Source organism: Orientia tsutsugamushi, from assembly GCF_900327275.1.
Taxonomy (GTDB): domain Bacteria; phylum Pseudomonadota; class Alphaproteobacteria; order Rickettsiales; family Rickettsiaceae; genus Orientia; species Orientia tsutsugamushi.
Window position 1 is genome coordinate 519,042 of record NZ_LS398548.1, and the last position, 57,671, is coordinate 576,712.

The 57,671-nt window shown below is 30.0% G+C and carries 40 protein-coding genes, 1 other RNA gene and 20 pseudogenes (2 of these 61 cut by a window edge); 32 read left to right on the forward strand and 29 right to left on the reverse strand.

The window, feature by feature from the left end:
* The 3 genes from DK405_RS02680 to DK405_RS02695 form a co-directional block, all read right to left on the reverse strand.
* Positions 1-107, reverse strand: the 5' end (the start) of a protein-coding gene (locus DK405_RS02680) for a tyrosine-type recombinase/integrase (RefSeq protein ID WP_064613282.1). It extends 1,114 nt beyond the left edge of the window; only the first 107 of its 1,221 coding nucleotides appear in the window; it begins with the start codon at positions 105-107; its stop codon lies beyond the left edge, outside the window.
* A 451-nt stretch (positions 108-558) separates the two neighbouring features.
* On the reverse strand, positions 559-1,311 hold the full coding sequence (gene coxB / locus DK405_RS02690) for a cytochrome c oxidase subunit II (RefSeq protein WP_045912806.1): 753 nt from the start codon (positions 1,309-1,311) through the stop codon (positions 559-561).
* Between the two features lie 154 nt (positions 1,312-1,465).
* On the reverse strand, positions 1,466-1,942 hold the full coding sequence (locus DK405_RS02695; protein ID WP_045912805.1) for an RDD family protein: 477 nt from the start codon (positions 1,940-1,942) through the stop codon (positions 1,466-1,468).
* Positions 1,943-3,151: 1,209 nt separating this feature from the next.
* Between DK405_RS02695 and DK405_RS02700 the strand changes: the two genes are divergently transcribed.
* The 4 genes and pseudogenes from DK405_RS02700 to DK405_RS02715 all read left to right on the forward strand — a co-directional run.
* Positions 3,152-5,320 (forward strand): TrbL/VirB6 family protein, encoded by a 2,169-nt coding sequence (locus tag DK405_RS02700; RefSeq protein WP_045912810.1) that lies wholly within the window; start codon positions 3,152-3,154, stop codon positions 5,318-5,320.
* 200 nt (positions 5,321-5,520) lie between these two features.
* Positions 5,521-5,727 (forward strand): annotated as a pseudogene (locus DK405_RS15670) (IS982 family transposase); the annotation flags it as partial.
* 181 nt (positions 5,728-5,908) lie between these two features.
* Entirely contained in the window at positions 5,909-6,070 is a 162-nt protein-coding gene (locus tag DK405_RS12700) for a toprim domain-containing protein (RefSeq protein WP_231967603.1), read from the forward strand.
* Between the two features lie 71 nt (positions 6,071-6,141).
* Positions 6,142-6,750, forward strand: a pseudogene (locus DK405_RS02715) (transposase family protein); the annotation flags it as partial.
* A gap of 191 nt (positions 6,751-6,941) precedes the next feature.
* Here DK405_RS02715 and uvrA read toward each other — a convergent pair.
* On the reverse strand, positions 6,942-9,815 hold the full coding sequence (gene uvrA, locus DK405_RS02720; protein WP_045912932.1) for an excinuclease ABC subunit UvrA: 2,874 nt from the start codon (positions 9,813-9,815) through the stop codon (positions 6,942-6,944).
* 399 nt (positions 9,816-10,214) lie between these two features.
* Between uvrA and DK405_RS02725 the strand changes: the two are divergent.
* Both DK405_RS02725 and DK405_RS02730 read left to right on the forward strand, forming a co-directional pair.
* Positions 10,215-11,091 (forward strand): annotated as a pseudogene (locus DK405_RS02725) (IS982 family transposase).
* A gap of 33 nt (positions 11,092-11,124) precedes the next feature.
* Positions 11,125-11,289: pseudogene (locus DK405_RS02730) on the forward strand (IS5/IS1182 family transposase); the annotation flags it as partial.
* Between the two features lie 313 nt (positions 11,290-11,602).
* On the opposite strand, the gene DK405_RS16055 reads toward DK405_RS02730, so the two are convergent.
* Together DK405_RS16055 and DK405_RS16060 are read right to left on the reverse strand one after the other, a co-directional pair.
* Positions 11,603-11,746 carry a hypothetical protein gene (locus DK405_RS16055; RefSeq protein ID WP_458692995.1) on the reverse strand — a complete coding sequence of 48 codons (144 nt, stop codon included), beginning with the start codon at positions 11,744-11,746 and terminating at the stop codon, positions 11,603-11,605.
* Between the two features lie 18 nt (positions 11,747-11,764).
* Positions 11,765-12,130, reverse strand: a complete 366-nt coding sequence (locus DK405_RS16060; RefSeq protein ID WP_458692827.1) for a MobA/MobL family protein — start codon at positions 12,128-12,130, stop codon at positions 11,765-11,767.
* A gap of 321 nt (positions 12,131-12,451) precedes the next feature.
* Between DK405_RS16060 and DK405_RS14940 the strand changes: the two genes are divergently transcribed.
* On the forward strand, positions 12,452-12,580 hold the full coding sequence (locus tag DK405_RS14940) for a hypothetical protein (RefSeq protein WP_269459335.1): 129 nt from the start codon (positions 12,452-12,454) through the stop codon (positions 12,578-12,580).
* Between the two features lie 457 nt (positions 12,581-13,037).
* Here DK405_RS14940 and DK405_RS15675 read toward each other — a convergent pair whose 3' ends face one another.
* The 5 genes from DK405_RS15675 to DK405_RS02765 form a co-directional block, all read right to left on the reverse strand.
* Positions 13,038-13,112 (reverse strand): transposase, encoded by a 75-nt coding sequence (locus DK405_RS15675; protein WP_108883845.1) that lies wholly within the window; start codon positions 13,110-13,112, stop codon positions 13,038-13,040.
* Positions 13,112-13,315: a transposase gene (locus DK405_RS02750; protein WP_045918146.1), complete on the reverse strand. Its 204-nt coding sequence runs from the start codon at positions 13,313-13,315 to the stop codon at positions 13,112-13,114. The genes DK405_RS15675 and DK405_RS02750 overlap by 1 nt, the downstream gene beginning before the upstream one ends.
* Positions 13,316-15,435: 2,120 nt before the next feature.
* Entirely contained in the window at positions 15,436-15,705 is a 270-nt protein-coding gene (gene rpmA / locus DK405_RS02755; protein ID WP_045912662.1) for a 50S ribosomal protein L27, read from the reverse strand.
* A gap of 40 nt (positions 15,706-15,745) precedes the next feature.
* Positions 15,746-16,072 (reverse strand): 50S ribosomal protein L21, encoded by a 327-nt coding sequence (rplU, locus tag DK405_RS02760; RefSeq protein ID WP_045912661.1) that lies wholly within the window; start codon positions 16,070-16,072, stop codon positions 15,746-15,748.
* Between the two features lie 139 nt (positions 16,073-16,211).
* On the reverse strand, positions 16,212-16,880 hold the full coding sequence (locus DK405_RS02765; RefSeq protein ID WP_045912660.1) for a phosphatase PAP2 family protein: 669 nt from the start codon (positions 16,878-16,880) through the stop codon (positions 16,212-16,214).
* A gap of 179 nt (positions 16,881-17,059) precedes the next feature.
* Here DK405_RS02765 and DK405_RS02770 point away from each other — a divergent pair, with 179 nt between their 5' ends.
* The 3 genes from DK405_RS02770 (at position 17,060) to DK405_RS02780 (ending at position 20,859) form a co-directional block, all read left to right on the forward strand.
* Positions 17,060-17,734: an MBL fold metallo-hydrolase gene (locus DK405_RS02770; protein ID WP_231967605.1), complete on the forward strand. Its 675-nt coding sequence runs from the start codon at positions 17,060-17,062 to the stop codon at positions 17,732-17,734.
* A 220-nt stretch (positions 17,735-17,954) separates the two neighbouring features.
* The gene (xseA, locus tag DK405_RS02775; protein ID WP_045912658.1) at positions 17,955-19,325 is read left to right on the forward strand and encodes an exodeoxyribonuclease VII large subunit; all 1,371 of its coding nucleotides are present in this window, start codon (positions 17,955-17,957) and stop codon (positions 19,323-19,325) included.
* A 58-nt stretch (positions 19,326-19,383) separates the two neighbouring features.
* Positions 19,384-20,859, forward strand: coding sequence for a substrate-binding periplasmic protein (locus DK405_RS02780; protein WP_045912657.1), 1,476 nt, complete (start codon positions 19,384-19,386; stop codon positions 20,857-20,859).
* 91 nt (positions 20,860-20,950) lie between these two features.
* On the opposite strand, the gene DK405_RS02785 is transcribed toward DK405_RS02780, so the two are convergent.
* A complete protein-coding gene (locus tag DK405_RS02785; protein ID WP_064613280.1) occupies positions 20,951-23,917 on the reverse strand; it encodes an autotransporter domain-containing protein in 2,967 nt (988 codons plus the stop codon).
* A gap of 908 nt (positions 23,918-24,825) precedes the next feature.
* Between DK405_RS02785 and ffs the strand changes: the two genes are divergently transcribed.
* The 5 genes from ffs (at position 24,826) to DK405_RS02810 (ending at position 28,978) form a co-directional block, all read left to right on the forward strand.
* An RNA gene (ffs, locus tag DK405_RS02790) (signal recognition particle sRNA small type) lies at positions 24,826-24,923 on the forward strand.
* 52 nt (positions 24,924-24,975) lie between these two features.
* On the forward strand, positions 24,976-26,655 hold the full coding sequence (gene dnaX, locus DK405_RS02795) for a DNA polymerase III subunit gamma/tau (RefSeq protein ID WP_045912880.1): 1,680 nt from the start codon (positions 24,976-24,978) through the stop codon (positions 26,653-26,655).
* Between the two features lie 11 nt (positions 26,656-26,666).
* Entirely contained in the window at positions 26,667-27,227 is a 561-nt protein-coding gene (locus DK405_RS02800) for a YbaB/EbfC family nucleoid-associated protein (RefSeq protein WP_045912879.1), read from the forward strand.
* A 268-nt stretch (positions 27,228-27,495) separates the two neighbouring features.
* Positions 27,496-28,209, forward strand: a complete 714-nt coding sequence (locus tag DK405_RS02805; protein ID WP_045912878.1) for an ATP-binding cassette domain-containing protein — start codon at positions 27,496-27,498, stop codon at positions 28,207-28,209.
* On the forward strand, positions 28,190-28,978 hold the full coding sequence (locus tag DK405_RS02810) for a metal ABC transporter permease (protein WP_045912877.1): 789 nt from the start codon (positions 28,190-28,192) through the stop codon (positions 28,976-28,978). Before DK405_RS02805 ends, DK405_RS02810 begins: the two co-directional genes overlap by 20 nt.
* On the opposite strand, the pseudogene DK405_RS02815 reads toward DK405_RS02810, so the two are convergent.
* Positions 28,975-29,218: pseudogene (locus DK405_RS02815) on the reverse strand (transposase); the annotation flags it as partial. The gene DK405_RS02810 and the pseudogene DK405_RS02815 sit on opposite strands and share 4 nt — an antisense overlap.
* Before the next feature lie 528 nt (positions 29,219-29,746).
* Here DK405_RS02815 and DK405_RS02820 point away from each other — a divergent pair.
* Together DK405_RS02820 and DK405_RS02825 are read left to right on the forward strand one after the other, a co-directional pair.
* Positions 29,747-30,043: a reverse transcriptase N-terminal domain-containing protein gene (locus tag DK405_RS02820; RefSeq protein ID WP_045912876.1), complete on the forward strand. Its 297-nt coding sequence runs from the start codon at positions 29,747-29,749 to the stop codon at positions 30,041-30,043.
* A 1,185-nt stretch (positions 30,044-31,228) separates the two neighbouring features.
* A pseudogene (locus tag DK405_RS02825) lies at positions 31,229-31,944 on the forward strand (conjugal transfer protein TraC); the annotation flags it as partial.
* Here the strand turns inward: DK405_RS02825 and DK405_RS02830 are convergent.
* A protein-coding gene (locus tag DK405_RS02830) for an IS5 family transposase (RefSeq protein ID WP_109510581.1) occupies positions 31,945-32,708 on the reverse strand; the annotation gives its coding sequence in 2 pieces (ribosomal slippage) (positions 31,945-32,381 and positions 32,381-32,708; 765 coding nt in all).
* 225 nt (positions 32,709-32,933) lie between these two features.
* On the opposite strand from DK405_RS02830, the gene DK405_RS02835 reads away from it, so the two are divergent.
* The 7 genes and pseudogenes from DK405_RS02835 to DK405_RS14945 all read left to right on the forward strand — a co-directional run bounded on the left by DK405_RS02835 (position 32,934) and on the right by DK405_RS14945 (position 36,259).
* Positions 32,934-33,464 carry a tyrosine-type recombinase/integrase gene (locus tag DK405_RS02835; RefSeq protein ID WP_174197565.1) on the forward strand — a complete coding sequence of 177 codons (531 nt, stop codon included), beginning with the start codon at positions 32,934-32,936 and terminating at the stop codon, positions 33,462-33,464.
* Between the two features lie 11 nt (positions 33,465-33,475).
* Positions 33,476-33,685, forward strand: a complete 210-nt coding sequence (locus tag DK405_RS12990; protein WP_231967916.1) for a site-specific integrase — start codon at positions 33,476-33,478, stop codon at positions 33,683-33,685.
* Between the two features lie 127 nt (positions 33,686-33,812).
* Positions 33,813-34,106: a hypothetical protein gene (locus DK405_RS02840; protein WP_045912808.1), complete on the forward strand. Its 294-nt coding sequence runs from the start codon at positions 33,813-33,815 to the stop codon at positions 34,104-34,106.
* A gap of 26 nt (positions 34,107-34,132) precedes the next feature.
* A pseudogene (locus DK405_RS02845) lies at positions 34,133-34,228 on the forward strand (IS5/IS1182 family transposase); the annotation flags it as partial.
* A 75-nt stretch (positions 34,229-34,303) separates the two neighbouring features.
* Positions 34,304-35,078: pseudogene (locus DK405_RS02850) on the forward strand (IS5 family transposase).
* A gap of 17 nt (positions 35,079-35,095) precedes the next feature.
* Positions 35,096-35,233 (forward strand): annotated as a pseudogene (locus DK405_RS15345) (HD domain-containing protein); the annotation flags it as partial.
* An 891-nt stretch (positions 35,234-36,124) separates the two neighbouring features.
* Complete coding sequence (locus DK405_RS14945) at positions 36,125-36,259, forward strand: hypothetical protein (RefSeq protein ID WP_269459336.1); 135 nt, start codon at positions 36,125-36,127, stop codon at positions 36,257-36,259.
* 433 nt (positions 36,260-36,692) lie between these two features.
* Here DK405_RS14945 and pgsA read toward each other — a convergent pair whose 3' ends face one another.
* Positions 36,693-37,241 carry a CDP-diacylglycerol--glycerol-3-phosphate 3-phosphatidyltransferase gene (gene pgsA / locus DK405_RS02870; protein ID WP_012462182.1) on the reverse strand — a complete coding sequence of 183 codons (549 nt, stop codon included), beginning with the start codon at positions 37,239-37,241 and terminating at the stop codon, positions 36,693-36,695.
* A gap of 335 nt (positions 37,242-37,576) precedes the next feature.
* On the opposite strand from pgsA, the pseudogene DK405_RS16065 reads away from it, so the two are divergent.
* Positions 37,577-37,694: pseudogene (locus DK405_RS16065) on the forward strand (IS982 family transposase); the annotation flags it as partial.
* Positions 37,695-37,792: 98 nt separating this feature from the next.
* Here DK405_RS16065 and DK405_RS02875 read toward each other — a convergent pair.
* Positions 37,793-38,164, reverse strand: a pseudogene (locus DK405_RS02875) (transposase family protein); the annotation flags it as partial.
* Between DK405_RS02875 and DK405_RS15350 the strand changes: the two are divergent.
* Positions 38,164-38,392: pseudogene (locus tag DK405_RS15350) on the forward strand (transposase); the annotation flags it as partial. The pseudogenes DK405_RS02875 and DK405_RS15350 sit on opposite strands and share 1 nt — an antisense overlap.
* A 291-nt stretch (positions 38,393-38,683) precedes the next feature.
* Here DK405_RS15350 and DK405_RS02885 read toward each other — a convergent pair.
* The 3 genes from DK405_RS02885 to miaB form a co-directional block, all read right to left on the reverse strand.
* Positions 38,684-39,025, reverse strand: a complete 342-nt coding sequence (locus DK405_RS02885; protein WP_064613298.1) for a DUF2610 domain-containing protein — start codon at positions 39,023-39,025, stop codon at positions 38,684-38,686.
* 140 nt (positions 39,026-39,165) lie between these two features.
* The gene (hemF, locus tag DK405_RS02890) at positions 39,166-40,002 is read right to left on the reverse strand and encodes an oxygen-dependent coproporphyrinogen oxidase (protein ID WP_045912697.1); all 837 of its coding nucleotides are present in this window, start codon (positions 40,000-40,002) and stop codon (positions 39,166-39,168) included.
* A 173-nt stretch (positions 40,003-40,175) separates the two neighbouring features.
* Complete coding sequence (gene miaB / locus DK405_RS02895; protein WP_045912698.1) at positions 40,176-41,525, reverse strand: tRNA (N6-isopentenyl adenosine(37)-C2)-methylthiotransferase MiaB; 1,350 nt, start codon at positions 41,523-41,525, stop codon at positions 40,176-40,178.
* A gap of 291 nt (positions 41,526-41,816) precedes the next feature.
* Here miaB and DK405_RS02900 point away from each other — a divergent pair, with 291 nt between their 5' ends.
* Positions 41,817-42,734, forward strand: a complete 918-nt coding sequence (locus tag DK405_RS02900) for a S49 family peptidase (protein ID WP_045912699.1) — start codon at positions 41,817-41,819, stop codon at positions 42,732-42,734.
* 103 nt (positions 42,735-42,837) lie between these two features.
* Here the strand turns inward: DK405_RS02900 and DK405_RS13750 are convergent.
* From DK405_RS13750 to DK405_RS02920, 4 genes and pseudogenes are all read right to left on the reverse strand, one after another.
* Positions 42,838-43,501, reverse strand: a pseudogene (locus DK405_RS13750) (transposase family protein); the annotation flags it as partial.
* Positions 43,502-43,845: 344 nt separating this feature from the next.
* Positions 43,846-43,983 (reverse strand): helix-turn-helix domain-containing protein, encoded by a 138-nt coding sequence (locus DK405_RS02910; protein WP_373455920.1) that lies wholly within the window; start codon positions 43,981-43,983, stop codon positions 43,846-43,848.
* 144 nt (positions 43,984-44,127) lie between these two features.
* Positions 44,128-44,602, reverse strand: a pseudogene (locus DK405_RS02915) (TraC family protein); the annotation flags it as partial.
* A 103-nt stretch (positions 44,603-44,705) separates the two neighbouring features.
* The gene (locus DK405_RS02920) at positions 44,706-44,879 is read right to left on the reverse strand and encodes a hypothetical protein (RefSeq protein WP_045912701.1); all 174 of its coding nucleotides are present in this window, start codon (positions 44,877-44,879) and stop codon (positions 44,706-44,708) included.
* Between the two features lie 589 nt (positions 44,880-45,468).
* Here DK405_RS02920 and tyrS point away from each other — a divergent pair.
* Positions 45,469-46,710 carry a tyrosine--tRNA ligase gene (gene tyrS / locus DK405_RS02930; protein ID WP_045912702.1) on the forward strand — a complete coding sequence of 414 codons (1,242 nt, stop codon included), beginning with the start codon at positions 45,469-45,471 and terminating at the stop codon, positions 46,708-46,710.
* Positions 46,711-47,347: 637 nt separating this feature from the next.
* On the opposite strand, the pseudogene DK405_RS13755 reads toward tyrS, so the two are convergent.
* Positions 47,348-47,443: pseudogene (locus DK405_RS13755) on the reverse strand (IS5/IS1182 family transposase); the annotation flags it as partial.
* Positions 47,444-47,617: 174 nt separating this feature from the next.
* Between DK405_RS13755 and DK405_RS13760 the strand changes: the two are divergent.
* Entirely contained in the window at positions 47,618-47,743 is a 126-nt protein-coding gene (locus DK405_RS13760) for a syntaphilin domain-containing protein (RefSeq protein WP_231108566.1), read from the forward strand.
* Positions 47,744-47,954: 211 nt separating this feature from the next.
* Positions 47,955-48,296, forward strand: a complete 342-nt coding sequence (locus DK405_RS02945; protein WP_064613296.1) for a DUF2610 domain-containing protein — start codon at positions 47,955-47,957, stop codon at positions 48,294-48,296.
* Positions 48,297-48,667: 371 nt separating this feature from the next.
* Here DK405_RS02945 and DK405_RS15355 read toward each other — a convergent pair.
* Positions 48,668-48,829: pseudogene (locus tag DK405_RS15355) on the reverse strand (IS982 family transposase); the annotation flags it as partial.
* 118 nt (positions 48,830-48,947) lie between these two features.
* On the opposite strand from DK405_RS15355, the pseudogene DK405_RS02955 reads away from it, so the two are divergent.
* Positions 48,948-49,522: pseudogene (locus DK405_RS02955) on the forward strand (IS5 family transposase); the annotation flags it as partial.
* A 273-nt stretch (positions 49,523-49,795) separates the two neighbouring features.
* On the opposite strand, the gene DK405_RS02960 reads toward DK405_RS02955, so the two are convergent.
* From DK405_RS02960 to DK405_RS13765, 4 genes and pseudogenes are all read right to left on the reverse strand, one after another.
* Positions 49,796-53,422: a pentapeptide repeat-containing protein gene (locus tag DK405_RS02960; RefSeq protein ID WP_231967606.1), complete on the reverse strand. Its 3,627-nt coding sequence runs from the start codon at positions 53,420-53,422 to the stop codon at positions 49,796-49,798.
* 529 nt (positions 53,423-53,951) lie between these two features.
* A complete protein-coding gene (locus DK405_RS02965) occupies positions 53,952-56,219 on the reverse strand; it encodes an autotransporter domain-containing protein (RefSeq protein ID WP_231967607.1) in 2,268 nt (755 codons plus the stop codon).
* Positions 56,220-56,837: 618 nt separating this feature from the next.
* Positions 56,838-57,015: pseudogene (locus DK405_RS02970) on the reverse strand (IS5/IS1182 family transposase); the annotation flags it as partial.
* 107 nt (positions 57,016-57,122) lie between these two features.
* A pseudogene (locus DK405_RS13765) lies at positions 57,123-57,257 on the reverse strand (ankyrin repeat domain-containing protein); the annotation flags it as partial.
* 246 nt (positions 57,258-57,503) lie between these two features.
* On the opposite strand from DK405_RS13765, the pseudogene DK405_RS02980 reads away from it, so the two are divergent.
* Positions 57,504-57,671, forward strand: a pseudogene (locus tag DK405_RS02980) (IS5 family transposase); its annotated part runs 479 nt beyond the window's last position; the annotation flags it as partial.

Sequence of the window (57,671 nt, forward strand, 5' to 3'; positions counted from 1 at the left end):
CCTATTATATATGGATGGTGGATAATTAATAATTTTTCTCCCTTAGGAATTTTAATGTTATTTAATGACCGCTTTGTAAACTTTGATGATGATGATATTAAAGGCATAATTACCCCACATAATATTAATGTTGATATTATTAATATATATTACGTTGTATTAAACATTTGATATAAATTATGCTTTTTTTGATATCAAATTTTTTATACTAATTTGTTCATAATACATATAACTTGAAAATCACTTATCAATCCCAGGTTGTATATATTTTTCGATCATTAGATTAACCTCTAGATTGAAAACTGGCCCACAATTTCCTAAATTTTCTTTCAACCTCCTTTCAACCTTTTGCTTTAATTTTTTTGTTATATTGACAAATATTGCAAATATATTTATAGTTAAAGTTGAAGATTGATTAAAAATATTAATAAAAGTCAACATAAGTTAATAGTAGGTTCTATAAAGTGTAGAAGTTAATAAAAATTAACTTTTTTTCTTCCTTATACTTGATCTACCTTTGCAGCTTTACCTATGGATATGTTATATTACATAACATAGTTATTCTGCAAATTTTTGTTTAGCTGTTTTGATCCAATCAGTAAATTCTTCCTTTGAAACTACTTCAATAGCAATTGGCATAAAACCATGATTTACTCCGCATAGCTCTGAGCACTGTCCATAATATACTCCTTTTTTTTGTACTTTAATCCATGTTTCATTGATTCTTCCTGGTACAGCATCAACTTTAGTACCAAAAGCAGGTACTGCAAAACTATGAATTGCATCACCAGCTGTGATAATAAACCTAACCCAAGTATTTTCAGGTATAACTAATCTATTATCTACTTCTAGTAATCTTAAATCTCCTGGTTTTAGCTCACTATCATCAAGGATATTACTATTAAAGCCTATATTATCATGATCTGGGTATTGATAATGCCAGTACCACTGATATCCTACTACTTTAATATTCATTTCTATTGGTGGAATTGTTTCTATATTGTATAATATTTTAAATGATGGTACTGCAATAATAACCAGCAATAATGCAGGAATTAATGTCCATATTGCTTCTAGTTTGTAATTAGCAGAAAACTGCATTGGTTTTGGATGAGATTTTGAATTAAATTTTGTACATATATAGATAAGTAGCCCTAGAACAATTAGTACTACCATAGCTAATATAATCAAAACAAAATCATGGAGACCCCGTACCGAGGACATTGCTTCTGTTACTTGAGGCTGAAAATACATCTGCCATGCTTTAGGAGCGTTAGAGTATATTGGTGTGTTGTAACTTAGTATTAACAATAGCGCTAGTAGTCGTGCGGGTGATAGTAGTAACAGATATACCTCAATTCTAAAACTTCTATTTATTAATATTTCAACCTTTATCAGCTATCTGAAGTGCTGATACAACCATAATAAAGTATTTTTTAAATTAATTAAAGTAAAATTATTTACCTTATATTTTTATAATAGTTGTACCAGCAATTTTATCATGTAATCCTCTATGATGCTTATCAAAAGGTATAATAAGCAAGCTAAATATTCCTAATGAATATCCAAAGAACCTTTTTATATATTGAGATTTAGTAGGCTTAGTAAAAGTATTGCTGTCGATAATTTTAATTCCCATTAATAACTTACCTATGGTAGTATCAAATTTTATCCAAAGACCAACGAAATATATAAATAATACTGCTATATAAACTAAAATGCATTCAAGGCAATAAGTAATATACTTAGGTGATAATAAGAATGCTTGCAGTTGTTCTAGATTTTGGGTAGCGATATCAGGTAGATACAAGTCATTTAAACGTAATAGATGATCACATACATATTGTGTACATGGGTGAGAAATTGTTCCGATGATACATGTATCTAATTGTAGGGCAAGTAACCGTGGCATTAGTTTAACATAAGAATATTGCTTTTTCATGCTACTATATATTTAATATTATATTATGATTTTAACTATAGCATTATATTAATAAAGTGTAAAAAATGTAAGCCTGAATTCGTTCAATAAGATATCTTTCGAAACTGCTTTTTGAAGCTCAAAGTTGTATAAAAACCAGAATATCAATTTTGTGAAATGTTGCAAATAATAAGATAAAACTTAGGCTATGGATATAGGGTAAAGATAGAGAACGGAGCTGTTGTCACATATAATCATCTAAAACAGCAGAAACTTTATTTGGTAAGCTGTTATATAATTTTATTTTTTTATTTGCAGTTTTTTTAGCAAAATCAAAACTAGAAATGCGCAACTAATGTGATTAAACTGCACTCTACAACAAAACGTATATGAGAGTGATATATAAGAACTCAACATACCAAGAGTATTAAGCCTTATGTAGATTGCAGAGATGTATAGAAAGCATAAGCAAAGATGTTATATGCTATGTAATAGAGCTATGAAAATTACATTCAAAAGATTGCAGACTTTATGTAGATAAGGGAATGCAACACTATAGTAAATTATATTGAATTAGATATGAAATTTACTATAAGGTAAAACTAACAATGCATTTTATGCAGAAATCACGGCAATATTTATTTGTTGTAATGTGCTATTTATTTCGTTGATTTGGCTAAACATTATATCGCTTCTATTATTTTGGTTACTACTTTCTTTTAAACGCCAGATTAGGATAAATGAAAATATGAAAGGTAGTGAATAAAAGGTATACAAGAGATAATGTATAATTATATTATCTGTAGTTTTAATTAATAACAGCTTATTTATTGCTCATATTTCTACAAATATCCCTATACTTAATAACCTAAACATTCACCATTATAACACTTGTATATTACATATTTCTAATTGTATCTTATCCTAAATTTGTATTTACAGACATGTGATTAATAAATAAACTGTTATTAATTGAAACTATATTTAAAGACATTACATGATATCTCTTATAGACCTTTTGTATTATGCCTTTCATACTTTTTCTTATCCTGAACTGACGTTTTAATTATTCTGCAGAACCTAATTCTATACACACATCATTTTGCATGAACTCACTACACAACATTAACAAATATTATTTTAGTAACAACGTTCTTTTTGAAATAAATAAAACTTTATTGTATGATTCAACATAATTTCAGTGAATTTAATACTCGCAATTTGAACATAATGAATCAGCAAAATACATTATTCTTAAAGTTTATTGTTAGTATTATACTATTCTGCTCTGTAATTAGTTATAGTATAGCTGAATGTATAGATGCTGATGATTTTGGATTTCCTACAATTGTTATATCATCAAGATATGATGCTAAGCAGCTTACTGGACAAAAAGATAACCAAGTTGCACCTTGGGTCGATAGTAAACTTTTAGTTAATGGGAAGCCATTGGTTGTTATGGTTAAACATTGGAATTATCATGAATATGATAATGATATCAGTCATCTCTCAGCTTGGTCAGCATGGTATGGAACTAATAAAAATAAACATACCCTTGCTAGCATTACAAAAAGATTTCCAGAATGTAGGTTTAGCAATAATAAAACTTTTTCTGATTCATATGATGATAATGATGATGTACCAGTTATTAATCCTCCATGTTTATTCAAACATGGTATTGGCCTTTATGCTTTGATTGCAAAGCCTGGCGTTGATCCAAACGCTAATGTTCATTCTCAATCTTATGGCATTCCAAAAAAAACTACTAATTTTCATGTAGGCCAAAACTACCTTAGCTCTCTTAATTCTACTGAGTTAGACTCAGGTTTTTTGGATACTACACCTGATGGAAATATAGTCAAAACTGGAGGATATTTTCACAAATATCAAGATCAGGAAGCTGAACAGTATGTTGGAGGAAGATTGTATTTCAAAATCCTAGATAGATTTTACGATGACAATAATGGACAATATAAGATCATTATTAAGTCTGGTGTTGGAGATGAAAAAGATTCACCAGAAACATTTCTTATAAATATAGTTAAAGAAATGCTATTTGGTAACAAAAAAAATCAAAATAAAAATGGAGTAATTCAAAACCTCTTTATAAACATTCTCAAAAATCCAAGCTATAAGATAGTTGTTAATCTTACTTTGATATTATTCATTGCATTTAGTGGGCTAGCTTTCTTAATAGGTAATATTAATATGACTGCTCATGAGTTAGTACTTAGAACAGTAAAAATTTTGGTAATATCTGTTTTGCTGAATTCTGATACAGCTTGGAAATTTTTCTATGATTATCTATTCTTTATTTTTGTAGATGGCCCTCAATTTATTATTAAGACTATCAATGAAGCAACAGCGATAGGACCAGGATCATCAAGCATATTAGGGCTAATGATTGCTCCTCATACTTTAAAAAAGTTATTTTCAATACTATTTGTAGATTGGGGCGGGTTTATTTACATTATTTGTTACTTAATATTATTATACTATATCTTCATAATTAGCTTTAAGGCAACAGTACTATATCTTAATGCTTTAATTTTGGTTGGTATAGGAATAATTGTAGGTCCTGTTTTCCTATGTTTTGTTTTATTTCAGTTTACTAAACCAATTTTTGAAAATTGGATTAAGCAACTAACTATATATGCTCTTCAGCCAGTGATATTATTTGCTGGCATTGCGTTTGTCGGAATGTTTATCAGACATGAAATATATGCTTCTCTTGGTTTCAGAGTTTGTGAAGTGCCTTTTCCTCCAATTGCTAACACATTAATAAAAATTATTAGCGGTGATAGCTCTAAAAAACAATCGCTCTTAAATTTGTGGTTTCCAGCTCAGGTACTTAAGAAAACATTATTATTCAGTCAAAAATGCGCTAATATACCTGTGCCTGAGGATCATATTGTATATCGCGATCAAAAACAATGGCAATGCAGTGATGGAATATCTGGTAATAGCAAGCAATTAATTACTTCAAAAGATCCATCAAATGAAAAGCACTGTTCTGCATATGAATGTAAAGCGAACCGTTACGTAGAACTGCCGTTTTTAGATCCTAATATCAATAAAGATAGATCTAGAATAAGAAACTTTTTTGCTGGTAACTTTGTGCAGTGGGATAGCTTATTATTACTTGCAGCCTGTGTATTTTTACTTAGCATGTTTAATGATAATGCAATAGCTCTTGCAAATTATATTAGCAGCGGAGGAGATAGATCATCAGCTAGCGAAAAATCAACTACAGCAATAGTATCAACAGTGACTCCGCCATCACCAACAACATTCATACCAGCTGCATTTAGTAAAATTGGCCAACAACGTACCAAAAATAGTAACTCACATTCTAATTCTAATAGTAGATCTGGAATTAATACAGGCACTAAAAAATAATTTTGTTATTTTAACCAAAGTGCGATCTAATTAGTAGATCAAAGGTGAGGTAAAGAAATGAAAAGATAATTTAAACTTAAAAAAAGTGAAACAGAAATTTGCTTATGTTTAAAAACATAAGCAAGCAATGCAGAGAGGATATTTAGTGTGAAAATATATAAAACAGACCTATGGCAAGTATGATCAATATAGAATAATGTATTATAACAGTATACTATTTAATAGATAATTTTTGGAAGATATATCAAGAGCTGGAAAGAAAGAGATTAATACCAAGTAATAATCCAAGAAACAGAGATAGAAACTTATCCCTAGCTGAGTTATTATCAATAGTGATATATTTTTATTTATCTTTATGCAAGGATTTTAAAAATTATTATCTATATTACGTGCGTTATAAGTATAAATGATACTTTTGGTTTACGTAGAATAATACAACTGTTACAAAAAATTCAAAAAGAGAAATTACAGGAGTACAGGCTGTATATCTAAATTCAGAAACAGGATATAAGGCAGATATTTCAATTAACAGAAGGTCATTAGGTAAAATCAGTGGATTGTTCATAACAATCGCAAAACGAAATGCAGATGCCACTAGACGTTGAAACAGCATTGAGCTTACAGCAAGCAGGCATTAAAGGCAATATCATTGCTAGTGCAGGAATTACGAATTTAAAAAATCATTCACTATTTCAAGGTAAAAAAATCATCATTGCAGCAGATAATGATAGAAAAAAAATCTCCAACTAATAATACTAGACTTCTTTCGAAACTGAACAATTATGTAGAATGATGTTATAAATATGTGATTTGAAGTAATAATGAAATTCGATCAGATTAAAGAGTTAGAGGATGAAAAATTTCGTCGATTAACAAGAAATAAGGAATGGAATATTTTCAAAGATGGTAGATATTTTGAGGAAAGCTGATGGTCTTAAGAAATCAAAAGGTGGACGTAAAAATAAGCTTAATTTGGAGGAACAGTTGCTGATGGTCTTAGAATACCTTAGAGAATACCGTACTTATTTCCATATAGGTCAGAACTATGGAATTAGTGAAAGTTCAGCATATAAAGCTGTAAAATGGGTAGAAGACACCCTAGTTAAACACCCAAACTTTGCTCTTCCAGGCAGTAAAGCTTTAATGAAGAGTGATATGAATTATGAAGTAGTCTTGATTGATGCTACTGAGAGTCCTATAGAAAGACCTAAAAAAAACAAAAATTCTATTATTCAGGAAAGAAGAAAAGGCATACACTAAAAACTCAAATAGTGGTAGACAAGAAAACCCACCAAGTAATATGTACAGATTTTTCTAACAGTAAAAAACATGACTTTAGATTATTTAAGGAATCCAAAATTCTTATCAATCCTAAGGTTAAAGTGATTACTGATACAGGATATCAAGGTATACAAAAAATTCACAATAATATGGATATTAATTAAAACTATATTTAATATCTCACATAATCATAATTATACATTATCTCTTGTATACCTTTTTATTATACCTTTCATGCTTTTTCTTATCCTAAACTGACGTTTATCAGGATTAGGCAGATAGTTAAAAGTACGAATCTTATGAAATAGTTTTATTATAATTTTAACTTAAGCTGATAACTCTACTTATTAAAGTATTCTCTTAAATATACTCCTGTAATACTTTGATCATTAAAAGATACTTGCTGTGGAGTACCAAAGGCAACTATTTCTCCTCCTTGATCACCACCTCCTACACCAACATCTACTATATAATCGGCACTTTTAATAACATCCATGTTATGCTCAATAACTAATACAGTATTACCATTATCAACTAACCTATGCAGTATTTGTAATAGCTTATTAACATCTTCAAAATGTAATCCTGTAGTTGGCTCATCTAAAATATATAATGTTTTTCCAGTGGAACGTTTTGACAATTCTTTTGCAAGTTTTATACGTTGAGCTTCTCCTCCTGAAAGTGTTGTAGCTGACTGCCCAATTTTAATATATCCTAAACCTACTTCGTTTAATGTTTTTAATTTATCACGAATGTGAGGAGCTTTATCAAAAAACGTTATAGCATTATCAACTGTCATATTTAGTACGTCAGATATAGACTTTCCATTGTATTTAACTTCTAAAGTTTCTTTATTATAACGGTTTCCATCACACACATCGCAGTTTATAAAGATATCTGGTAAAAAGTGCATTTCTATTCTAGTTAACCCACATCCTTCGCAAGCTTCACAACGGCCACCATTAACATTAAATGAAAATCTGCTACGTTTGTACCCTCGGGCTTTAGCTTCATGCAGCTCACTAAACCAATCACGAATATAGTTAAATACTTCAGAGTAAGTAGCAGGATTAGATCTTGGAGTCCTGCCAATAGGAGATTGATCAATATTGATTACTTTATCTATATTATCTAAGCCTATAATATCAGTATACTTTCCAACAAATGTTTTAGTATTAGGTTCAAGTTTTTTTAAAATTGCTTTATATAGAGTATGAATAATGAGTGTTGATTTTCCGCTACCAGAAACTCCAGTTACTGCTGTCAAGGTACCAAGCGGTATTTTTACATCAACATTTTTTAGATTATGAGATCTAGCTCCCTTAAGCTCAATAAATCTATTATTGTCACCTGTTCTTACGTTACTTCGAATAGAAACAAATTTTTTACCGCTTAAATATTGGCCAGTAATACTGTCAGGAACATTGATAATATCATTTACTCCACCTTGAGCAACTATTTTTCCGCCTTCTGTACCAGCTCCAGGTCCGACATCTATAATATGATCAGCTTCTAGTATTGTTTCTTTATCATGTTCAACAACAATAAGACTATTTCCTAAACTTTGTAAATTTCTTAGAGTAGAAAGTAACTTCTTATTATCCCTTTGATGCAACCCTATAGATGGTTCATCTAAAATATACATTATTCCACTCAAACCTGACCCTATTTGTGATGCTAATCTAATACGTTGACTTTCTCCACCAGACAGAGTAGTAGATGATCTATCAATTGTTAAATACTCTAAACCTACATTCTTTAAAAAAGATATCCTATCCTTAATTTCTTTTATAACCAGCTTCGCAATAATTTTATGTGTTTCTGTTAAACTATGCTCAAGGTTAGTAAACCAATCATAAGCTTCAGATACTCTCATCTTTGCAACTTCGCTAATATTTAGATTAGCAATTTTAACACACAATGATTCTTGAGTAAGTCTGTCTCCACCGCATGCTCTACAATCTCCTTCAACCTGATAACGTAACAACTCATCTTTTATCCACTGAGTAGCAGCTTGACAATATTTTTCCTCTAGGCTAGGAATTATTCCACCAAATGGCTGAATAACCACCTTAGACTTAGCTTCACTATTATAAGTAAACTTTATTTCTTCATCTCCTGATCCATAAAATAAAACATTTTTAACTTTATCACTTAAACTTTCAATAGGATCATCAAGACTAAAGTTATAATGCTGGGCTAAAGCATTAAAAGTATCTTTAATAAAAGAAGAATCATTATTAGCCCATGGCAAAATTGCGCCTTGAGCAATTGATAGTGAGGTATCAGGAACAATTAGTGCAGTGGAAAAAAACATCTCCTTGCCCAATCCTTTGCATGTATTACAAGCACCAAATGGACTATTAAATGAGAACATACGAGGCTCAATTTTTGGCAACTGAAATCCTGAAACTGGACATGAGTACTTTTCTGATAAAACTATAACATCTTGGTTCTGAAAAGTGAACTGAACATTATTGTTCTGCATAGAAGTGGAAGTAACTTTTTTAGCATAAATTATTCCATCTGATAACTGCAATGCTGATTCTAAACTAGAGGTTATTTTGCTACGTAACGTGTTATCAATAACTAACTGATCAACGATAACTGAAATATTATGCTTTTCGTACTTGTTTAGTATTGGCAAATTATCTATTTCATATTCATGGTTATCAATTATTATCTTTGAAAAACCATGTTTTTTAAATCTAGATATCTCTTTATTGAATTTATCTTTATGAACTTGAGTAATTGGGACAAGAATATCAATTTTAGTTCCATGAGGCAAAGCACATATAATATCTACCATCTCGGAAATAGTTTGTCCTTGAATTGGAGAATTAGTAGCTGGTGAATATGGTATCCCTATTCTAGCAAATAGTAAGCGTAAATAGTCATATATTTCAGTCATGGTCCCGACTGTAGATCTAGGATTACGAGAAATTGTTTTTTGATCTATAGCAATAGCTGGAGAAAGACCAGAAATAGATTCAACATCTGATTTGTTTTGCAAAGAAAAGAACTGCATATTACGCACTGGCCAACCTGCTAAATAACTTCTTATAGACTCAGCATATATAGTGTCATATGCTAAAGATGATTTTCCAGAACCACTTAATCCAGTAATAACTACTAATTTATGTTTAGGGATATCTATATCAATATTTTTTAGGTTATGCTCTCTTGCGCCCCGTATTTTAATACAATCAGCCATGCATATTTTTAATGTTTCGCAATAACTCAGTAGCAAATAACATATATTATTTAACTATAGTCGCAATCATAATTATAATTGACTAAATAGTCAATTATAATTATATGGTAACAAAAAATAGCTTTTAAAAGCTAGGTTAAGTATAATACCATGTTTAAACTATAATATGATAGCCTTAATTTGGAAAGGCAGTTAAGTTACACAGCTTATGTTATTATTAACTTTAAACAAGTAATGCTGAATTGGAGATAAGTCTGAAGAATAAGTTGGTAGATATAATAGATTACATTAAACGCCAGATTAGGATAAGTGGAAATATGAAATGTAGAGAATAAAAGGTATACAAAGAGAGAATGTTGAGTTATAAAAAAAATTTAAATAAACAAGGAATAACCCAACATGAAAAAATGTATTATAACAGTATACTATTTAATAGATAATTTTTGCAAGATATATCAAGACTGGGAAAGAAAGAGATTAATACCAAGTAGTAATCAAAGGAACAGAGATGGAAAGTTGTCCTTAGCTGAGTTATTAACAATAACGATATATTTTTATTTATCTCCATGCAAGGATTTTAAAAATTATTATCTATATTACTTGCGTTATAAGTATAAAGAATACTTTTGTTTACCAAGCTATAGTACGATAATACAACTATTACCTAGAATGTTGCTACCATTAGCCGTATTAATGCATTATCTGAAAGGAGAAGAGACTGGTATATATTACATCGATTCTACAAAGTTAGCAATTTGTCATAACAAACGTATTTCCAGCAATAGAGTTTTTAACAGATTTTCTAAAATTGGTAAGAGTAGCTATGGCTGGTTCTTAGGTTTTAAGCTGCATCTCATAATTAATAATAAAGGTGAAATAATGTCAGTTAAAATTACTAAAGGCAATAAAAGCGATCTATCTGTAGCTTCAGTTATTTCTAAAGGCTTATCTGGTAAATTGTTTGGTGATAAAGCTTACATATCTAAAGAGTTATTTCATCAACTCTTCTCCAATGGTCTACGTTTATTTACTAATCTTCGTAAAGATATGAAAACATATTTATTGGACATAGATGATAAGCTTTTATTAAATAAACGTTCCTTAATTGAGTCTGTCTTTAATGTACTAAAAAAACACATGCATTTAGAGCATACTCGACATCGCTCTCATATTAACTTCTTTGTTCATATAATTTGCTTCTCTTGCTAGTTATTCCATCTCCAAACTTAATCCCTATCTTATCTCTTCTTCTTTCTCTTCTAATCACTTATCCTAAATTAGCGTTATAAATATGTGATTTGAAGTAATAATGAAATTCGATCAGATTAAAGAGTTAGAGGATGAAAAATTTCGTCGATTAACAAGAGTAAGGAAGGGAACATTCTCAAAGATGGTATAGATTATTTTGAGGAAAGCTGATGGTCTTAAGAAATCAAAATGTGTGCGTAAAAATAAGCTCAATTTGGATGAACAGTTTGGATCTGGTATATCTTTTACGGCTTTTTCAACACAATGCTTAGAAAAATAGCTTTGTAATGTGTTTATAGAATCTGTTATTACATCAGCATCCTTAATAATTTTTAAATTAGCCTCTTTACGTAACTCATTTTCATTTGCTACTTCATTAATTAAACTCTTAATTCTAGTAGGACTAATATGCTTTTGCGGCACTGTGCTTATATCGTCAACTCTATTTGATAAGCCTAATTTAGCGAAAAATGCATTAATTATTTCTTTTACTTTTTCATGAATCATTTCAACTTCTCGAATAATATACGGCTGACCTTTCACTGTTCTGAATTTATAGGCTCTAAGTCAATAGCTTTACCTCCCAATTCTTCACCATTCTCTTTAAATCTTCTTGTAGTAACCAATATATGTGCATGCAAGTTTTTATCTCCTCTATGAGGCTTATGAATATCTATCTGCACTCCAAGACAATTTTTCACCTATTCCATTGCATCAACTATTTCATGTGTAATCTTTATTCTATCTTCTAAATTCAACTCCTTATCGTCTGGTAGTGCTATTACTATATCCTTTAGCAACTGGCTGGTTCTTAGTTTTTCGGTTTGTTCCACCTCATTCATTAATGTTTGAATATTCTTGAATTTTTGATTTACATAAGCAGGTATCAGCACTGTATGATATACGTTATCTTTCTTATGAGAGAAGTTATACCTTATATTTGTCTGCTCATTTGTGACAATAGTTCTTGCATTATACGCTGCCTTACAACAACTATTACCTCCTTTACTTCTACTTAAAAATTCAATTCTTGCAAACTGTATTGCCATCTCAACACCAATTCTCACCTGAGTTTTAAGTTAGCATAGTTTTTTTGATTTTGCTAGCACAAACTTCTTTTTTTTAACATTCAATCGGTTAATGAGTACTCATTTTTTAGCGGCAATCTTTATAGATTGCGTATTGCGTAGTGTGACATGAGGTCGCTCAAACAGAGACTACAGAGATATAGCAAGGTTGCATTTAAACCTTAGTTACCAGCTATTGCGGTGCGAGATTGGTAACGATCTTGTACTAAGCACGATAGAAAGCCTAACTAAAGTACTAATCTGGATGGGAAATAGGGGAAAAGTAAAGTTAAAATTGGTTAAACGAAAGTGAATCTTCATATGAAAAATATCGTCAATGCAGAAGCAGATACTACAGATAAATTCTGTTATAGGAATAAAGCTAAAAAGCTTAGCTGTAAGAAGGAATACGCAGCTTTCTTTAAAAATGCCAGCTCCTCCTATGTATAAAGAAGATAGCCAACTTAACGTATCTCTGTGAGTGAAACATGGTAAGCCTATTATTAGGCAACTGATAGTAGGTAAGAGAGGCCTTAGAAAGCAAATGATACTAAGTCGAAAGACTACAGGAATTAATAACTGAGTGTATAGGCATTTATATACTAATCAGAAATGATGCTAACTTAAGACTTGTGATTTTTACCCTAAATAGGTAAACAAGACTATGAATTAATTAGAAAAGTGAATGCTAAACGCAAATGCAACAATTGAGACTAAAAAGATAATTTCAAGAAAATCTATTGCCGTTCAATAGATTGGAAAGCAATTATACAAAAGGTTAATAATCTTCGTAGACGTATTTATAGTCGTTTACAATGAAGTTTACGCATAGAAAAAAAGAGATAATAGCATCATAAGATTTAGCAAATTGAGTAATTTGATGTCTAATCCACCGCTTTATATTAGCCTAAAACTTTTCTATCGGATTTAAATCTGGAGAATAAGGTGGAAGAAAAATAACTTTATAACCAACAGATTCTATTAACTCTTTAGTTTTTTAGATTTATGAAACGCAGCATTGTCCATTACTACAAACTGAGCAGGCTTTAACTCATTAATTAATACCTGCTGTACCCAAGTTTCAAATAATCTTGCATTATAGGCCCCATTAAATATCATAGGTACGATTGATTTATTATTAACATAACCAGCTATAATATTTGTACGCTCGTAAATATTTACCACGCTTTTTGCTGGTTATATGAGTTCCTTTTTTACTTCACAATCTATCCTTGCATATAGATTTCAATACAACTTTCATCTATGTGTACCAAGTTTTCTTTGAGTATCGACTTATTACTTGTTGATATTTTTCTCTTACTTCTAGTTTTACTTCCATGTGGGTAAACGTTTTTTTATAACTATAGCTAAGTTTTATCATGTAATAACTCACTACCATTATTGAAATTCCAAAATGTTTTCCTACTTGTACCAGAGTTAGATTTGGATTTAGCAAAATGTATTTTTCAAATTCTATCTTATATATTTTTTCTTTTTTACAAGATAAGATCTTTCTTTATAATGACTTTCTGATTTATATCTTTACCAATTTCTTACTGTGTTTGCCGCTATATCAAATTTTACTGAGTCAGCATTACAATTTTTTCCTTAATTAACACATTTCATTACTTTCTCTCGAAAGTCTTGGCTATATGATTTTAGATTTTCTTTTCAGAATGCTATGCTCAAGCTACATTCTAAATGACTATAGCATATTTTTGAAGCAATATTTATCTTAATGAAGTAGAGAATGCTAGAAAGAGCAAAGATCGTGAGTAAGCTAAGAGATGGCTATAACCACATAGAGTATGTTAGATGTGCTGATGATTTGATCATACTAATTGACGGCTATAGAAAATAGCAGTGGTTAGAAAAAGAAATTAATATAGGTCTAAGACAAGAACTGTTGAAAATAAATGTTGAACTACACGAAGAAAAGATAAAAACAGTTGATTTAAAGAATGGTAAAACATTTAGCTTTCTGGTTTTTAATTTTAGGATAGTGAAAACTAAGCAATGTAAAATTGGAATTCAGAAAATGCCTAAAATAAGAGCCAAACTTTTCTGCTGAAATGACTATAAAAGAAATATTTCGCAAGTTTATATCACAACTAATTGATAGGAGTAATACGTCTTATCAATAAGATATTACGAGGCTTGATAAATTTACTTTAGTATTGGTAACTCTAGCAGTTATTTTGGATATGTAATGGAGTTAGTAGAGAGGAAAGTAAGATGTTGTTTAATGCAATTACGTAGATTGGAAAAGCTTCTGCTGGAAAAGGTGGAATAGAAGAGAATTATTATGAGAAAATTGGATTGTGTAATGATTACTAAATTCGATATTATAGATCTTTGAAAGCAATAACTTTCGATATGCTATAGGCAATGATATGAAGTTATCAGGAAAGCGTAATACTGGAAATCCGTACATTGCGTTTGATGTTGCTGGTGATGGAAATGAGAATAACTAAACTACCTCATATTTACTCAATCTTACCTTAGGAAACAGAGATATGTAAACATTTCTTTGTGTTACATAACCATATAAATGCTTATACATCCAGTTATTAATTCCTGTAGTTTTTCAACTCAGTGTCATTAGCTTTCTAAGATATCTCTTGCATACTATAGCTAAGCTACTATAAAACAGTTATATTGTGTACTTTTCAAAAGGCATATCTAATAGGCTTGCTATGGTTTACTTATCAAAGATATTACCTTATATATACAGTGAAACTTGCATTTTTTAAAGAAGGTAAGAAATCCATTCTTACAGCTAAGCTTTCCAGCTTTATCCATATAACAGCCTTTATCTAGAGTATCTGCTTTTGCCTTGATGATATGTTTTTTATATGAAGATTCACTTTCGTTTAACCAATTTTAACTTTACTTTATTACCACTATTTCCTATCTAGATCAGTACTCTAGTTAGGATTCATATCGCTCTTAGTACAAAATTGTTGCTAATCTTGTATATCAATAGCTGTAACTTAGGTTTAAATGCTACCTTGTTACATCTCATGTTAATTTTAGGACAAAGAGCAAAGAATTATGAATAAATTATTTCTGATTTATGCTTGCATGCTGTATGCAAGTTCAAGGAATATTTTTTTATTGATGAAATAAAAACAGCATGCTTTACCTTATACTATTAAACAAGAATATATAGAAGTAGTAAAGCGTATGATGTAATAAATTAGGTAAATTAGATATGTGTAATTTACAATGGCAAGTTAATTATACTACTTTTGAAGTAGTTGTAGTTTAAGATCAAATATACTAAGATCTAAGTTAAAAAGATGCTATGCAGCAGTAGAATCATCAACTACTACAGAAATGAAAACCCTATTATTTTTTTTTCGAAAAAATTTTACTTTTCCTGAGACTAATGAAAAAATTGTATGATCTTTACCTAATCCTACATTTTTTCCTGGATAAAATTTCGTACCTCTTTGCTTAACAATAATGTTACCAGCATTTACTAACTGACCGTCAGATTTTTTTAAACCTAATCTTCTACCAGCTGAATCACGGCCATTTTTTGAACTACCACCTGCTTTTTTCGTTGCCATCTGAACTCCTTATACTGCTTTACTTAAAATAGTTTAACTTTTAGCAATTAGATGCTTTAGCGATATCTATAATCTTAACTTGTGTAACTTCCTGTTTATGCCCTCTTTTTTTACGATAGTTTTTTCTTCGTTTTTTCTTAAAAACTATCACTTTTTGATCACGTAATTGATTTAATATTTGAGCTGTAACAGAAGCCCCTTTAACAATAGGAGTACCAATAAAGGAAGGATTGCTATATTCTCCAATCATTAGAACTTCTTTAAATTGAACAGTTGAGCCTGGCTCACCATCAATTTTTTCTATTTTTATTATGCTATCTTTAGCAACTCTGTACTGTTTACTACCTGTTTTAATAACTGCAAACATTAAAATACCCACTTTTAATCACGATGTCCATATAATATATATATTTATGCTACTGAAGTCAATGGCAAACACAGCAGCATAAATTAAGAATGATTATTTATAAACCGTAATAAAAACAACTGTTATAACTATTATAACGTTACTTTATTTTGCAAGCTAGCATATATATTTTATTTTGAATAGCTTGAGTAAATGATTTTATTATTTGAATTTCTAGTATAGCCTTAGTAGTATATAAAATCATTGCTGTAATTATACAAGAGTATATAATATCAGACGGATAATGCATTGCCAATGACAATCTTGATATACCAACCATTATGACTAGCACCACTCCTGCGAATTTGCCTATTCTGTTTAGTTTATGCCATAAACATGCCACGATGAAAAATGTGATTCCAGTATGAGCACTAGGGAAACTAGTAAAACAATTAACATATTCTGTATTAAAATCTATAACTGTTTGTATTTCCGATGATGAAAGTGAGCAACAAGGCCTAGTAAATGAGAAGAGACGTTTCAATTTGCTGTATACTAGTAAAAATATAGTGTATGCTGTTCCTACATACAACAAATAATTATAAGTTATGTTAAATTGATAAATGCGTTTTTCACCATGATAATTTCTAAGTTTGATTAATAAATAAACTGCTAGTAATAAATAATATATTGTAAAATTTTTAGCATAGAATATTCTAGATAAATAGTAGAACATTTTAGCGATACATTCATTACTATTGGTAATTTGATTGATGATTAAGAATAATTTGACATTCCATCCATTAAAATCATATAACCACGGTTTCATTATTTTTCCTTATTGTATTTGAGTTTATGTAAATTATTGGTTGGTATATTATATGTTAAATAAGTACTAATCAATATAATTTTTAAGGTAAATTTGTAAAATTTATGTGGAAAGTTATTGTTTTAGGATGTGGGCCGTCTTTAGGAGTGCCTGTTATTGGATGCAAGTGCTCAGTTTGTATGTCTAATATCGAGTTCAATAAAAGATTGCGTTCATCCTTATATCTTCAATATAACCATGAAGTCTCAATTTTAATTGATAGCGGTTGTGATATTAGATTTCAATTATTACGGGCTAATATTACAAAATTGGATGCTGTAATTCTTACTCATCCTCATTCTGACCATATTGCTGGTATAGATAATTTGAGAGTTTTTACGTATCAAAATGGCTACCCTTTAGATGTTTATGCTAATATAGAAACTGTGAATTATATTACTAAAAACTATAGTTATTTATTTGAGAAAAATCTATTAAATGCTATAAAAATTGATGACTATGGTACAGTTAATATTAAAGGTAAAGAAATAACTACTTTTCAGCAAAATCATGGAGACATTAATAGCTTAGGTATAAGAATTAAGAATTTTGTTTATTCAAATGATGTTAAAGAATTTCCTAGAAAAAGTTATCAATTCCTCAGTAAAATAGATGTTTGGATGTTAGACTGCCTACGGGTAATAGCAACTGATGCTCATGCTGGCTTGAATGAAGTTATGCAATGGAATGAGCAGTTTATGCCGAAAAAAATCTATTTGACTAATATGAATCATACTATAGATTACTATGGCATTCAGCCACTGCTTTCAAAAAATATTGCGCTAGCTTATGATGGTTTAGAGTTTTATATATAACAATGTAAGTTAATGTAACCAAACAATTTGAGATAACAAGCTTCGAAGGTATAATATAAGTCATTGTTAACAATTAATTTTTCAGGAATTAACTGTGGCATAGCCAAAACGCTAGTTAAACATGTTATTGCGTTGTTAAATTAAGTTAGCGTATTTTTTATCATAAAATAAAAAATTTTAGTATAAAATAAAATTATGGATTATATAAAAATGAATCTTTATGCATGCAAAAAATATAAGTGGTTTTGATGTTAACTGTCTAAGTAACGAATTCAATGCCAAGGAATATACCGTTCATGAGCTTTCGTTGCACATAAAATCAGCTATTGAATATCAGTTCAGCGTGCTAAAAGTACGAGGTGAAGTTTCTGGATTAAAAATTGCTAGTTCAGGTCATAGCTATTTTAACTTAAAAGACGATAAAGCAGTTTTAAATTGTGTATGTTGGAAAACAACTTTAAATCTTGTAAAAATTAAGGTTGAAGATGGAATAGAAGTTATAGCTACTGGTAGGCTCACTACTTATTCAGGCCAATCTAGATATCAGCTTGTAGTTGAAAATATTTGTATCGCTGGGTTAGGATCATTGATGCAAATATTTTTTCAACGTAAAGAAAAATTAATGAAAGAAGGGCTATTTGATAATTCTAGAAAAAAAAAGCTACCAGCCTTTCCAATGGTTATTGGAGTCATAACATCTATTTCTGGCGCCGTTATCAGAGATATTGCGCATCGAGTTAATGACCGCTTTCCTAGCAGATTATTAGTATGGCCAGTAACGGTACAAGGCAATAATTCTGCTAATGAGGTAGCAAGTGCTATTCAAGAATGTAACAATATGCTAACTAGTAACCATGATCTAGCTCCCGAAGTTATTATTATAGCTAGAGGTGGTGGATCTGTGGAAGATTTATGGTCATTTAATGAAGAAATTGTTGTTAGGGCTATAGCTAGCTCAGTTATTCCAATAGTATCAGCTATTGGCCACGAAGTAGATTTTACTCTTGCAGATTTTGCTGCTGACCTAAGAGCCCCAACGCCATCAGCTGCTGCTGAGATGGTAGTGCCAGTTTTAGCTGATATAAAAATGCGTTTAAATAATTCAATGAACCAGATAAATCATGTTACTTTCAATTATTTAAAATGTAGTGTTATGTCGCTGAATAATTGTGGTAATATTGTTCAAAAGCTAAAAACAATGATAGATTTAAATTATCAAAAATTTGATGAGCTTGTATTTCGATTTGATACAAAAGTAGAGCAATTTGGAGAACTTCAAAAAAGAATTTTGCAAAATAATATGCTTATTGATCCTAGTAAATTGGTGCAATTATACGAACTAAAACTTGAAAGCCTTAATAATAAGTTATATCAACTTGTAAAAAGACTATTTGTTAACTTAGATAACAAAGTGTATTTGTTAGATTCTCTCTTAAATAATATGGATTATTCAAGAGTACTTAAAAGAGGATTCGCCATTATAAGATTAGTAGACGGACCAGTGGTATCTTCATTGTCTCAGCTTAAAGGTAATGACAAAATAAAGATACAATTACAAGACGGAGTACGACAAGCTACAATTGATTCTTAATTGAGATTAGCTGCATTTTTTACTGTTTAAAATTTTATGTGATTATTAAGCTTATATTATGTCGCATTATAAAAGTACATTATTTATATTATTATCGCTTTGTTTATTGGCTTTTACACAAAATCAAGGCTATGCTCAATTGCAGTTAGAAAGATTCAATTTAAGGCTTGGAATAGAATCTGAAAGTATTTCTAATACAGATATTGCTATTGCGTCAGAAATTGCCGCAAAGATGCATGTAAGTTTGTTTCTTAAGCATGTACCTGCTGACCAAAAATTAAATGCCTTATCTGATGGTGTTGTTGACATTATTTCTAGCTCAGAAATTCCTCCTGATATTAAGGAATATGCTTACTTATCATCTATTCCACATCGTTATGAAAATTATTCGTTGTTTGTATTAGGCGAGAAAAATTTAGAATTTAGTGATAGCTCTGAATTTGCTGATCTTATTAGGTTTCATGGGTTTCGTCTTGGAGTAATGAAGAATTATGTTTATAAAGATAATGAAATTAGCAAATTGATTCAAAGTCCAGACAATCAGGATATAATATTTGAATACGAAACTAATGATGAAGCATTAAGAGCTCTATTAAATAATGAAATTGATGGATGGATTACAATAACCTCTTCAGGAGTAGCTTCGGTAGTTCAGTGTTATCATGCTATAAATAGAATAAAGCACATTGTTATTACGAATAAAGTACCTGTATATTTTATGTTTAATAAAAAAACTTTGCCTATCGGATTAATAACAGATCTGAAGAGAGAAATAGAGAAATTTGAAGCTAAAACTGTTAAAAGCCGAATTTACTTGTTTTTATTAATTGAATCTATTCATTCAAGTTGGTTTTATGGGTTAAGTATTATTGCAGGAATATTATTTACCTTACCAAGTATTATTTTAGCCTTAACAAACAATTCTTCTTTGTTTAGCATAATAATGCTAGCATTGTTACCTGCAAGTTTCAGTAATATTGCATTAGACATAATAATGCATAAGCAGTCACAAGGAGTTTTTTCTAATCCAATATATATATATTGCAATCTCATTATTGTGTTAATAGGATTTTTTTTAGTAAGATTATTAGGATTGCAGAGTAGTAAAATAAAGTGTGATCAAAACTTTTTAAGTTATTTATTTGTCATATGTGATGCTTTGGTGCAGTCTATATTTATGATAGTGGGAATTATTGTATCACTAATGATTCCAATGTATCCAATAATGTTATGGGGACCTGTGTTTGTATTATTATTTTCTAGTATAGGATGTATTGTTAGGAGTGTATTGTGTAGATATAACGCAATACAAGATGTTTATAGTGAAATTAATTTTATGGTTATTGTAATATGGACTGTTATTTTTCTCAATTGCCTTGACTATCAATATAATGAGTTAAATCTAGAAAAAATGCAATATGATATTGTAATAGCAATTTTAGGTGTCTTTATTACTAGCACAGCTATACATTATTTACTATGGAAAAAAAGATTACTGAACAACAAATTTTGTAATTGGGCTAGTTTTAGATAATCAAGAACTCGATATGAGTAGAATGATGTAAAGTCGGTAGAACATAGATTAATATCGAACTCTGGATCATATACTTGCTAAAGTATAAAAGCTAAAAATTAGCTTTCATACTTATAGTGCTTACTTTAACAATATACTTTTCAGCAAAATAAATGTTATACGATCCTCCTAATTCTATTTTGTTAGTTAATAGTAGAGTAATTGCAGCACCTAACTGACAGATCGGCTTAGTATCTATACTAATAGGTTTAGCATTATCCACATCACTATAATTAATAGAATTAGCATGCTTTAGCATGATATTATTACTACTATTAGTGTATAAATTAGTATGAATCAATGCTTGAAATTCAGGTCTTACTGAAATGTTTTTACTAATATTATTAATAGTATATTTTGTTGAAAATCCTACGCTGCCAACTAATGTATTGTGATTCATACTGCCTATAGTAATATCATCAAACAACTCATAACTTGAGTTATAAATCCTATTATATCTGATACCAACTATTGGTGACAAAATTAATTGTGAATTAGTATGATGTAAATCACATCCTAACATAAAATCGCCATAGTAACTTTCGCCACTAATTTTGCTAGAAGACTGAGTAGTGTACTTATTTTTTCCATCATAGTTGATAAAGCCTGTTATTCCTTGTATAAATATATTCCGTTGTAAGTAATATCTTCCATTTAAAGATAATGAGTATATTGTACAGTCTGTAGCCGTTAATACACTTTGATCATAGTTAATAGCAGAATTTGCATATAGTCCTGTAATACCAATAATAATCTTTTCAGTTAAATATTTATTTGATGTAACAAATATACCATTGCTCTTTAAGTTATATTTATTGTTTTCTGTAGACTCATTTGGATTGATAGCAGTAGAAAAAATTTTTCCTTGAATACTCCAACTAGTATTATTATTGATATTTGAGCCAGAACTTATAATATTTCGATGATTTTGACACATTTTAGATATGCTTGATGTTATAGCACTTACCGTAGTAGCAGTAACAGCAGTAATAGCACTAGTTATTGCTATATCATTGGTTTGTGCAGCTTTTAACAGTGCTTTCTCTTGTTCTTTAAAATATGCTTTTACTTTTATTTCCGATTCTATAGTTTTATTTTGTTCAGAATTATCGAATTGTTGGTTATTATTATTTAGTGGTTGAACAGCAGAATTATTTAGAGTACTAGGTAGCAGTAATGAAGGTTGATTTGCTGAGCAATCTAGAACATCTTCTATTTCCGATTCTATAGTTTTATTTTGCTCAGAATTATCGAATTGTTGGTTATTATTATTTAGTGGTTGAACAGCAGAATTATTTAGAGTACTAGGTGGCAGTAATGAAGGTTGATTTGCTGAGCAATCTAGAACATCTTCAGCATCATAACATATATCTTCTATTTCATCGTTGGATTGATCTGAACATATCAATGTCTGGTGAGTAGGAGTAGTGATAGGAGTTATATTATGCTTTGGTATCGCTGTGACAGGCTTCTTGACATTATTATCAGTCGGTTGTTTAGTGTTAGTATTTGATTTTGCTGCAAATATAGGTCCTAATGTTTGCTCGATTTTCTTTGCCTTTTCCTTAATAGTTAAAGTTTTCTGACTAGAATTTAAATCTTTACTGCTAATATTATCTTTAGAATTGGTAGTAGCGATGGAAGTTGTATTAGGGCTTGGTATCACTGCAACAGGCTTTTTAACGTTATTATTAGTCGGTTGTTTAGTGTTAGTATTTGATTTTGCTGCAAATATAGGTCCTAATGTTTGCTCGATTTTCTTTGCCTTTTCCTTAATAGTTAAAGTTTTCTGACTAGAATTTAAATCTTTACTGCTAATATTATCCTTAGAATTGGTAGTAGCGATGGAAGTTGTATTAGGAGTTGGTATCACTACAACAGGATTTTTAACGTTATTACTAGTCGGTTGTTTAGTGTTAGTATTTGATTTTGCTGCAAATATAGGTCCTAATGTTTGCTCGATTCTCTTTGCCCTTTCCTTAAAAGTTAAAGCTTCATTACTAGAATTTAAATCTTTACTGCTGATATTATTGTTAGAATGCGTAGTAGCGATAGAAGTTGTATTAGTGTTTGGTATCATTATAACATGCTGCTTGACATTATTACCAGTCGGTTGTTTAGTGTTAGTATTTGATTTTGCTGCAAATATAGGTCCTAATGTTTGCTCGATTCTCTTTGCCCTTTCCTTAAAAGTTAAAGCTTCATTACTAGAATTTAAATCTTTACTGCTGATATTATTGTTAGAATGCGTAGTAGCGATAGAAGTTGTATTAGTGTTTGGTATCATTATAACATGCTGCTTGACATTATTACCAGTCGGTTGTTTAGTATTAGTATTTGATTTTGCTGCAAATATAGGTCCTAATGTTTGCTCGATTTTCTTTGCCCTTTCCTTAAAAGCTAAAGTTTTCTGACTAGAATTTAAATCTTTACTGCTGATATTATCGTTATAATGCGTAGTAGCGATAGGAGTTGTATTAGGGTTTGGTATTGCTGCGACAGGCTTCTTGACGTTATTATCGGTCGGTTGTTTAGTGTTAGTATTTGATTTTGCTGCAAATATAGGTCCTAATGTTTGCTCGATTTTCTTTGCCCTTTCCTTAAAAGTTAAAGGTTTCTGACTAGATTTTAAATCTTTACTGCTGATATTATCGTCATCCCAGTCATCAGTTGCATCGTTGTTTTGGTTTGGTGCTGTGTTATTTTCTTTATCAGGTATTCTAGGCACTTTAGTGATTAAAGTTTCAAGTGCAAAAATTTTTGATACATATTTATTATTACTGTTTTGATGTTTTTTGAAGTCTGCAAATTGTTGTTGGGATTTTATATCTGCCTCCATATCATCCTCATCATCAGATTCATTAGGTGACTGTTGATGCATTCGTAGTCGCTCACTTAATTGTGCTTTAAAATTTGCAGTACTGCTTTTAGTATTTGGCTCATTTGCCATACTTTGAATCGTATAGGTAAAGAATAATGTAGAAATAATTACTATGGCTATTTTTTTGTTATTTTTCATAATATGCTGCTATTTATTCATTAAATGTAAAAGTAATGTAAATAAGTATTAATATAATTTAATTTACAAGTCAAATATTTTACAACATATTAAACGAACAATAATTAGTGTAACTTTCAAGTTTAATATAAAAAATCAGTAAGAGAATAGACTTCTTTTAAAACTAGGATGGAGTAAAGGTTAAGAAAAAGATAACTAGAGTTCGATATAAGAAAATAGAAGAAAGATAGATGAAATAAGGATTAGAGTAGCAGTTCAACAGGAATATAATAGAAGTAATAGTAAAAAGTAAATTGTAAAAAAGATATGATGGAGTATAAAGATCTCAAGAATAAAAAAGGAGAACTAAATATGATTCCTATATTAAATATTTTTTCTTGATGGATAACTTTTGTAAGTATTTTGAAGAATGAATAAAAAAATATATACTGCCAAACACTATGCAGAAGCGCAAAAGATACCAGAGTAGGATAAGGAAGTAGAATAGAAAGAAGAGGAGATAAGATTGAAATTAAGTTTGAAGATATAGCCAAACTACTATAAAACAATTATAATAATAAGATGTAATAAAAAAGTAATTAGTATGACATATTCTATAGATTTTCTGAAAACAGTGCTGACGATTTAATGCTTTTTGTATACTACGGCTTACTTACTACTAGTCTCGTTCAGCTATTTTATATTGATATGCACACTATATTGACTTATATCTTCTTTTAGTTTATCAATAGAGATTTTTCTTGGAGCTCTGTTTCTGTTTTTTAATTCAATATTAATGAAATACGAAACTTCAATTGTAGTTTTTAAACATTCCTTGGCTATGTTTATTATGCTTTGCAAAAAGTTACTACATTAGTACATTAAGCTATATATTTGAGTTGCGTTAAAGATTAAATTCATCTATACTATATTAACTGGCGTAGGCATCAACCTTACAAACCCAGTCAGGTTTGAAAAAAAGCAGCTGTAGTAAGTCCTTGGTGGGTTACGCTAGTAGTTTTATCTTAACGATGAGTGTATTTTTACATTCTTTTTTCTCTTAAAGTTTAATTAGATTAATGCTAGAAAGGCAAAGTGGCTATGTAGTTTGGGCTAGAAAATATAGACCTAAAACTATGTGTGAGTTGATAGGGCAGGAAGTATTAACTAAAGTTTTAACTTATAGTATGATTACTGGCTGCTTATCGCAGGCTTATTTGTTGAGTGGTATTCGCGGCGTTGGAAAAACAACTGCAGCTAGAATCATTGCTACAACAATTAATTGTTTGCAGCCATTAGTAACTTCAAAAACAATATTTGCTTGTACTAAGTGTAATAGCTGTATAGCTATGGAAAATAATAGCCATCCTGATATTAATGAAATTGATGCAGCTAGTAGAACTGGAGTAGAGGATGTAAGAACAATAATTGATGATAGTGAATATAAGCCATTAATTTCTAAATATAAGATATTTATTATTGATGAAGTTCATATGCTCTCTAAGAGCGCATTTAATGCATTGTTAAAGCTTCTTGAAGAACCTCCAAGTCACACTATTTTTATTTTTGCAACAACCGAGATTAACAAAATTCCTTTGACAGTGATTTCTAGATGTCAAAAATTTGACTTAAGACGATTGGATGTGAATAATATTGTTCAAATTTTGAGTAACATTATAGCTAAGGAAAATGTTAGTGCTACTAAAGAAATATTAGAATTTATTGCTGTTAAAGCAGATGGATCTGCAAGGGATGCAGTATCATTACTTGAACAAGCTAGAGCATTATCACAAAATATTGCAGATACTGCAAGTTCTGAGGCAGTAGTGATTAGTTTAAATACTGTCGAACAGATGTGTGGGGTATTAGATTTAGGAAAATCAACAGATCTTCTATCAGCAATTGCTGAGAAAAATGCAGAAAAAGGCATTAATATTGTTACAGATTTATATATAAGTGGAACTGATTTTGTAGTATGCAGTCAAAATATACTAGATCTGATTGGGTATTTAATTAAAGTGAAAACGATAGATGGCTATACTGAATCTATTTATGCGAGCCATAACAATAGATTAAATTCTCTTAGTATGAAATTATCTTTATCGCGATTGACTGTGCTATGGCAAATATTTAGTAAATCTATACAAGAGTTAAAGATTAGTCATAACCCAAGGCTTTGTTTTGAGGTTGTTGTTATAAAAGCTATTTACAGTTTTTCATTACCTACTCCTATAGATGCATTGAGGCAATTGAAGAGTGAATTAACTGATGCTAAAACTAATGTTGATAATGCCGCTAATTCGCCTGCTATAGCTGAATCTTTACCTGCTAGCATGGATAAATATGAGCTACAATCTTATGAATGCTATTCTGATATAAATAATAAAAAAATGTTGACTAAATCTAATAATAGTAATAATTATTTGACGGTTTTAGTAGATTTTTTAAAATATCTTAACCAAATTGGAGAGGTTGATCTTTATTATTATCTAATGAACATAGTTTCGGTTATTGATATTACTGGATGTAGTGTTTTCTTAGGCAGCAAAGGTAGTAATGCAAAGATGAACAGTCAATTAACAATGCATTTATGTCAATGGAAGCCTAATAATTGGAATGTCTTAACTGTAGAAAATGATACAAAATTGCCATTAAAAGCAGAGCTCATTCAAATGTTTAAAGTTTCTAAAGCATGGGATTTAATTACAACTAATTTTAAAGATGTTGAGGTTGTTGATATTATAATGAATAAAAAATAGTTAGGCACTCTATGAGAAAATTAAGACAGTTATTAAGACAAGTTGAAAATGCTCAAAAGCAGGTTTCGCAGAAAGAATATAGCGGTAGCGCTATGATTGAGCACAAGAAAGTAGTTACTGTAATTTTAGATGGGCAGGCAAATGTTAAATCCATTGCTATTGATCTTGCTTTAACTAGTAACACTACAAGTGAACTATTAGAAAAATTAGTAATAACAGCTTTTAATGATGCTTTTCACCAGATTAATACAGAAGCATCTAAGATGATGTCAAATATGTTAGGTAAGTTAACTAGTAAACTATCTAAGATGAAGTATCCTCAGCTTGATAAAATAGACGATAAGGTAGGAAATGCTGAATTTGATGGTAGTGCTGGAGGAAATTTAGTCAACATTATATTGAATGGTAACGGCAATATTAAATCTATAACAATTGATTCTTCTGTGATTAATGATCAAGCGATGTTAGAAGATTTGCTTGTAGTATCTTATTCTAATGCTAAGCGTAAATTTGATTCTGAAACTTCTAATGCAATGTCAGATTTGTTAGGTGGAGGCAAATCAGTATTTTGATTTAACTAATGAGATTAGGCTTATATAGTAGTTCATTTCACTCTGCTATAATTTGAGTACTTTTGAATTATTAAATCAAAATGCTTATTTTGATAAATTATGCTTAGAAAATTCATTAACCATGCTATTTTAAATTACAGTTTATGTAGCGCTAGATTAAGCTTATTATATGCAAATTTAACATAAAGCTATAGTTGGTTGTGATTGTTGGTTAAGAGCAATAATAAATTTTTAGATAGTAAGCAGTTGTGGGGGTAGTTTAATAACAATGACAATAGCAGAGTTTAAAAAAGTATCAAAAGCTTATAGCAGTCATTATCAAGCAATTAAGGATATAAACTTTAAGATTAAAGCTAATGAAATTACTACTTTAGTTGGTCCTAATGGTGCTGGCAAAACAACAGTTGCAAAGCTGTTACTAGGCCTTGAACAACCAACTTCAGGTAATATTGTTAAACAAAATGGGATATCTTTATCATATGTTCCACAAAAAATTCACTTGAATGATAACTTACCAATTAACGTGTCTGAATTTTTATCATATGTAGCTTCTAATCACCAGAATACACTTACTCAAGTAATGGACTTTATTAATTTTGAGTTCATAAAAAATAAACAGCTTGCTGACTTATCTGGAGGCCAAATGCAAAGGGTTGCAATAGCAGCTAGCTTACTCAAAGAATCTGATTTGATAGTTCTAGATGAACCTACTCAAGGGCTTGATGTTATAGCTCAACAACAACTGTATGATCTATTGAAAAAATGTAAGCAGATTAGAAAAACAGCTATATTTATAATTTCGCATGATTTACATACTGTTATGTTAAATACTGATCAAGTTTTATGTATTAATCAACATATATGCTGTAGTAGCTATTTATTTAAATATTCAAAAGAGAATAGAGCATACGTTGCTAATTTAAGGGAGTTAGATTCTCAAATAGGAATATATACTCATAATCATGACCACACTCATAATTAATTTAGTTATTGCAACAGTATTAATAAGTATACTGCTTGCATCACTTGGGTGCATAATATTGTGGCAGCGTTACACAAGTTTTAGCGATGGATTAGTACATTCTTGCGTATTAGCTGGAAGCATGGTAGCTATATTTAATTTACCAACACTAATTTCTGCATTTTTAGTAGCACTAATATATTCTGGAGCAATTTTTTTTTTTAGTAACAATAATTACAATAAATCAACAGTAGTTTTTATTGTTTCAAATGGTATGCTGGCTTTATCAGCTATTTTATCAACTATTGTTCCAGGCGCACCAACTGTTTCTAGCCTTTTGTTTGGTGGAGAATTATGGCTAATAAATTCAACTGACATAATAATTTTATTTATTTTAGTATTAATAATAGGAGCGCTAATATATACAAATTTTAAGGCAATTATATTAATATCTTTAAATAAAGAACTTGCTGTAGTGATTTTAGAAAGGCATCCTAGAGTTATTGAAATGATGTTTTTGGTTATTTTATCAACTACGATCATTGTTACTATAAAAATATTTGGCGGCTTGTTTCTAACTGCATGGCTTGTAATTCCAGCAGCAACTGCAAGAATGATCAGCAATTCTGCAGCTAAGATGATAATTTACTCTAATCTGCTATCTGTAATGTTTAATCTTACTGGAATCGGTGTATCTGTATATCTTGATACTCCTACTACAGCAACAATGGTATTTACTAATTTCTTAGCTTTTGTTGTTATATTTATTATATTTAAAACTTCAGATTAGGATAATGGATGATAAGAAAAAGAAGAAAAGATAAGATAGAGATTAAGTTTGGAGATAGAATAAGAAGCAAGAGAAGCAATTATATGAACAAAGAAATTAAGAGGAGAACGGTGTCTAGTATGCTCTAAATGCATATGTTTTTTTTAGTACATTAAAGACAGATTTAATTAAGGAACGTTTATTTAATAAAAGCTTATCATCTATGTCTAATAAGTATGTTTTCATATCTTTATGAAGATTGTACAATGTAAGGTTATATATATGATTGTTTGACTAAGGAAAGATCAAATCTGTTGTTCTATCAACATAAGCCTACTGGTATATGCAAAGAAGTGATTTGATGTATAAAGTATAAAGCTATCAGGACAATGTACTCGGCTCAAAAGTGGATCAGAATCGTGAGAGGAAGATTAGACTACTAGTTTCATGTGGTAAGAGGTTAGGCTAGAATTGTTAGGTTAACATACAGTGAACTACTAATAAATGTCGTTATTAATAAAAAGCAAAAGATACTGAAAGGCTTTGCTCAAAAGAGAAGTGATCTGCTTATTTGAGCTAGTCCATGGCAATACGTAGACTTTAAGATCATCGGCAGATAGGTAGAACCTAACACATTTATATCATATAGATAGAACACAATAAGCCTGTATCTTTTCCAATATGGAAGGTGAGCTGTAAGGTAAACTGATCAAGATGCAGGTAGATGAGAACAGAAAAAGCGAATGCTATGTTGTAATGACATAGATAGGAGTTGAAACATCATTCCGCATGAAAGTGAGCAGACTTCTGTTATGGTCTCTTATTATGAGAGAATTTGATGAAACTTTGAAGGGAGAAAAGCAAATGATGGTTGTAAATTTTACAGCCAGTACGTCTATTGATAACAAAATACATTTGCAAAGTATAAACTGGAAGAAATGTAATAAAGTTATTAGAAGTCATCAAACGCATATCGTAAAGGCAATACAGGAAAGCAGATGGAACAGAGTGAAAGCTTTGCAACGGTTGCTTACACATTCTTTTAGCGGTAAGACAATTGCAGTTAGAAGAGTGACAGAAAACTGAGGAAAAAGAACTGCTAATATAGATTGGGAAACTTGGTCTACACCAGATCTTATTCATAATCCAAGGTCAAAGTGTAACACCGGTTCAACAGAAATTGAACTTAAAGAGGCTTGCGCTGCATGATGGGAAACAATCATGTACAGTTCAATGTTTAAGATGATTTAACTAACTAGAAAAAATAAGTCAAAGCAAGAGTTATTGTGAGCTTTATACGCCTTATAAAATCTGCTATTTAGTTTATTCTCGTTTAAGTTGATATATAAATTTAACTGTAGATGTATTAATATTACTTGTCAATATGATAATAATATCTTGATGTTAATTGCACAAATATAACACAAATATATGTATGATATTTAGCTAATTGGAATGCTAATTTTTAATCAAGCAACTTGAATTTGTAGTTGATAAGCTTAGAGTAACCTTCAGTTGATAACGTCGCTTAAAAATATTTTTTATTTTTACAAAAGTATTTGCTATTAAATAAAAATCATACTACACACTATAAGTTTAAGCTAATTTTAAAAATTAATAAGTTATTATTTAATTACTTTAAATATCGAAATAGACGTAAAAGATTCGGTCTTAGTTTTAATTTGATCTCTGGCATTTATAATTTTGAACTACGTTAACTAGTTTCGAAACAGGTCTAATAGTAAACACATATCAAGTTCAACAATACATCGAGCGTGTGATGAGATTCAGAAAAAAGGCTGAAATACCGAATGAACAATACATGATCTTAGAATAAGATTTGCCACTTGAATTGTAAATAATGAAGAAGAACTTAATGTAATAGCTAAAATATTATTGCATAGTATTCAACAACTGAAATTTATGCTATAACTAGGTTAGATAAGGCAAAAGTAGCTACAAATAAAGTTGTAGAAAACATGCTGATGATATGTGGTTCCAATTTTTATCTAAACGGAGATACTATCTGGAATCTTACCATCATTAGATTGCAGTGAAGAAATATTGACAACAACTTAGCTAGGTAGTTACTCTACATTAGATTTTGCTAAATTTTTGAAAATCACAGAGTAGAATAAGATTTTTTATGCTAGAATTGAGGCTGAAGGTTATTATGCAAAAAAATTATGTTAGTCGTTATCGAGGCGTTGAAGTATATAGGTTTGAGCATTGACGAATAGGAAGTAGTGTTAGCTGAAGTAGCTACAGGAACAGCAATTATTAAAGTTCATAAGAGTAATATTTGGCTGGTCTGAAGAAAAAGAATATTCAGAGATTAACCAGTATGAAATATTGTCTGAACAAATTCTAAGTTAAGATTTTTCGTTACTTGAAGAGATTGATTGTGTAAATGTAAATGATGATCAAATTATTTATCAGTCTAGAAGCAAGAAAGAGGCCTGAGGAGTGGAAATTATCTGTCATGTATTTGCTTTTAGACAATGAAATGCGTTGTGATGAATATATAAAATCAAATTTCCTGATCCATTTTGGTCTGTAAATTCTACCAAATCAAGCGATTGAAAGTACTGCTGCCATAACTAAAAGAGAGGCACTAGAAAGAAATATTAATGCAGAAATGGGTAAATTTCCTGATATACAGCAAGAAGTTGCTGATTTAGCAGATGTAGTAGCTACTTTACAGAGCGGTGATTATTATGTTGGATAAAACAAAAAAAGCTAAGCAATATGCATCAGCATTTTGTTCGATGTTAAGACGCAGTAAATGGTATTTTGTTCTATGCAAATATGATTATGTAGCTATTTTATTAGCTGCGCTACCAATGCAGTAAGTTGAGTAAGGTAGAAGAGGTGTATTAGGTCAAAAAAAAATATCAGGAGTCGGAGTAGCACTTTCTAGCTTAGGTAGAAGCATAAAAACTGTTTCTGTAGAGAATAAAGTATTATTAAGCCTTTTTAGAAACTGGTTAACGTAGTTCAAAATTATAAATGCCAGAGATCAAATTAAATCTAAGACCGAATCTTTTACGTTTATTTCGATATTTGTCAGCAATAATTTTGAACCGTTTTAGCATACCAACAACGTTTTCATTGACAACTCTTTCTCCTGCTAACCTACGATTATTCTTTTTATCATTTTTAGTTAAAGGATTTTTCTTGCTTTTTTTCTTTGGTAATTCAGAATTATTGTGAATTTTTTGTATACCTTGATATCCTGTGTTAGTAATCGCTTTAACTTCAGGATGAATAAGAATTTTGGATTTCTTAAATAATCTAAAGTCATGTTTTTTACCGTTAGAAAAATCTGTACATATTACTTGATGCGTTTTCTTGTCTACCACTATTTGAGTTTTTAGTGTATGCATTTTCTTCTTTCCTGAATAATAGAATTTTTGTTTTTTTTAGGTCTTTCTATAGGACTCTCAGTAGCATCAATCAAGACTACTTCATAATTCATATCACTCTTCATTAAAGCTTTACGGCCTGGAAAAGCAAAGTTTGGGTGTTTAACTAGGGTGTCTTCTACCCATTTTACAGCTTTATATGCTGAACTTTCACTAATTCCATAGTTCTGACCTATATGGAAATAAGTACGGTATTCTCTAAGGTATTCTAACACCATCAGCAACTGTTCCTCCAAATTGAGCTTATTTTTACGTCCACCTTTTGATTTCTTAAGACCATCAGCTTTCCTCAAAATATCCACCATCTTTAAAAATGTTACCTTCATTACTCCTGTTAATCAACGAAATTTTTCATCCTTTAACTCTTTAATCTGATCACATTTCATTATTACATCAAATCAGATCTTTATAACACTATTCTACATCATTCTCTAGTTTCGAGAAGAAAGAAGTATATTGAAGAGTATGCCAAAATATATACTATAAACTTGCAGAAAGATGCTGCAAGAATATATAATTATGGGAAACTGTTATTTTTAAAAAAGATAAACGTGGTTAAAAGGAATGATATTCAACAAATATTCAATGATATCAGCAAAGAGGGAAAATATGCAACAGCAAATCTATTGCTGGCAACCTTACGTACTATATTTAATAAGGCAATAAAATGGGGATTAATAGAAAACAATCCTACTCTAGGAATAGAGCAGCGTAAACTGCAAGCAAGAGAGAGATGTCTAAGTTACGATGAAATGGGAAGATTTTTAGAAGTATTATGCAGAGAAACAACTCCGTTGATAAGAGATTTTGCATTACTAGCGTTATATACTGCAGCTAGAAAAAGTAATGTGTTGGAGATGGAATGGGACAATATAGATTTTGAAAGAAAAATATGGCATATACCAAAAACTAAGAACGGAAAGGCGCAAAATATACCATTAACAGATGAGGCAATGGAAATATTGCAAGCAAGGAAATTAACATCTAAAAGTAAATGGGTGCTACAAAGCGATAGTAGCAAAAGCAGACACTTAGAAAGCCATATGAGGCATAGAATAGGATTTGTAAAAAGGCTGGCATAAAAAATTTCAGAATACACGATCTAAGAAGGACGTTAGCAAGTTGTATGGGTGATGCAGGCGCAAGTCAGAGGACAATTGGTATAACATTGAATCATATTAATCCAAACTCAACAATACCTTATACTATAGCTTGTATTGAGTTAGTACGAGAGTATATGTCTAAGGCTACACAAATAATTAGGGAATGTGCTGAAAATTATAATATTTATAATACTATCTGACTAATATAAACGTTGTGGTAAGAATAGTGCGACTTCATGTCGCACATGCATGTATGTAAACTAATTATTACAGGTAAAATCTGTGTTTGAAGATATTTAGCTAATTTAAACATTATAGAGAAATCTCATGCTACAATTGCGGCTGAAGGTGATTATGCAAAATCAAAAATTATGTTGGGCATTATCGAGGCCGTTAAAATATATGGGTTTGAGCATTGATGAATGGGGAGTAGTGCTAGCTGGAGTAGCTCCAGGAATTGTACTAGTAAACAGCAGGCATGCTAAATTAGGCCTAGCATTTATGGCTGGAGGAATTGCTCTATGTTATTGCTTTAAGAAATTTAAGAAGGTATCAGAGAATTTTTTGCTAAAAAGTTTTTTAGTAGCTAAAGGTTTATTGCCAGCTCCATTAGGATATTAGACCTCTTTCGAAACTGGTTAAGGTAGTTCAAAATTATTGCTGACAAATGTCGAAATAGACGTAAAAGATTAGGTCTTAGATTTAATTTGATCTCTTGCATTTATAATTTTGAACTACCTTAACCAGTTTCGAAAGATATCTATTCAAGATTGCTAGGCAAAAAAGTTGGCAAATAATGAATCATCTCTTTAAGCAAAATGCTATACAAGAGGAGGACATTTTCAAAGATGGTGGATATTTTGAGGAAAGCTGATGGTCTTAAGAAATCAAAAGGTGGACGTAAAAATAAGCTCAATTTGGAGGAACAGTTGCTGATGGTGTTAGAATACCTTAGAGAATACCGTACTTATTTCCATATAGGTCAGAACTATGGAATTAGTGAAAGTTCAGCATATAAAGCTGTAAAATGGGTAGAAGACACCCTAGTTAAACACGCAAACTTTGCTCTTCCAGGCCGTAAAGCTTTAATGAAGAGTGATATGAATTATGAAGTAGTCTTGATTGATGCTACTGAGAGTCCTATAGAAAGACCTAAAAAAAACAAAAATTCTATTATTCAGGAAAGAAGAAAAGGCATACACTAAAAACTCAAATAGTGGTAGATAAGAAAACGCGCCAAGTAATATGTACAGATTTTTCTAACGGTAAAAAACATGACTTTAGATTATTTAAGAAATCCAAAATTCTTATCCATCCTAAGGTAAAAGTGATTACTGATACAGGATATCAAGGCATACAAAAAATTCACAATAATTCTGAATTACCAAAGAAAAAAAGCAAGAAAAATCCTTTAACTAAAAATGATAAAAAAAATAATCATAGGTTAGCAGGAGCAAGAGTTGTGAATGAAAACGTTATTGGTATGCTAAAACGCTTCAAAATTATTGCTGACAAAAATATCGAAATAGACGTAAAAGATTCTCTCTTAGATTTAATTTGATCTCTGGCATTTATAATTTTGAACTACCTTAACCAGTTTCGAAAGAGGCCTATTCATAAAGCCAGCCAAAAGAAGACAAGAAATCATACTAGAAACTCAGCAAGAATTTATACCTCTTGCTGAATACCTTAAATTACCAGAGATTGCTATAGAGCTAAATAAATACTGTGAGCTTTATGCTACCTAATAAACTAAAGTTTAATAGGTGGTTAATGTAGTGAATTGCAGAAATTAAAATTCAATAAGAGAATGTTCATGTAAGTTATTTTATTGTATAATTTAAAAAGAATAGAAAATATGAAAAATATATGCATTTATCAAGATTTCTAGATCCAAAGAATGATGTAGCATTTAAAAAGATATTTGGATCAGAAAAAAACAAGGACATACCAATAACGCCAGATTAGGACAATGGAAAGTATGAAATGCATAATATAAAAGGTCTACAAGAGATAGAGATAATGTACAATCATAATTATGATATATCACAAAATATAGTTTTAATTAATAGCCATTTATTGCTCGCATGTCTGCAAATTCAAATTTAGAATAAAAAACAGTTAGAAAGAGATAATATACAACTGTTACAATGAGCAATGTTCAGGTTATTAAATATAGTATTATGAACTAATTCTTGTAGAAATATGAGCAATAAATAAACCGTTATTAATTAAAATTATATTTAAATATATTGCATAATTATAATTGTACATTATCTCTATCTCTTGTAAACCTTTTTCATTATGCTTTTCATATTTTTCCTTATTCTAATCTGGCGTTACAAGAGACAAAAGTAGAAGACAGGCTGTTTCCAGTAACAGAATGCATAAATTTAGGATATAAATAGATATAAATATATTACTTATAGTGGACAAAAATCTTATAATGGAGTAGCAATCTTATTCAGAATTTTATTTGAATCTACGTTTGCGATAAATCTATATAATGATGAAAAAAAGCACATTGCTATTAACATAGGAGACTTAAGCATCCATAATTTTTATGTGCCTGCAGGAGGAGATATTCCGGATGCAAATGTAAATATAAAGTCTAAGCATAAATATGCTATGTTGATTTTATGAATGCTTGGTTTTTGAATAATAAGTCTAAAAAAGATAAGATTATACTGCTTGGAGATCTTAATATTGCGCTATTAGAAAGTGATGTATGGTCAAGTTATCAATTACGCAATGTTGTGTCTCATATGGATTAGTTATCCTTTAGAATCCAAAATTAAATCTTGTATAATCATCAAAGATGCCAGGTGATTGGATATGCCATCTGATCATGTTCCAGTTATGCTAGAAATAGAAACTTAAATGCTATATCAACCTACTGCGGTATAAAACTAAGATACAAGCTCAAGTTTATACTGAACATTGAGAAGGCCATTCTTTAAGGCCTCAATGTCCTTAACATGTACTTTTCCAGTTGTTCGAATTAGATCGTTCTATATGGCAACCCTCTTCTCTCATTTCTTTATTTATCTTGCCTTTTTCATGCATTTGATTTATTCATCTAGCAATATCCATTTTTAATTTCTGTATCTTCTTAAGTTAAATTATCTTTTCCTTTCTTTACATTAGCTCTGATCTCTTATATCCAACTCAGATTATACTGGAACTTTAGTTTTCAAAGCGATCTAATCAAAAATATTTAATACATACTTTCAAGTAAGAATATCCAGTAATAATAGTCAAGATTGCTGCTATCCACAAAGTAATTTGTCCTACTATATCTAACATATGAATTCCAGAGCCCTTAGAACCTAATAGTAAAATAGCTAAAGCAGAAAATTGACATGTAGTTTTTATTTTTGCAAGCCTAGATACTGGAACACTAACTTTAATTTGGCTTAAGAATTCTCTCATGCCAGCTACTAAAAATTCTCGACATAAAATTAATAAGCATGGTAACTCTTGAGCTTTTCTAAATTTTACTATCATTATAAGAATGCTGCCAACTAATAATTTATCAGCAATATGATCAAGCATTCTACCAAAACTGCTATGTAAATTAAGTTTTCTAGCTATATAACCATCAAAAAAATCTGTTATACCAGCAATAACGAATAAGGTAGCTGCCAATTGATGGGAAAAAATAACATCATCAAAATAAAAAGTAATTAGTATAATTGGTATTATACTAATTCTAGTAGCTGTTAGAATATTTGGTATTTTTCTGGTTAACTGCATATTGTTTTTAGCTCTTTAATAATTCTTTAAGACTACGTTATAAAATTATTCTATAAGAAATTAAACATATACATAATTGTATACTATTGCTTACTGCAACTATTTTTTGTTCTATTATATGAGATTTTTATTGTCTAGCATTACAAATTAATTTGTTTAAAGATATAAATACAATTGATTATTTGCGATATATAGAATTAGGATTTTATCTGAAAAAGCGAAAAAGATAAATCATTAGCTTAGATAAAAAGAGAAAATGTTGAGTTATGAAGAAAAATTTAAATAAAAAATTAATAATCCAACATAAAAAATGTATTGTGAAAGTATACTATTGAATAAACAATTTTTGCAAGATATATCAAAAGTTGGAAAGAAAGAGGTTAATACCAAGTAGTAATCAAAGAACCAGAGATAAACTGTTATCCTTATGTATCTTATTAACAAAAAGATGTAAGTTTTTATAAAATTATTAAGCGAGTATGGAAGCACCTTTCTCTCATACTCTTGATATATCTTGCAAAAATTATCTATTAGACCTCTTTCGAAACTGGTTAACGTAGTTCAAAATTATAAATACCAGAGATCAAGTTAAATCTAAGACCGAATCTTTTACGTCTATTTCGATATTTATCAGCAATAATTTTGAACCGTTTGCATACCAACTCTTTCTCCTGCTAACCTAAGATTATTTTTTTATCATTTTTAGTTAAAGGATTTTTCTTGCTTTTTTTCTTTGGTAATTCAGAATTATTGTGCATTTTTTGTATACCTTGATATCTTATATCAGTAATTGCTTTAACCTTAGGATGGATAAGAATTTTGGATTTCTTAAATAATCTAAAGTCATGCTTTTTACCGTTAGAAAAATCTGTATATATTACTTAGTGTGTTTTCTTGTCTACCACTATTTGAGTTTTAGTGGTTGACCAATGGTCTACGTTTATTTACTAATCTTCGTAAAGATATGAAAACATATTTATTGGATATACAAGATAATCGGTTATTAAATAAACGTTCTTTAATTGAGTCTGTTTTTTTTAAATGTACTAAAAAAACATATCCATTTAGAGCATACTAGACACCGCTCTCCTCTTAATTTCTTTGTTCATATAATTGCTTCTCTTGCTAGTTATTCTATCTCTTACAGTTAAATTTTATCAACTCAAATGAGAATAAACTAAATAGCAGCTTTTATAAAGCGTATAAAGCTTACAGTAACTTTTGTACTAACTTATTTCTTCTGGTTAGTTAAATTTTCTTAAACGTAGAATGTATTGCCATGATGGAGGCCTCATACATAAGGTCACCCATTGGCATATATCAGTAAGCTTATGTTCGTAGAACAACGTGGTTAATCAGCTCTTGATGTTAAACAAAGTCATATACATAACTTCACATTGCACTATATTAAACTCTTTGCTTATTTTTGCAAAATAATTTGTCTAGTCATTTGGATTGTCACTGCTAACTGTAGCTTGGCTTTCCTGCTTGACTTGATTATTATTATCTTGATCATTGCCATCAGTAGCGGTGTTATTATTGCCCTGTGCAGATCCCAAAGCATACACTACCAATTCCTCTATGGGTACTTGATATTTTTTTGATAATTCTACTAATTGTGTTATTGAATCCATTACCTCAGCGGGTATTACTCCTCCTCTTTCAGTGGATAACCAATTTGCTTGAAAATGCAAAGGATGCTGATCTGGTTTTGGTTGTCCTATCATTACTGTAAAAGGAGCTATTTGACCTCCAAAATTACAATTAATTACAAGCTTTTTCATTTTAAATTCAGTATATAGGTTATGGCCTTATTAATATTTCAGTAATAGCTTAATTTTTATACTACATTATCTTATTTATTTTCATAATATTAGTAAATACTATACTTTAATATTATTTGTTTTTAATTTGTTATAATAATTTATGGCCACTTTACTTCAGGTGGGAGTGACATTAATATAGCATCAACGTTACCATCAGTCATTAATCCAAATTTAGTACCTCTATCATATAATAAATTAAATTCTACATATCTTCCGCGTTTAACTAGTAGAGCTTCGTATTGACTATTGCTCCATGGCAAAAACATTTTGCTTTTTACAATATCAGGATAAATAGCTAGAAAAGCTTCTCCAATACTCTTAGTAAAATTAAAATCTATATCAAAATTCTTGCTATTTAGATAATCATAAAATACTCCTCCAACTCCTCTAACCTCTTTTCTATGAGGTAAATAAAAATAATTATCGCATTCTGCTTTAAATTTTTCATAATATGATGGGTTATATTTATCGCATGCTAGTTGAAAAGCCTGATGAAATTTTTTAGTCTCAAGCTTATCCGGATATAATGGCGTTAAATCACTTCCACCGCCAAACCAATAGTTGTTAGTTTGTAAATATCTGGTATTGAAATGCACAGCTGGAACTAGAGGAGATTTCATATGTGCTACTACTGAAATACCTGTAGCAAAAAAATCAGAACTATAATTAGCGCAAGGTATGACATCACATAATGCTGTTGGTACATCTCCATAAACTTTTGAAATATTAACTCCAACCTTAGCAAATACATTACCTCGCATTATCGACATTTCTCCACCACCACCACCAGCTCTGTTCCACTGACTCTTGGTAAATTTAGCTACTTTAACTTTTTTGCTACTTGCGTAATGCTGTTCTATTAGTTCAAACGCTTTGATAAGCTCATCTCGTAGTTCTTTAAACCATTGATAACATTTTTCCTGATATTCAATCATAAATCTCAAACTTAACTTAACTTATTGTATTTGAGTTTTTATATACCATAGCTTTTGAATAGTTAAAATGAAAGAGGTTGAAAATTAGTGCTTCAAATAACTGTTAACTAGAGCTTTAGGTTAGTGTAGAGTTATTATTGCTGAAATATTGATTTTATACAATATATTGTTTTTTAACTATCAGCATAAACTTCTCCAAATAGACTTGATGCTGAAGCAGTCAAGATCTTTACATTAACTATTTTACCATATAAATTATTACCTTTCTCGTTCATAATACAAACAGATTGCATATAAGGCGTCTTACCGATTATTTGACCTTCATACTTACCATCACGATCAAATAATACTGGCACTACCTTACCAATTAATTTTTGATTGCATTCTAGCTGCTGCTGCATTAGCTGGGCCTGCAATATACTTAACCTATGCTGTTTTACTTCTTCGGGAATTTGCTGTTTGACAGCTGCAGGAGTACCTGGTCTTTGACTATATTTAAAGGAATAGCATTGTCCAAACTTAGCTTCTTTAGCTAAACTCAAAGTTGCCTCAAAATCCTCATCATCTTCTCCTGGAAAGCCTACAATAATATCACTAGAAATTACTATATCAGGCCTTAACTCTCTTAATTGTTGAATGATTTCCAAATATCGTTCTCTACTATGTCTTCTATTCATTAACTTTAATATTTTATTAGAACCAGATTGAACAGGCAAATGTAAAAAAGGCATTAACTTCTCTTCTGTTGCATGTAAAGATAATAACTGATCAGTCATATCATTTGGATGAGAAGTAATATATCTAATTCTTTTAATTTTATCTATCTTAGCAACATATTTAATTAGGTCAGCTAAACTACACTCTTTACCATTCTCATCTTTCCCATGATACGCACTTACATTTTGTCCTACTAATACAACTTCTTTAGCACCTTGTTGAGCGATATTAAGAACTTCACGATAGACTTGTTCAAGAGGTCTTGAAAACTCAGCTCCTCTAGTATAAGGTACAACACAAAATGTACAAAATTTATCACATCCTTCTTGAACAGATACTAAGCCACTCACAGTAGGTGATTTTAAAACTTCAGGAAGTTTATTAAATTTAGCCGCTTCAACAAAATCTAAATCTATTAAATGATTTTCTGTACCACTATCTAATTTTTCAAGCATAGTTGGTAAATTATAATATGACTGAGGGCCAACTACGATGTTAACTGCTGGCTCTCGAATAAAAATTTCTTCTCCTTCAGCCTGCCCAACACATCCTGCTACTATTATTTTAGCTTTACTTTTACCAGCTTTAAGCTGACTCTGCTGCAATTTTTTAATTCTGCCTAATTCAGAGTACATCTTTTCTGATGCTTTTTCCCTTATATGGCAAGTATTTAATATTATTACACTAGCATCTGCCATATTTGCAACAATATTATAGCCTTGAGTTTCTAGTAGGTCTACCATACGATTCGAGTCATAAACATTCATCTGACAGCCATATGTTTTTATATACAACATTTTATTCATAATCACTTAACTACTAAATTCTCTAGTTTATCTGTATTATTTAATTAAAAAACTATGTTGATGTAAAATACTATACCAAATTTAAAATATACTTGCCTTATATTAAAACACAAGATATTTTCCTTGAAATTATTTTGAAGATAATATTATTATTTTATTTTATATTAAAAAGAGCTGTTATATTATAACTACTTTTTTAATATAGCACAGGGTTTATAATCAATAAAAAAATTTGAAATTATAAATTCTATGTGTTTATATAGCAACCATATAAATTAGAGGATACTCAGCATGGAAATTATTAGTAAAAATCATACTAATTCTTTAGATAAGGCAATATTGCGACAACCAGCTAGTAAAATTGACAAATTATTATCTTGCTTACATTGCGGTTTGTTGAATAACAAGAGTGTGGTATCAGTTATTCACTTAACTGGTATTATTGGTAAGGTTGGTAGTTTTAAGTCTGGGCTTACTTTACATACATTAAATTCTGTAATAGAAAAAGCTTTTTCATTTAAGAAATTAACCGCTGTATGCTTGGTAGTAAATTCTCCTGGTGGTTCTCCTGTACAATCAGAATTAATAGCAAGCAGGATTCTTCAGCTATCAAATCAAAAAAATGTGCCTGTATATAGCTTTGTTGAGGATGTCGCAGCATCAGGAGGATATTGGTTAGCTTGTGCAGGCAAAAAGATTTATGCTTCTAAAAGTTCAATCATTGGCAGCATAGGTGTTATTTATATGGGATTTGGTCTGCATGAAGCAATAGGCAAGCTTGGCATTAAGCGAAGAGTTTATACTTCTGGAAATAATAAATCTATATTAGATCCATTTATGCCAGAAAAAGATAGTGATATAAAAATCATTCAAAACTTGCAGAAAAAGATACATAATCATTTTATCAGTTATATTAAATCAAGGCGAGGAGATAAAATTACTCAAGAAGATAAAGTTATTTATAATGGTGAGTTTTGGTCTGGAGAGCAAGCTTTAGAATATGGATTAATAGATGGCATAAACGATATGTATAGCTTTCTAAATACCAAATATGGTGATTCTATTAAAATAGAGTATGTATCTACTAAGCAAAGTTGGATCAAACGCAAGTTAGGTTTGATAATAGATGTTGGAGCTGATAGTCTTGTTCAAAAAACATTAAAAGCTATTGAATATAATGCATCTACTAATAAGTATGACTTACATTAATTAAGTAGTTAGAAATAATTGAGAATAATAAAAAAAGTTCTTTTTATTATTCTGTTAGAACCACATTGTGCTAAATTTAAGAATGAGCTCAAGACATAACTGTCTATCGTAGGTTGTGATAATAACTATGCCAACGCCAGATAGGATAAGATGGAAGAAGTGAGGTATACAAAGAGATAATGCTGGGTTGTAAAGAAGAGTTTAAATAAAAATATAACAATCCACCAAGTAGTTCAAAATTATAAATGCCAGAGATCAAATTAAATCTAATATCGAATCTTTTACGCCTATTTCGATATTTATCAGCAATAATTTTGAACCGTTTTAGCATACCAATAACGTTTTCATTGATAACTCTTTCTCCTGCTAACCTACGATTGTTCTTTTTATCATTTTTAGTTAAAGGATTTTTTTTGCTTTTTTTCTTTTGCAATTCAGAATTATTGTGAGTTTTTTGTATACCTTGATATCCTGTATCAGTAATCACTTTAACCTTGGGATGGATAAGAATTTTGGATTCCTTAAATAATCTAAAATCATGCTTTTTACCGTTAGAAAAATCTGTACATATTACTTGGTGTGTTTGGTGGTCTTTCTATAGGACTCTCAGTAGCATCAATCAAGACTACTTCATAATTCATATCACTCTTCATTAGAGCTTTACGACATGGAAGAGCAAAGTTTTGGTGTTTAACTAGCGTATCTTCTACCCATTTAACAGCCTTATATGCTGAACTTTCACTAATCCCATAGTTCTGACCTATATAACGTCAGTTTAGGATAAGAGAAAGTATGAAATGGATAATACAAAAGGTCTACAAGAGATATTATGTAATATCTTTAAATATAGTTTCAATTAATAACAGTTTATTTATTGCTCACATGTCTGTAAATGCAATTTTAGGATAAGAAACAATTAGAAATATGTAAATATACAAGTGTTATAATGGTGAATGTTCAGGTTATTAAGTATAGTATTATGAAAGAATATTTGTAGAAATATGAGCAATAAATAAACGGTTATTAATTGAAACTACAGATAATATATAATTATACATTATCTCTTGTATACCTTTTACTCACTACCTTTCATATTTTCTCTTATCCTAAATTAGCGTATATAGAAATAAGTACGGTATTCTCTAAGGTATTTTAAGTCCATCAGCAACTGTTCATCCAAATTGAGCTTATTTTTACACCCGACTTTTGATTTTTTAAGACCATCAGTTTGCCTCAAAATATCTACCATCTTTGAGAATGTTACCTTCCTTACTCCTGTTAATCGACGAAATTTTTCATCCTCTAACTCTTTAATCTAATCAAATTTCATTATTACTTCAAATCAGATATTTATAACACCATTCTACATCATTGGTTACTTTCGAAAGAAGTCTATTGCTTTGGCTTTTTGTTCAACTAATTGCATTGTTAGTGCAGCTAATAATACAGCTACATGATCATATTTGCATGGTACAAAATACCATCGACTGCGTCTTAACACCGAGCAAAACGCAGATGCAGATTGCTTAGCTTTTTTTGTTTTATTAAACATAATAACATTGAAGTAAACATTAACAACTCTATCACCGTTCTGTAAAACAGCTACTACACCTGCTAGATCTTCTTCTGCTTGCTGTATATCAGGAAAAATTTTTCCCATTCCTACATTAATATTTCTTTCTAGTGCTTCTCTTTTAGTTATAGCTACAGTCCTTTCCATCGCTTGATTTGGTAAAATTTGCAGACCAAAATGAATCAGGAAATTTGATTTTATATATTTATCACGACGTATTTCATTGTCTAAAAAAATACATGGCAGATAATTTCCACTCTGCCAGCCTCTTTTTTGCTTCTAGGATGATAATAAGACATTTTTTTGATTTTTTTGGCTGAAGTGTTAACAACAGCTACGCTTTGAATTGCTTTAGCTCACCTGTAGCATAGAATACAGCGTCTTTTTGATTTGATTTTTTATGTTTCAACTTTCTCAAGATTATTAGTATCAAAAACTCCTTGAGCAGCCATATTCTTTATTTCATATAGAGATTTGCATTTTTGATCTTTAGAAATTTTACAGTCAAAATTGCTTTCGAAAAAGAAGCTGGTTAAGCTCATACAGCATAATAACAATAATAAAAACTTCATTTTTTCCTGAAGTAGCATTAACAAGCATTACATATCTTAGAGTTTTTGAAAAAAAATTAACATTAAATATTGAGTGATTTTGTGTTTTCCTATTACTGTTAAATAAACATTGTTTTCTTCTTTTCGATGAGCAATAAATAATAAACTCCCAGACTCATGAACCTACAACTTCAGCTGCATTTTGATGGTACATAAAAATATCATTAATTTTTTCATCTTCTGCAATTGACATCAAGATATTATTGTCATATTGACAAATAATATTAATATAGCTACAGTTAAGTTTATATATCAACTCAAACTAGAATAAACTAAATAGCAGCTTTTATAAAGCGTATAAAGCTCACAATAACTCTTAATCTAACTTATTTCTTCTAGTTACTTAAATCATCTTAAATATGAAAGGTACTATCACAGTACTGTTCTTATGGATGGAAAGCCTTACTGCACTTACCTACCAGCTTATTTTCTCCTATCATCATTTTTCAATTTATCATAATTTGGTGTGTTGGGTAATTTTATTGACTGATTCACTATCTATCTTTATTATTTTATCTAGTAGTAAGGTTTACATAACAAAAATAAAATCATGCATTTTATAAACGAATTCATTAATCGAGGTTATTTTTATCAATCTACTGACCTTACAAGGCTAACACAAATTAGTAATAGCCAGATAGTAGCTTATATTGGTTTTGACTGTACAGCTCAGTCTTTGCACGTTGGAAATCTTATGCAGATAATGATATTAAGGCTATTACAGCAATGCGGCCATAAGTCTATAGTTGTTATTGGAGGAGCTACTACTAAAATTGGTGATCCATCTGGAAAAGATAAACTGCGCAGAATTATAACTAATGATGAAATACAGCAAAATATATCTGGAATTAAAAAATCACTAAAAAAATTTATTAAATTTGATGAAACGAAAAATGACGTATTACTATTAAACAATCAGGAATGGCTAGATTCTATCAACTATATTAATTTTCTTCGGGACTATGGTAGAGCATTTTCAGTAAACAAGATGTTAACCATGAATTCTGTTAAATCAAGGCTAGAGCGGCACACTCCTTTAAGCTTTTTAGAATTTAACTATATGCTGTTACAAGCATATGATTTTTACTATCTAAATAAATATTACAACTGCAATCTTCAAATTGGAGGTAGTGACCAATGGGGCAATATCACTATGGGCGTAGATTTAGTTAAAAAATTAAGTAATAATGAAGTATTTGGCTTAACAACTCCATTAATCACAAACTCATCTGGAGAAAAAATGGGAAAAACAGTTAATGGGGCTGTTTGGTTAAATGAAGATATGTGTTCTCCATACAATTATTTTCAATATTGGAGAAATATAGAAGACAATGATGTAATACGCTTTGCTAAGTTGTATGGCGAATTTTCTGAAGTAGAGCTATCTAAGCTTACAGAATTATTCTTCAATAATATCAATGAAGCCAAAAAGCAAATCGCTTATAAAATCACTTTACTATGCCATGGAAGGGATGAAGCAAACAAAGCACTTAATACTGCAATTCAAATATTTGAGCATAAAAAAGCTGATGATGAAAATTTGCCAACATTTACTATAAAGAATTGCAATAATTTAAAGGTTGGTATACCAATCACTGAATTATTAGTAACAATTGGGTTAGCTAAAACTAAATCTGAGGGGAAAAGATTAATTCAAGGTAATGGAATAAGAATCAACAATATAAAAGTTAATAACATAAACTTAGTTGTGCAATTGCATGATTTTATAGATCAAGTGATTACAGTTTCATTAGGCAAAAAATGCCATATTTTAGTTAAAATAGCTAAATAGCATCTTGTTTCAAACCATAGTTAAAACCATTGATAGTCAGAAAGAAGTAAGATAAAACAAAAGTTTGTATAAAATAATTCAATCTTGAAAAAGAAACAGATATTTTGTTAAGTTAAAAAACATAAGCAAAAAATATACTTCACTAGAGTATCAATTAAAAAAGATCTAAGTTATAATAATAACTGTTTGATATAAGTGATAGACAATATAGGATGAGTTAGCAGTACATGCTTTTTTATGCTTATGTATAGTGGAACATATATTATTTTGTACTTCTTATTCATATTACAAAAAAAGTCTTATATTAACATGAATTCAATATAAGAAGATAGAATAGAGATAGTAGAAATATTATATTGACTCCACAAGGCTTTCTGTATGTTATAATTCAAGAATTTATAAGCACAAAATATTTCAAAATATAGGACATGAGTAAAATGCTTCTACAGGATAATTTTTGAATATAAGATGCGTATGCTGCATATATCTAAGCCACTATAAAACAGTTATATTATATCCACTTCATGTTTAAGTGGATTTAACTAACTATAAGAAATAGTTAGAGTAAGAGTTATTATGAGCTTTATGCGCTTTATAAAAGCTGCTATTTAATTTATTAGACCTCTTTCGAAACTGGTTAAAGTAGTTCAAAATTATAAATGCCAGAGATCAAATTAAATCTAAGACCGAATCTTTTACGTCTATTTCGATATTTATCAGCAATAATTTTGAACTACCTTAACCAGTTTCGAAAGAGGTCTAATAAAATAAAAGTACCAGCAAAAGAAGAAAATACATTCAAGTTTAGAGATACAAAAGACAGGAACTGACTGTTTATAATATCATATACTGAATTTAGAAGACTATATTTATGAATAAACATTAATGGCATATAAAAATAGGAGATTTGCCAGACTTAACGGTAGTAGAAGCCAGAAAAAAGATACAACAGTTAAAAATGGATATTGCCAGAGGAATAAATTTAATTGAGAAAAGACGGAAGATAAATAAAGAAAGAAGAGACTTAAATTAGAGAATGAACTAACATTTAAACAGATGTATGAAAAATATATTGAAGTATGCAGCATCTTTATGCAATAAAAAGATATCAGAGATTAGCAGAGAAGATATTCAGAAAATTTTTGATGAAATAAAGAAAAGAAGAACTATGTAACAGCAAACAGTATTCTAAAACACTTAAGTCCTATATTTAATAAGGCAATAACCTATATACTGAATTTAAAATGAAAAAGCTTGTAATTAATTGTAATTTTGGCGGTCAAATAGCTCCTTTTACAGTAATGATACAACAGCCAAAACCAGATCAGCATCCTTTGCATTTTCAAGCAAATTGGTTATCCACTGAAAGAGGAGGAGTAATACCCGCTGAGGTAATGGATTCAATAACACAATTAGTAGAATTATCAAAAAAATATCAAGTACCCATAGAGGAATTGGTAGTGTATGCTTTGGGATCTGCACAGGGCAATAATAACACAGCTACTGATAACAATGATCAAGATAATAATAATCAAGCCAAGCAAGAAAGCCAAGCTACAGTTAGCAGCGACAATCCAAATGACTAGACAAATTATTTTGTAAAAATAAGCAAAGAGTTTAATATAGTGCAATGTGAAGTTATGTATATGACTTTGTTTAACATCAAGAGCTGATTAACCACGTTGTTCTACGAACATAAGCTTACTGATATATGCCAATGGGTGACCTTATGTATGAGGCCTCCATCATGGCAATACATTCTACGTTTAAGAAAATTTAACTAACCAGAAGAAATAAGTTAGTACAAAAGTTACTGTAAGCTTTATACGCTTTATAAAAGCTGCTATTTAGTTTATTCTCATTTGAGTTGATAAAATTTAACTGTAGCTGTATTAATATTATTTATCAATATGACAATAATATCTTGATGTTAATTGTGAAAATATAGCACAAATTATAGATAATAATTTTTACAATCCTTGCATGGAGATAAATAAAAATATATCGCTATTGTTAATAACTCAGCTAAGGACAACTTCCTACCTCTGTTCCTTTGATTACTACTTGGTATTAATCTCTTTCTCTCCCACTCTTGATATATCTTGCAAAAATTGTCTATTTATTTTTCATGTTGGGTTATTTCTTGTTTATTTAAATTTTTTTTATAACTCAACATTCTCTCTTTGTATACCTTTTATTCTCTACATTTAATATTTCCACTTATCCTAATCTGGCGTTATAAAGCTGTAAAATGGGTAGAAGACACCCTAGTTAAACATCCAACTTTGCTCTTTCAGGTCGTAAAGCTCTAATGAAGAGCGATATGAATTATGAAGTAGTTTTGATTGATGCTACTGAGACTCCTATAGAAAGACCTAAAAAAAGCAAAAATTCTATTATTCAGGAAAAAAGAAAAGGCATACACTAAAAACTCAAATAGTGGTAGACAAGAAAACGCATAAAGTAATATGTACAAATTTTTCTAACGGTAAAAAGCATGACTTTAGATTATTTAAGGAATCCAAAATTCTTATTCATCCTAAGGTTAAAGCGATTACTGATACAGGATATCAAGGTATACAAAAAATTCACAATAATTCTGAATTACCAAAGAAAAAAAGCAAGAAAAATCCTTTAACTAAAAATGATAAAAAGAATAATCGTAGGTTAGCATGAGAAAGAGTTGTCAATGAAAACGTTATTGGTATGCAAACGGTTCAAAATTATTGCTGACAAATATTGAAATAGACGTAAAAGATTCGGTCTTAGTTTTAATTTGATCTCTGGCATTTATAATTTTGATCTACCTTAACCAGTTTCGAAAAATGTCTAATTACATATCAGAAATAGTAACTTTATAAAAACTTACATCTTTTTTATAAAATTATTATTTCTTTTATTGATTTTTAACGCAATATCTAATCTGAAGTTATTAACCACAATCTATTATGTGCTAGATTAACATATACGAGTGCTGCTATTCTTATACTTTGATTACTTCCTTAAGCATTACCACTATTGTATAATATGCTATCATCAAATAATAATTTTCATTAGAGCCATGATAATTATTTTTCCTTTACAGTTACATTTTTTGTTGCTTTTTTGACTTATTTCTAGGCTTATTTGGAAGTGGCTGTGATACAACAGCTTGTTCATCAACGAAATCTATGTTATCAATGCTGGCTCTTATAGCATTAAGATCTTGTTTACTTATGTTTATGCTCTTATTGCTTTCCAAATCTATATTATCTACATCTTTTTGATTAACTGTTTGTTCTGTTAGTTTTTGCTGATTAACTGAATGCTGTTGGTTATTTTTTCTATTGAGGATTCCATGCATAACTTTTTGCACAGTTTTATATGAAAGATAAGCTATTGACGCCGGCACTGCCCCTACTACTGCAGCTGTCGTAGCACCAGCAACTATACCTACAGTTGCAAGTCTAGTTTTTACACTGCTTTCTCGCCAAAATTCTTTTCCAGCATGCAGAAGTAATTTCATGTATTTGTGCTCAAGTATATGCTTAACTATAGGTATTTTTCTATCCCATATTTTGCGTGCTTTCATGTATTTTTGCTCAGGCAAAACATCATCTGCTTTCTGTGGTTGCAGAACTCCTTCTTTAGCTTCCTTGCACAATTCAGATAATATCTTAACAAGCGTATCCTTTGCTACTGATTGATCACCATTACCTGTAATAAATTTCCACCCCTCTTTATTAAAGTTTTGTTCAATAATGCTGGCAAAATTAGTAAATTTTGCTAAGGTACAACTAAGCATATTATATGAATTAGCCCCCAAATATGCTAAATAGTCTCCATATAAACTATCAATATAACCAACTTTTTTATCTTGTTCTGAAAGTGGCAGTCCTTCTTTATCATTTTCAACCGCTGAAATAAAACTATTTGCAAGCTTATATACATCTACTTCACATGATTTCATATATGAAGATAACGCATTTGGTAGCAAAAGAGACATTTCTTTTGGCATAGAAGTTAATAATTTATACCCTAGACGCTGCGCTTTAAGTCTTACATTAATACCATCTTTATCCACAATAGTACATTTTGGATATCTTTTATTTAATCCAAGTCCTGCAAGCAAAGTCTGATCTTGATCTTTCATATGTTGCTTTAACTTATCATCAACATTTTTAGCGTCTTCCATATTAGCGCCAACCAAAATAGTGCTAGGAGAAAATTGTACATCCTGCAGATCAGCAGACATTAAATTAGATGATGTTAAATCACTACCTGTAATATTCATCCTGCTCATATTAGCTGCTACAAAGCTTGAGTTTGTCAAATTAGCTTTTTCTGCATTTGCAGCAGTTAAATTAGATTGATCAAAGCTAGCTTCTTTAGCTTGAGCATGACTCATATTTATATTAGTTAAATTTGAATCCTCCATTTGAATATGGTTCATGATTGCAGATTCAAAGTTAGCATTTTGCGCATTAATTTTATTAGCTTTAACGTCAGTTAAATTTGCTTCTACTGCAGTAACGTCTTCCATATTAGATTCATTAAACTTAGCTAATCTAGCATCTGCTGCTGTCAGATTTGCACTTTGCAGTATAGCTTTAGAACAATCTGCATTTATCATTTCTGCTTCTTGAAATGAGCTTTTCATTACATTAGCACATGATAAATCAATATTATTAGCTACTGTTAGTTCAAAATTAGCGTTCTGCATTTTAGCATGTTGCGCTTTAACTCTTATCATGTTAGCATGACTAAAATCTGCTTGTTCGAATTCAGCCCTACTCATATCACATCCACTTAAGTCAGCACCAAAACTATCAACATAAAATAATTTAGCTTCTTTAAATGTTGCTGAGTTGGAATGAACGCCATTATTGGTAACATCGCCTAATTCAGCTCCCATTAACCTCACATTAGATCCATTCGCCTTATCAAATACAACTCTGCTACCAGATATATTTATCAAATTAGTATCATTTAGTTTAGCCTTATAAAATTTAGTATCAGTAACATTTGATCCTTCTAAACAGCTACCATCTAGATTAGCCTTAGAAAAATTGCAAGATGTTAAATTACAATATGCTAAATTAACAGAAGACATATCCTTTTTACTAAAATCCAATCCACTTAGATTTTCTTTAGATGCGTCAGGAACTACAACAACTTTTATACCTGTAATATCAGGATTTAGTTTTTCTTTTAGAGAATTTTCTTTGTTTTGAATATAATCAGAATATTTTTTAGAAATAAATTCACAACAGCTCTGACCTTGTCCTTCTTTAAGAAATTCTTCAAGATCACTACGATTAACTTTAACTGTAACTTTATAAGCAGTATCTTCTTGATTACAGCGGTATGTTGGATCACATATAACATTCTTTATTATAACTTCTTTAGCAGCATTTGCTTCTTGATGTTGAATCCTTTTATCTGCATGATATAAATTTTGTAACTGATTGTAATGAGTTGTTAGACTATTATAGTCTAAATCATCCTTTCCAGATTTTTCAATTTCAGTTTTGATATCCTGCAGATCTTTTTCTATAGTTGCTTGTAGTGTTTGAATGCTTGGTATACTACCTTGCAAATAATTCACTGCAGATTGAAAATAGCTAAATATACTTGAACCAGTAGCTGGAGCTGCTCTAATAGCTGTTAATTTATTAGCTGTACGTTTACTTAAATCTTGCAAGTCACGAGTATAATCTTCTTTAGTATAATATTTATTTATTGAATGTGTCTGTTCTTCTTTTAACTCATCAGACTGCTCTAACCTAAGAACACCAAGTTTTTTTAAAACATTATAATCTGCAACATCAAAAGAGACATTTTCTATTGAACCATTATTGCTAAATAGTAAATGTTGTAGTTTTACTCCTCTTAAATCTAAATCTTTAATCGAGTGATTACTAAAGGCTACAGTATCAAATAAGCAGTCTCGAAAGTTTATATCTTTAGGAGAAAAATCAAATTCAATATTACGAAAGGTTGATCCTTGAAAATTACCACCATTAAATAACTCTTCTCGGCACTCATTAGCACCAGGATGAAAATCTTCAGTGCCAGTTAAAATATGAGTTTGAAAATCTACAGTAGGCCGTTCATCAAAAAGAAAATCATCATTAAGCATCTGTTGTTTATTATCGGCCATCATTTGAGGGTTATGATAAATATTAGCAACTACAGACTTACTTTTAAGATCATTATGTAATGATTCGACATTCGAATAAATTGATGTAATATTACTATAAAGGTTAGGGTATTGCCGTAATTCTGATAGGTCTTGTACATTGCTTAATTTATCACGCAGGAATTCATTAAACGATGCATTTACCTGTGCATGACTATATTTTTCCTGGTACTCTAATAATAATGCAACTCCATCCTCTGGTTTATATAAAAAATTACGTAATGCTTTTTGTAGTTTTATGTACTGACTATCAAGTTCATAATCCTGATCATCTGCCTCATTAATAGGAATTTGACTAATAATCATTTTAAGCTGATTCTTTTTAGAATAGCCAAACTCTTTTTCCATTTGGAGCTTAAACTCTTCATTGTCTAGATATAAATCTATATTTTTTTGTAGTGATTCTAGGTTTAAGCTATGATTTACAGTAAATCCATCATTATTTTGATCAAATGAGTTTTTTAAGAACTCATAAGAGTTGCTTTTTAAGTGTTTTGATAAACAGATATCAACCGGTAATATATTTTTCATGATTTTAGCTTTAATATTCACTGTTAATTTAAATTATAAACTAATAACCTAGAGTTGGATATAAGAAATAAGGTAAAATTTAGGCAGAATAAATATTGTAGCTCGCTTAATGCTTATGTCTAGAAAATTGAAACATGTTTTCTTTTTCAAAATAAATTGCTTAATTAAAAAAGTACTCTAGTTTGCAAAAGACCTTAGCGGCTTTCTTATTTGAGAGTATTCTATCTTTATATGTCTTCGTTATTCTTTTTTTCTGTTTTTTTATATCATGACTTCGATAATATTTCTTAACAAACCTATGTTAGCTACAGTACTATATACTATAACATATCAAAAAACAACATGACTTCTACAGCAAAATAATTACTTTTAAATAGCCTAAAAGTTGTAAGAACACGAATTTAAAATTCTCTAAAACTCTAGATTTAATCTAACACTTTATCATTTGAATCAAAATCAAAGGAAAGCAGCATATTCAATTATCCTAATCTGAATATTATATATTTTACTAATTTAAAAAATATAAAAGCTAGAAACTAGCTTTTATATTTGCAGACCCAATATGAGAAATATATTCGTTAGCTAAGTAAGCACTATATGATATTCCTATACCTACTTTGCCATGCCATACAGTTACTCCTACACCTAATTGGCCGAGTGACTGAGGTATTTGTTCAGCAAAGGAGCTAACATATTCCGGTTTGTTACTCTTAACACATAACAAGCGATGAATGAAGGCATGAAATTCAGGTACTATCGACATATTGTTATTAATATTATCAATAACATATTTTATCGTAATTCCTGCTCTACCTGTTAATATGTTATAATCTATATCTCTTATAGTAGTTTCAAATGCATGACTAGAATTAGTATATACAATACCAACTATTGGTGAAAAAGTTAGTTTTGAATTATGTTTTAATGGATATACATTACCAGCTAACATAAAATCACCATACCATCCTTGGCCATCAATATTACTAGATGGCTGAACAGTAGCATGATATCTAGTTGTACCATCATATTTAATCAACCCAACGATACTTTGCATAAATACATCTTGTCGAGGATAATATCTACCATTTAAAGATAATGAGTATACTTTACAGTTTGTTTCATTTAATATTACATTTTGACCATATGTAATATCCAGATTTGAATATAATCCAGTAACACCAATAACAACCTTCTTATTTAAATATTTATTTACTGTAATAAATGCTCCGCTAATGTCTGTGCTGTATCCTTGAATTTCCTTGTGTTCTGTTTTCTTAGTTTTACCACAGAATACATTACCATCAATATTCCACCCATTGCTGTTATAAATATTTGATCCAGAACTTATAATCTTTGGAGATTGATTTTGTACTGTTGCTATTTTAGATAAAATTGATGTTGTAGCACTCACTGCAGTATCAGCAGTAAAACTAATAGCATTAGCTAGCATTGCATTATGTTGAGCGGCCTGATGTAGCGGCTGTTGCTTTTCAAAGCTGGTAATTGCTTTGGTAGGAACGATTTGATCACTAAGTAGTTGCTCTTGCTGAAGTGTATCTAGTTTTTGGTTGAGAGAACTAACCAACTGATCAATATTAGCTATTTTATCATTTATAATTTTTAAATCGTTTTCTAAATTATTTTTATATTGTTGTAACACTGGTGGAAAATCATTAATGATATCATTAACGATTTTTCTGATTCTTTCTGATAAACCTGGATCTTGATGTTTAGTAGTATCAAGCTCATCAGCTCTAGGATCAAGCTTAGCTATCAAGCCTAATATATCATGTAATTGTTTAGATAACATTTCTAGATCTTGTGTAAATTTTGGCATAAGTGTTTTTATGTCTTGCATTTGCTTATACATTTGATCTAGTTCATTCTTTGTAGCTGGAGCATTACCTGCTTGCACGTGCTTTTGCAATATCTGTAGTATATTTTTAGATGTGGTAGATAGATCATCAAGCAATTGCTCATACTGGCCCAACTTTAACATGGAATTACTTCCTTGTTCACACGCTTTTATACTTTCGTCAATATCCTCTAGTTGCTCACCAATACCTAAATGCAACTTCTTTACTTCTGTTGCTAAATCATTTAGTGACGGTAAAGACAAAGCCTTAATTTGATTCTGCACATCCACTAGAGCTTGATGAAATTGAAATACTTTATCCAATTCTTGACTTAACTCATTTATTTCAGTTGTAACTGCGCGCCATTTTTTACCTGGATTATTTACTCCATGTATCCTGTCATCAAAACGCGCAACCCTATCGTTATCGTTAAATTTTGCTTCCTGATCTGTCATTGTAATAAGTCTAGCTGGGTCTGGAGCATCTGGGCCATTATTCGTATAACTTGATACTATATCGACTATTGATGGACGCATCTTGTCAATCAATTTCTTAGTATCCTGTATGTGCTTATAAAGCATTCTACTACGTGTTCTAGTGTTTTTTTTTCTATCATGCGGATCTTCTTCATTCAAGTAAACTGTTACTTGATTAGACGGATGTAATAGAAATTTATCCAATATGTCTGAATGTGACTTTATCTTCTCTAAATCTATACGATTATATATCTTCTCTCTGTCTCGCTCTAGATTTCGTTGTTGTTGAACTAGTTCAAATTTTCTTGCATCTATCTGATTTATTTTATTATTTAACTGATCTTGCTTTGTACTGTTGGACTGCGCATTTACGTTGAATATACTTTGAGCATTGCCAATAAAAAATAACGCAGAAAAAATTAACGATACTTTAATTAAAGCTACTTTTTTATTAATTTTTATCATAAGGTACACAATAATTTTAAATTGTTTTTGTAATTTATGTAATAAATTAAAAAGACTATAACAGCCTAGAGTGCTTTATTAGGTAGATGTTGTATTGATTAAATCACCCTATAGATATGTATCAATTTAATTATACTACTAATTTAAAGGATGTTAAAATATTTTAATTAATTTAGCAAGCGATTTTTAACATATAGTTAAAAACTCTTTAATAGTACTCAAAACTAGTAATATTATGCTGTATATTTTGCATGTTGACTTTTTGATGAAATGTTGATGATAGAACAGTAGTAGAATATTTAGTACGTAAACTTAAAGGATTGCTATTTACAGATCGTGAATTTATTAGTAAAAAAGCTTGCTGTATCACTTTCTAATTAAGGTTTAGAGTTAATCATAAAAACCAGATCCAACATGCAAGAAAAAGTAATTCATCATATGAAATCTCTACTTCTTAGCAAAATACGCATTTATAAAAACTATTAATGGTCAGTTAAAATATTGATCATATTCACCATAGGTCTGATATATCTATGATTAATACTTTTTACAAAAAGTAAGTTAATACATAGCAGTAAAAAATAATGTTCTATTACCTGTAAAGTATATGAAACATACAAGGTATTCTAATACCATCAGCAACTGTTCCTCCAAATTGAGCTTATTTTTCTTTTGATTTCTTAAGACCATCAGCTTTCCTCAAAATATCCACCATCTTTGAGAATGTTCCATTCCTTACTCCTGTTAATCGACGAAATTTTTCATCCTTTAACTCTTTAATCTGATCACATTTCATTATTACCTCAAATCAGATCTTTATAACACTATTCTACATCATTCTCTACTTTCGACAGAAGTCTATTTTTAAAAAGTATATAACATAACTATTTTATACTGGTCTAGCTATAAATCTACATTACAGCTTTTAACAGCATAATCTATATGAATTATGCCGTTATCATCTTTTGCATCAATATTAGCACCATAATCAATCAAAAGCTGTATAACATCTATGCTTTCAGCGCAAACAGCAATATGTAGTAGAGTTTCTCATTTATCATATCTTGCATTAATATAGCTAAGCTGCTATAAAACAGTTATAATGATTTGCTGCCACTATGACCTAGATACGCTTTTTAAAAAGTATATAATATAACTGTTTTATAGTAGATTGGCTATAATAAAGGTATGTTTTGGATAATAATAGACTTCTTTCGAAAGTAGAGAATGATGTAGAATAGTGTTATAAAGATCTGATTTGAGGTAATAATGAAATTCGATTAGATTAAAGAGTTAAAGGATGAAAAATTTCGTCGATTAACAGGAGTAAGGAAGGGAACATTTTCAAAGATGGTAGATATTTTGAGGAAAGCTGATGGTCTTAAGAAATCAAAAGCTGTACGTAAAAATAAGCTCAATTTGGAGGAACAGTTGCTGATGGTATTAGAATAC

Excerpts from the sequence above, each read along its gene's own strand:
- DK405_RS02695 (WP_045912805.1), bottom strand. The coding sequence starts at position 1,942 with ATGAAAAAGCAATATTCTTATGTTAAACTAATGCCACGGTTACTTGCC.
- DK405_RS02700 (WP_045912810.1), top strand. The coding sequence starts at position 3,152 with ATGAATCAGCAAAATACATTATTCTTAAAGTTTATTGTTAGTATTATA.
- DK405_RS12700 (WP_231967603.1), top strand. The coding sequence starts at position 5,909 with ATGCCACTAGACGTTGAAACAGCATTGAGCTTACAGCAAGCAGGCATT.
- uvrA (WP_045912932.1), bottom strand. The coding sequence starts at position 9,815 with ATGGCTGATTGTATTAAAATACGGGGCGCAAGAGAGCATAACCTAAAA.
- DK405_RS14940 (WP_269459335.1), top strand. The coding sequence starts at position 12,452 with ATGAAAAATATCGTCAATGCAGAAGCAGATACTACAGATAAATTCTGT.
- rpmA (WP_045912662.1), bottom strand. The coding sequence starts at position 15,705 with ATGGCAACGAAAAAAGCAGGTGGTAGTTCAAAAAATGGCCGTGATTCA.
- rplU (WP_045912661.1), bottom strand. The coding sequence starts at position 16,072 with ATGTTTGCAGTTATTAAAACAGGTAGTAAACAGTACAGAGTTGCTAAA.
- DK405_RS02765 (WP_045912660.1), bottom strand. The coding sequence starts at position 16,880 with ATGAAACCGTGGTTATATGATTTTAATGGATGGAATGTCAAATTATTC.
- DK405_RS02770 (WP_231967605.1), top strand. The coding sequence starts at position 17,060 with ATGTCTAATATCGAGTTCAATAAAAGATTGCGTTCATCCTTATATCTT.
- xseA (WP_045912658.1), top strand. The coding sequence starts at position 17,955 with ATGCATGCAAAAAATATAAGTGGTTTTGATGTTAACTGTCTAAGTAAC.
- DK405_RS02780 (WP_045912657.1), top strand. The coding sequence starts at position 19,384 with ATGTCGCATTATAAAAGTACATTATTTATATTATTATCGCTTTGTTTA.
- DK405_RS02785 (WP_064613280.1), bottom strand. The coding sequence starts at position 23,917 with ATGAAAAATAACAAAAAAATAGCCATAGTAATTATTTCTACATTATTC.
- dnaX (WP_045912880.1), top strand. The coding sequence starts at position 24,976 with ATGCTAGAAAGGCAAAGTGGCTATGTAGTTTGGGCTAGAAAATATAGA.
- DK405_RS02800 (WP_045912879.1), top strand. The coding sequence starts at position 26,667 with ATGAGAAAATTAAGACAGTTATTAAGACAAGTTGAAAATGCTCAAAAG.
- DK405_RS02805 (WP_045912878.1), top strand. The coding sequence starts at position 27,496 with ATGACAATAGCAGAGTTTAAAAAAGTATCAAAAGCTTATAGCAGTCAT.
- DK405_RS02810 (WP_045912877.1), top strand. The coding sequence starts at position 28,190 with ATGACCACACTCATAATTAATTTAGTTATTGCAACAGTATTAATAAGT.
- DK405_RS02820 (WP_045912876.1), top strand. The coding sequence starts at position 29,747 with ATGAAAGTGAGCAGACTTCTGTTATGGTCTCTTATTATGAGAGAATTT.
- DK405_RS02840 (WP_045912808.1), top strand. The coding sequence starts at position 33,813 with ATGCTACAATTGCGGCTGAAGGTGATTATGCAAAATCAAAAATTATGT.
- DK405_RS14945 (WP_269459336.1), top strand. The coding sequence starts at position 36,125 with ATGAATGCTTGGTTTTTGAATAATAAGTCTAAAAAAGATAAGATTATA.
- pgsA (WP_012462182.1), bottom strand. The coding sequence starts at position 37,241 with ATGCAGTTAACCAGAAAAATACCAAATATTCTAACAGCTACTAGAATT.
- DK405_RS02885 (WP_064613298.1), bottom strand. The coding sequence starts at position 39,025 with ATGAAAAAGCTTGTAATTAATTGTAATTTTGGAGGTCAAATAGCTCCT.
- hemF (WP_045912697.1), bottom strand. The coding sequence starts at position 40,002 with ATGATTGAATATCAGGAAAAATGTTATCAATGGTTTAAAGAACTACGA.
- miaB (WP_045912698.1), bottom strand. The coding sequence starts at position 41,525 with ATGAATAAAATGTTGTATATAAAAACATATGGCTGTCAGATGAATGTT.
- DK405_RS02900 (WP_045912699.1), top strand. The coding sequence starts at position 41,817 with ATGGAAATTATTAGTAAAAATCATACTAATTCTTTAGATAAGGCAATA.
- DK405_RS02910 (WP_373455920.1), bottom strand. The coding sequence starts at position 43,983 with ATGGTAGATATTTTGAGGCAAACTGATGGTCTTAAAAAATCAAAAGTC.
- DK405_RS02920 (WP_045912701.1), bottom strand. The coding sequence starts at position 44,879 with ATGAAGTTTTTATTATTGTTATTATGCTGTATGAGCTTAACCAGCTTC.
- tyrS (WP_045912702.1), top strand. The coding sequence starts at position 45,469 with ATGCATTTTATAAACGAATTCATTAATCGAGGTTATTTTTATCAATCT.
- DK405_RS02945 (WP_064613296.1), top strand. The coding sequence starts at position 47,955 with ATGAAAAAGCTTGTAATTAATTGTAATTTTGGCGGTCAAATAGCTCCT.
- DK405_RS02960 (WP_231967606.1), bottom strand. The coding sequence starts at position 53,422 with ATGAAAAATATATTACCGGTTGATATCTGTTTATCAAAACACTTAAAA.
- DK405_RS02965 (WP_231967607.1), bottom strand. The coding sequence starts at position 56,219 with ATGATAAAAATTAATAAAAAAGTAGCTTTAATTAAAGTATCGTTAATT.